Genomic DNA, 57,671 nt, shown 5'->3' with positions numbered 1-57,671 from the left:
TTGGGCCAGTGGCACAACAGATGTGGGTCTCAACATTCCACTCCACCTGCGTGCGCATTTTGCGTGAACAAGGTGGCAATATTGCTTCAGTTCCAAATAATTTCACTATTTACGATACTGACGATTCCAAGCGCTTATTGGCAATGATTGCCAAGGATTTACAGCTGGATGTGAAGCGATTTACCTCGCGGGTATTACTTGGTGCGATTTCGCAACTGAAAAATGAGTTGATCACTCCGGATGAGGCGTTAGCAGAGGCTGAAAAAACCAAGAATCCGTATACCACCACCGTGGCACAGGTGTATCAGGAGTATCAGCGACGCTTGCGAGGCGCAAAGGCCTATGATTTTGATGATCTGATTGGCGAAGTTGTGCGGATTTTCAAGCAGCATCCAGAAGTCGCACAGTATTATCGCAGGCGTTTCCGGCATGTGCTTATCGACGAGTATCAGGATACGAACCATGCTCAATATGAAATGATCAGTTTGCTCGTCGGTGATGGTGCAGATGCCAGTGAATTATGCGTGGTTGGCGATAGTGACCAGTCGATTTATGCTTTCCGTGGTGCCACGATTCGTAATATTGAAGAATTCGAGCGGGACTATCCACAAGCTCGTACCATTTTGTTGGAGCAAAACTATCGCTCGACTCAAACCATTTTGTCGGCAGCCAATGCGGTGATTGCGCAAAATCAGCATCGTCGTAAAAAGCGTTTGTGGACTGATCATGGGGCAGGAGAGCCAATTATTGGCTACGTTGCTGATAATGAGCATGATGAAGCCCGCTTTATTGCGCAAGAAATTGATACGCTCACTGATCTGGGTATTGAGTACAACGATATTTCGGTGATGTATCGGACGAATAATTCTTCGCGTGCGATTGAAGATGTGTTTATGCGTACCGGCATTCCGTACAAGGTGGTTGGTGGTACTCGCTTTTATGAGCGCAAAGAAATTCGCGATATCGTCGCCTATTTGAAAGTGCTTGATAATCCAGCGGATGAAGTCGCACTCAAACGCATTATTAATACTCCGAAACGTGCAATTGGTGATCGTGCAATTGCAGTGGTGAGCTTATATGCAGAAAATCACCAGATTTCTTTTGCAGAAGCACTTGATGCGGTTGTGGCAGGTCGCAATACGATGCTTGCTACACGGGCGAAAAATGCCATTGCTGGGTTCCAAGAATTAATGGCAAACTTACGTGCTGAGGCAGCTGAGATGGTGTCCGAGGTGACGGGATTGCCTGATATTGGTGCAATTATTTCTCGCATTTTGGATGCTACGGGCTATAAGGCCGAGTTGGAAAAGAGTAATGATCCACAAGATGGTGCGCGCCTGGATAACTTAAACGAATTGGTCTCAGTTGCCCGCGAGTTTTCCTCCGAAGCAGCAAACCTTGCCGCCTTTGCCACGATGGATGGCTCTGTCTTGGAGCAGGATCCAAGCCAACCTGAAATGGGATCCTTACAAGCCTTTTTAGAGAAGGTTTCATTAGTTGCAGATGCCGATCAGATTCCAGATGCGGATCAGGCTGTGGTGACTTTAATGACTCTGCACTCAGCAAAGGGCTTGGAATTTCCAATTGTGTTCTTAATTGGTTGGGAAGATGGGCAATTCCCACATATGCGTGCATTAGGCAACCCAGCCGAGCTCTCCGAAGAGCGTCGATTAGCCTATGTGGGTATTACGCGTGCGCGCAAAAACTTGTATGTTTCCCGGGCGATGGTGCGTTCCTCTTGGGGAAACTCAGTCTCGAATCCGCCGTCGCGATTCTTAGAAGAAATCCCGGCAGAGCTGGTGCAATGGAAACGAGAAGAGCCACAAGCCCCAGCGTGGAGCAACGATGATTTCAGCTACGGTGGAGTACGGCGAACGCCTGCATCGCGCCCAAGCGTGTCGACGTCGTCAGCAATACCTCCAGCACGCACGAAAAACTCTTCATTGCAGCTGGCAGTGGGCGATCGCGTGAATCACGAAAAATATGGGTTGGGCAAGGTGCTGACCGTTGATGGGGTTGGCGCTCATGCCACTGTGATGATCGATTTTGGTTCAAAAGGTACTGTGCGGCTGATGCTCATTGGCGGCTTGCCAATGGAAAAGCTGTAATGGAAAAACCGCTGCTTGAGAACATTGGTAGTGCCGATATGTTCTCAAGCAGCGGTATTGTTTTTGTGATCAGCGCTTAGGCTAGTCGCTGGTTAGCTCTTTGGTTTGGAGTGCTCGCATACTCACGATTCCCAGGCCAAAGGCAAGCGCTGGTACGCCTATGCCGACGAACCCTAGTAATGCCCAGTTCGGCTGGTAGGCTGCGAAATCTGAATAGGCTATGAGCTCATGGTTTGAATCATAAACAGCGGTATTCATAAACAATATTGGTAGAACGTGACCGATGATCAGTGGTGGCCACAGGCCAATAATTGCCGTTAAGCTTGCATGCGCTGCAGTGGTCAGCGTTAAGAAGCGTTGAGAAGCTCCAATTGCGCGAAGTTGAGCATGGAGTTTGAGCATCTCGTCGGAGTTCAACACAATAATCAAGCCGATGATGATCAGCAGGAAGATTCCAAAGTAGAGTTCGAAAGATGGGAACTGGGCTGGAATTGGTTGCGCAAACTGATAATAAAACTCTTCATTTTGCGCAGCTTCTCGCAATTGATGGATATCAGCGGTTGTAATATCGTGGGCTGCCACAACCATTGCCGCACTAATCTGTGGGGTCAAGGTTGGCGAAAGTTTTGCAAGTGCACGTGGACTTATGACTACGCCCTCAAAACTTTCTGGCAATACCGCGGCAAACGGTAAGTCAGCAGCATATTCAGCGGTATCTGGGTTTTCCTCGGTGCCGTAATCGTTGACAGTGATGGTACGGGTTGCTTGTGGAACAATCATGCGATTGCCCAAGAAGCCGCCTGCATCAAGTACTGCCTGCGCCTGCGCGCGTTCGTCTGGGGTAAGTTCAAAATATTCGAGCACTTGTCCATCCGTGACAATCGTCTCTCCCTCAAACGGGTAGTGGCTAAATTCGCGGTAACGTTCATAACGACAGAGTCGATCTTGTTCATGCTGCTGATCGCTGCTCAATGTTTCGGCATCCAGGATCTCACAGCCAGTATCAACAAAGACGTATTTCTGCGCCAACGTTTCCAGCGGCAACACGCGTACCGTTGAAACTTGTGCTTCTAAAGCTTTGACACCAGCAGCAATCAGTGGAGGCAATTCTGAAGAAGCTGTTGGTGGTTCAGCGGTTATATCAGCGCCACCCCACGGACCATAGGTTTGAACAGTAAGCACATTTGCATGCACAATTGGCGTATGTAAATGATGGTGGTTGGAGCTGCGTTCAACCATCGAAAAACTGGTAATTACCAATGTGATACCCAACAGTGCGGCCGTTGTTGCCACAGATTTCACTGCTTGACGACGCACCATGCGTGCCGCGATCTTCCATGAAAGCGGGCGAGAGATTGCCGTGAACAGCATGATCAGTGCTGGTAGAGATGCTAAAGCAGATATGAGTGCGGTATAGAATAATAGCTGTATCAGCCATGGAATGATCAGGATATTGGTTGGATTGTCTGTCAATAAGCCTGTAAACGCGCGATCAATAATCACGAGAAGCGCAAGGCTGAGTGTGAAACAAACTGGTCCAATCGCCATCCATGGTTTCCAGCTGCGTAAGCGACCCGGTGCACCGGTTTGTATATGGCTCAGAATTGGCCCACGAGAGATCATCAGACTTGGCAAGAACGCAGCCATCGTGGAACCAATAATGGCTAAGACAGCAGCGAAGATACTCATTGTGAGATCAAAATGCAACGGCCAGTGTGGATAGTCATATTTCCAAGAACCGATGAATATTAATGTGCCAGTAAGCACACCAGCGATAGCACTCACCAGGCCAGCACAAGTACCATAAGCCATGATGGTGACGCGGATTTGGTTGCGTGTAGCACCTTGTGTGCGCATTAAGGCGTAGACACGACTTTGCCTGCTGGCGTTGATGGCAAATACTGGGCTGATGATTAATAACAGCAAGATGCCAAGGATGATGTAACCGAAACTCAACGCTCCTAACCAATACGCATCTAAGCTAGTGATTTCTGAGTCATGTTGCTGAGCGTAAAGTAGCTCCTCGCGAAATTGCGGATACATCTCATCAGCAGCAATGCTGTCAGGATGATTTTGTAAATAACGACTGTCGATGACAAAACCTTTGGTATTGGCAGCTTTGACATCAGACCACGTGATTTCATTCAGACCTGTGGCAATCCAAGAAGTCGTGTGACTCATGCGGATTGCTGCTAATTGTTGAGAAAAATCCGCAGCTGGTGAAACAAACGATGAATGCAGCGGGCTGATGTCTTTGACCGTCAGCGTCATTGGGGCAGCAGCACTGCGTTCGCCGACTTCGCCACTGGGTTCGACGACTTCGCCACTGCGAATGGCCGATGCCTCAACGGTATCGCCAATTTTGACTCCCAGCGTTTCAGCAGCTCCGGTAGTCAGAATGATTTCGTCTGCGGCAAGCGGGATGCCAAGAATTTGAAACAGTTCTGGATCTTGTTGCAGTACTGAAATTGCATGGTCTTGTACGCCATCGTTGACGACCAGATCAAACCGATCTTCTTGATACAAGCGTATGCGATCACCAAAGATACTGTGCAGTGCAGTTGGTGCTGGCAAACTTATCACCGGTGGTGTGTCAGCATCGTTTGTGCACGCAGATTCACCAGTAAAGGACTGCTCGCAAGGTTGGCCGTGATAGCTGATGGTGGTGTCGTGGCGTAAGAGTTGTTCGGCGGCAAGCTGAGATTTTGTTTCATGCCCATAGAAACTCATCAAGGCTACTGGCAGCATCACCAGGAGAATAGCGGCGAGACTGCGAGCAAAGGATTGTCGAAAATCACGCACAGTTGGCCGAATAGCAGCACGTAAGGCGTTCATGATGCAGCTTCTTCCTATTCGCTAATATTTCCGTCACGGACATATAAGACCCGGTCTGCCCAGCTTGCAAAACGTGGTTCGTGCGTGACGAGAATGCCGGACGCACCTGCGTCGATACGCGAACGTAAAACCTTCATGACTTCATCAGCTGTGCTGGTATCTAATGCACCGGTGGGTTCGTCGGCAAGCAAAATTGAGCGCGGTCCAATCAAGGCGCGAGCAATTGCGACGCGTTGGGCCTGGCCGCCGGAAATCTCGTCAGGGAAGCGATCCAGCATATTTTCAAGTCCTACTTCGGCAAGTGCTTGGGCAATGGTATCGCGCTGCACGTGTTCACCAGCAAGCTCAAGCGGGAGTGAAACATTTTCGCCAACGGTGAGCGTTGGTACCAGGTTAAAACGCTGGAAGACCACACCAATATGGCTTCGACGTAATTTGGCAGTTTGTGTGTCGTTTAGCGTGGAAGTGTCGACGCCGTCGATGAAGACGGTGCCGCTGGTGGGGCGTTGGAGTAAACCTGCGATATTCAGCAATGTTGATTTTCCAGAGCCGGATGGGCCCATCACTGCGATGAGTTCACCTTGATTGAGGTGGAAATTGGCATCGCGAAGTGCGTGAATAGGGAATTCGGCAGTGCCAAACGTGCAGGTGACATGTTCGAAGCGAACTGGATATGGGGTCATGATTGTTCTCCTAACAGTGCTTCCACGCGGTCGAGCCAGCGGGCTTCGGCTTCTAGCTCATAGATGTGCCGTTCATACACAATCCGCTCGGGAAAAGTTTTCATAGTTTGTACGCTGGTGTGCAGCTTGCGTAGTTGTTTCAGAATGCTGTTGCGCTGAGCGTCGAGTAAGGCCAGCACATTCGTCGTACTGTATGAGGTGGCTAAGGCGATTTTGGTGACCAGCTCATCACGGCTGGCAAGCACATGTGTCACAGGGGTTTGATACCACTGTTGTACAAAATCGCTGCCGGTAGGGGTGAGTGCGTAGTACGCAACTGTTTGACCGCGGTTGCCGGTACCTGTGCGTGTTTGAGTAATGAATCCATCGCGTTCGAGGCGTTCTAGGGTTTGGGAAACCTGGCCCATATTCAGCGGTTGCGTATCACCGGTGACTTGATGAAAGGCTGCTTGTAGATTGCTAGCGGTAGATTCTTCCACGGCAAGTAGGGCAAGCAGTGCTTGCTTGACTGCCATAACTTACGCTCCTTGTGAGGATTGAGGATTTTAGTTACTGAGTAACTATTGGATACTTATTAAGTTACTGAGTAACTAAACTCTCGTCAAGAGGCGGAGCTGCAAGAAGGCCGAGAGCAAGTGCCAGTGCGTGGTGAGTGGGGAAGATATTGGTGTTTGTCTGGTATTACCAGGAAAGGTTCTTGAAGACTGAAAGTCATGTGATGCAAGACGTGTTGTGTATGGTGATCGCATTGAAGGAAACGGATTGGGGTAGGACCTATAGCCCTTCGTTAAGGCTCCTGATGGATAAAAAATAGCGCTTAGCATTGCGCCTACAGGGAAAAATGATTCTCGAATATTGTAAAAATCACCTCAGCATATCCAACACGTGCACAAAGGGTTATCAGAAGTGTTGGAAGGTAATAGAATGAAAATAAAAAATTTCGATGGAGGTGTAGAAGGTGAAGCCCTCAGTTTTGATTGACCGTGTTGCGGAGGAGGCTCGACCACCAGCAGAGTGGGGAAGAGAGGGTATTATACCAGATCTTTCCCTCGAGGTGCTTCTTGATGATCTGGTTAAATCTCATGCTTGGCTTGCGCGTGAACTAAAAGAGCCGTTTTTAGCATTGTGGGTCAATGAACCAAAATTTGATAATCCGGATCTTGATGACTTCGTTGAAGAGATTACTTATAATAATCTCTTTGCGTTTGCGGCTATGGATCCAGTGGTGGATTTGGAAAGCCTTCGCGAACCGAAGACCACGTAACAAAATTACATTTGCGTGTAACCCCAGTTTCCCTGATGTACGGGAGCTGGGGTTTTCTCTACCAAAAACAAAAAAGAACCACTATGTTTCAACCAAAGCCACCTTTTATTCGCGCAATCGAAGGCGAACAAATCGGCGGTAGTGCCGGTGTTATTACCGAGCAACCCGATCAGGCTACAACGAATGTTAGAACCAGCAGAGACCGCATCGCCTGATGGTACGGATCCTGAAAATAAGCAAGACGCTCATGCGCGCGGATTGAAACCTCAAGTATTTGCAGACTTAGCGGGAGATCGTGATCGTCGCTAAGCAAGTGAAGCCCGACTAATACGCGCGCAGATGAGTGAGCAGGAAAAGATGCGGACCTTCACTATATGAATGATCTCTATGCATTGTGGCCAATGGAATATGAAGCATGTTCCAGTGAGAGCTGCTTTTGTGTGCAGGTAGATGCGACTGCAATACTTTCATGCATCGCGGATGAACGCTGATGTTTCGTGATTGTAAAACGGTAACAATATCGCGACGGACTAAGAAGATACTGGTGTAAGAGATGCGTTCCTGAAACCCCAAAAGCGGGCACTTCCAATGAAGGAATATGCCCGCTTTTATAAACAGAAGACTAAAGATGTGGAGCTGTATTACAGCTGAATGCCACGCTCTGCCAGCCAGGAAACTGGATCAATAGCGCCGCCACCATCTGGGTGGACTTCAAAGTGGAGGTGAGGGCCGGTGGAGAATCCGCGAGTACCCATGCCGGCGATCTTTTGGCCAGCGGTAACGGTCTGTCCAACGGTTACGTCGATCGTCTCAATGTGACCATAAACAGTTACGGTGCCGTCAGCGTGACGCAAGCGTACCCATTGTCCGAAACCAGAGGCTGGACCAGCGCTAATGACTTCGCCGTCCATGACAGCCAAGATTGGGGTGAGCATTGCGTTCGCAATATCAACACCGGCGTGCAGGGTACCCCAACGAGCGCCGAAACCAGAGGTGAATACACCTTCAGCTGGCTTTGCGACGGTAACCTTTGGCGTGCGTGCCAGTTCGTCGGCAAGCTGAAGCTTCTCGGAATACTCAATGGCTTTGGTGATCTGTGCGGCAAAGTTGATCATTGGCTTGAATTCTTCGATTGAAAGAATCTGAGGAGCCGAAGATCCGAATGCTGGTAGATCGTTTGCAGCAAGCTGAATGTTATGGGAAACCGGAGTGGTGGACTGTGCTACCACGGTACCGGATGCAGCGGCGGTAGAAACGGCACCAGTCGCTGCAGCGATGAAAGCGACGTGTCCTTTAAGTGGATTTGTTCGCTTACGGTGCTTGCCGCCATTTTCGTTTGATGCTGGATGCATGGAAAGCCTCTTCTGTTCGGGAAACTGAGTGACACACGAGAAAGTGTTACGCTTCTGTCTCAAATGTAATCAGTTTGTTATCTTCTACAGCTACATTAGCGGTCTGACAACTACTCGGCAAGTTGTTTTTTGAAAATTTTGTAACTTATCAGCGATTTCTCAGAAATGGAAGAGTGTTTATCCACTGTAGAGGCGTATGCCGAAGAAAAATATTAAGTAATAAAAATATTACCAGGAGGCTTAAAAGTCGCGATAGATGTTGTGGAATCCGGTATTTTTGAAAAACTTCCTGGGCTTACTGGCGTCGTTGCGAGAAGCAGTGGTTGAAGATGGCAAACTTATAACAATGAGCAAGAAAACGAGCCCGAATTCACGACAGTCGCGTATTTCGCGTTCGCGCCCGAGTAGTCATCAAGCAGCAGCTAATGCTGTACGTCCTGCGAAGACGGCTCGCAAAACCGAGCAAAAATCAAAACAGTCACTGCCACAGTCCATGCCATTGACGCTGAAGGCAAAGCTGCGTACATTTGTGCCGCTATCGCTTATACCGCATGGGATCGTGGTGATTTTGGTTGTGATTGCCGCATTTGTGCTGTTACTTGCGACTTCGACCACGATGATCGCACTGCCTGCGACTATTGCAACGGGCTGGTTGCTTGTTCACGGGCTTCCTGTGGTTGGCGATGGTTTGCAATTTTCGGTTACACCGCTGCTAGTTGCCATTATTGTGGCTTATGTTATGGGTATTCGTGTGTATAGAGCAGTGAAAGATCGTGTGACTCTAGCTGATTTAAGTGTGATTGCAGCATCAGTAATTGGTATTCCTGTTATTTTGACTGTGATTGCGTGGGCAATGTTGCTCGATGCTTCAGTGGTATTTCCTGTTGATCCTCCGAATATTGCATTGGCCTTGATGCGCGTGGTGGTGTTGTATGGCTTGGCGTTCGCGTTCGGTATGGGGCCGCGATTGTGGAAAGTCTTGTGCCGCAAGATGCGCATTCCACGGTGGTGTGTGGATCAAGCGCTGATGGCATCACGATTTTTAGCCTATGTCCTTGCTGGTAGCGCACTGATCGTACTGGGTTCGCTTATATTCCATGCCGCAGATGTTATGGCTTCGCTTGCCAGCTATTCGATGCTAGGCAAACTCGCAGTTGTTGGCGTGAGCGTCTTGTACCTACCAAATGCAGTGATTGCCACAATGGCCGTGGTGTTTGGTGGTGAATTTTTTATCGGCGATGCGTTTGTTTCACCATTTTCTGTCCAACTTGTCTCGATGCCGCCACTTCCAATTTTTGCTGCGTTGCCGCATACGAGCCATGTTGCAGGTGTTGCGGTGCTAGCAGTGCCAGTTTTTGCAGCGATCGCAGCGTTATATAAGCGCGTACCACGAATTCGTGAAGTCCCGCTGTTTGCCATCTTCACACTCATTTTTGCGTCGGCCTTACTCCAAGCCACCACTGGTGCCTTGGGTATTTACGAATTTGTTGGCCCAAGTTGGTTCACATTTGGTGCTATCGCCGGTTCGAGTTTCGTCATGGCGTTTGTCATTGCACTCGTCGTTGCTGCCGTAAGCGCCATGACTGGTCGAAGCGCAGCTGTTGAAGTAGTATCCGTACCGACGCTTGACGACGCCACCAGCGAGGACGTTTCTGATGAGCAAGAAACACTGCAGGAAGTGGTGGACTCTGAAGATGAAGCACCTGCAGGTGAGCACGATACTGATGCTGAGGAAGTATCTGTTGATGAAGAACCTGTCAGTGATGATGAAGAAGATGAAACACCGATTGCTGAAGATGAGGCTACTCAATCCGATGAAGTGCAAGAACCTGCAGTAGCAATTGAGGAAGCAGAAACAGATGTGGATGAATCTGAAACTGTTACTGAGGAAAGCGTCGAAAAGCTTGATGCTAGTGAGACGCAAGTTGAAAAAGATACTGTATATATAAATGGTATAGATGAGGCGCGTGAGGTTTTAGGAAGTGCCTTTGAACTGGACTTGAACGATAGTCCGATTTTCCGTGAAATTATTGCAACGCGCGTGCAAAAGCCTGCACCAGAGTCGGAAGATTCTTAAAGTAGCCAGGAAGCGGGGGAACGACTAGCATGAACGATTGTGACCAACCAAGAATTCAAACAGCCCCTCGGTATTGTTGTGCTCGCCTCTGGCTCCGGCACACTGTTGCAAGCAATTTTGGACCATCAAGGTGAGTATCGCGTCCTTGGTGTTGTCAGTGACGTGTCCTGTTATGCGCTGGAACGTGCTACTGCAGCGCAGGTTCCAACGAATCTAGTGCCACTTGCAGTAGGTGCAGACCGTGCAGCATGGAACGACGAATTAGCTGCAACCGTTGCCGCATACGAGCCAGATTTGGTAGTTTCGGCAGGCTTTATGAAAATTCTTGGTGCTGGATTCCTTGCCAAGTTTGGCGGCCGCATCATTAATACTCACCCAGCGCTGCTTCCAGCGTTTCCGGGAGCACATGCGGTTCGTGACGCTTTGGCATATGGAGTGAAAGTCACTGGATCAACTGTGCACTACGTTGATGAAGGTGTGGACACAGGTGAAATTATTGCGCAAGAACCAGTTGTAATTTTGCCGCAAGAATCAGAATCAGACTTGCATGAACGAATCAAGCAAGTAGAGCGCAAGCTCATCGTGACAGTACTGGAATCTTTTGCTCGTGGTCATGAGCAAAAGAATGCATAGAGAGGTTATCTTTCACCCATGAGTGAAGACCGTAAGGCTATCAAGCGCGCCCTCATTAGCGTATATGACAAAACAGGTTTGGAAGAACTGGCACAAGCGCTTGATGCAGCTGGTGTTGAGATCGTTTCAACCGGTTCCACCGCTGCAAAAATTGCAGCACTTGGCATCAACGTTACCCCTGTTGACCAGCTGACGGGCTTCCCAGAATGCCTCGAAGGTCGTGTCAAGACCTTGCACCCACGCGTGCATGCGGGCATCCTTGCGGATACTCGTAAGACAGATCACCTGGCACAACTGAAAGAGCTTGAGGTCGAACCATTCCAGCTGGTCGTTGTGAATCTTTATCCATTTACTGCAACCGTTGCCTCTGGTGCAAGCTTCGATGAATGCGTTGAGCAGATCGACATCGGAGGCCCTTCGATGGTTCGCGCTGCGGCAAAGAATCACCCATCGGTGGCAGTTGTTGTAGACCCAGCAAAATATGAGCTGGTAGCAGCGGCTTTGACCAATGGTGGCTTCACTCGTGCTGAACGCACCGCTTTGGCTGTCGACGCTTACCGCCACACCGCAAGCTATGACGTAGCTGTTGCAACCTGGATGGGCGAGCAGATTGCTGCTGAAGATGAAACCTTCCCAGCATGGATCGGTGGAACCTACGAGCGCAGCAACGTGTTGCGTTACGGTGAAAACCCTCATCAAGGTGCTGCATTGTATTCTGATGGCACAGGTCTTGCAGGAGCAAAGCAGTTGCATGGCAAGGAAATGAGCTATAACAACTACACCGATGCGGATGCAGCATGGCGTGCAGCTTGGGATCATAAGCGCCCATGTGTTGCCATCATTAAGCATGCGAATCCTTGTGGTATCGCAGTTTCTGACGAGTCCATTGCAAAGGCACACGAGTTGGCACATGCGTGCGACCCAGTCTCGGCATTTGGCGGCGTGATTGCTTCCAACCGCGAAGTCAGCGTGGAAATGGCAAAGCAAGTCACTGAGATTTTCACCGAGGTTATCATTGCACCAAGCTATGAAGCTGGCGCAGTCGAGATCCTGGCACAGAAGAAGAATATTCGTATTCTGGAAGCCGAACAGCCATTAAGCGCCTCTCTTGAGACTCGTGAGATCTCAGGTGGCCTGCTTGTGCAAGAGCGCGATGTTATCGACGCTGAGGGCGACTCAGTTTCAAATTGGACCCTTGCTGCAGGCGAAGCTGTCGATGAAGCAACCTTGGCGGAACTGGAATTCGCATGGCGAGCAGTTCGTGCCGTGAAATCAAATGCAATTTTGTTGGCACACAATGGCGCGACCGTTGGCGTCGGTATGGGACAGGTCAACCGCGTCGATGCAGCTAAGCTTGCAGTCGAGCGTGCGAATACCCTTGCTGGCGACGCACAGCGTGCCGTTGGTGCGGTTGCCGCATCGGATGCATTCTTCCCATTCGCTGATGGCTTCCAGATCCTTGCAGACGCAGGTGTCAAGGCCGTTGTTCAGCCTGGTGGTTCCATCCGCGATGCAGAGGTTATTGCAGCCGCTGAAGCAGCCGGTGTGACCATGTACTTAACTGGTGCACGTCACTTCGCACACTAAAAAATCTCGATGACGAAACACCGCTGATGCATGCAATACGCATCAGCGGTGTTTTTTCGTATCTGGAACGGCAACACCAGATTGTTGTTAGTGGACCTGTGTGCCTTCTTTGGCAATGAGGTCAAGGGCTACTTCAACGCGATTGCTTGGCAATTCTGCGCCAAGAACAGTCAAGGCGGCGTCGGCAAGCATAATGGCAAGATCTGGCAGCTTATCTGGGCGTGGCACAAATGGAATCACGCCATCGTTGTTGCGCATTTCAATCACCGATGTTGCGATGTGGTATGGCAAATCGGCGCGTGGATCATCAGGGCCAATGATTTCGGCTGCCAGATCATGGAAAATCGTGCGCAATTTCAGGCTTTGCTCGTGGTACTCGGCAAATTCTGGGGAATTAGCCACCGGCAGCTGATAGAGGCGGCCAACATTCCAGCGTGTCGAGAGTAAAATGCTGCATTCGGCAGCTGTTAATGCCCATAAACGCAGTGGTGCAGGATAATCACTATCGCCAAACCGTGCCGCTAACTCTGTCGATGGTGTCACCGTGGAGGTGAGCAGCGTCAAAAAGATTTCAGTTTTGGAAGGGAAGTGGTAATACAAACTTGCCTGCCGAATACCGACAGCTTCTGCAATCTGGTGGGTAGACGTAGTGGCAAAGCCTTGGGTGGTAAACAGCTCTGCAGAAGCATCAAGAATTTCCTCGCGAGCCGTTGAGCCACGGCGGCGAGGGCTATTCTTGCGGGGACGTCCGACTGCTCCAGCCATACATACCTTTCAAATAAACTGTTAGCGTGCTAATTCTATACCGTTTTGGGCCGCAACTGCGTACATAACCTCCGACACGAGTCGAGTTGATGCCCCAAATGTAGATCGATCGATCGCCGAAAGATCGCCAATCGTAGTGGGATGATTATGAACCCTGTCAGCAAATCTACGGAACTGCAGCTTCAAACCAGCCTCCCACGCTGTGCGCAATGCATCGACCTGCTGTTCACTGAGAATCTGCGCCGCCTGGGCATCTGCTAATCGACGCGGGGTAGAAAATTCGCGTGAGTGAGCAGCCACGCCAGCCCAACGTGCAAGCGCGATAATAGGATAAAGCAAGTTCCGGCGAAAATCGATACTGACTTCGCGGTCTGGCAAGCCTGACGCTAAACGAATTTTTGGTGGGCGATGTTTCAGTGCCTCTCGCAGCAGTGGCTGAGGATGGTCAAGTGCTAAAACCTCTTGTAAACACCATGTGCCAGCATCTGCAAAGACTGCCAACTGATTCGAATTTGCAGCATGAATTGCCTCGATCCATTCAGTTTGACTCCGTGCGCCTGTTCCCAGCATCGTGGCTTCTGGCAACAAGCCAACGTCTTTTAACAATGCGACCAAGCTGGTGGTATCAGTCGAAGGATCACCGACGGTGAGCCAGGTAATTGGAGAACTTGGTAACGCATCACCGCGTCCGACAGGGCCGGTTAAGACTAACCGAGCGCCGCCGGTAAGTTCCTGCACACCTTGAGAATGCAACACGTCGGTGACTAAACGTGAAAACCAGATCACAAGTTGCTGTGGTGGTTCATTATGGTCAATTGCGTTGCGAAGCAGGTCCTGAGACTCTGCGAGAACACCGCGCACAGTTGCAGGATTGCTGCACCTTGGTGCTTGTTGTGCAAGATCTATAAGAGAACGATGAAGCACGAATGACCTTCTTTGCATAAGCGTAGGCATTTCTAGTTGCACTAGTTATCCTAGCAGCATCTTGGAAGGCAGGGCAGTGGACGTTTGTGGATATGTGTCGGATGGATGTGCGGTGAGCAGATACGCAGGTGCAAGGTGCGGCTACACGTCACGGCACGAAGACTAGAGGGATAGCTAACGTTGTGCGGTGAGCAGGTATACGGTGCGTATGTGTACCTCGAATACAACAAAACGCTCAACCCCAAAAGAGGTTGAGCGTTGCATGCTGTCATCGCATCTTCTTGACGATATGTAAGCACAAGAAGAAGCGTTAACCGACCCAGTCTTTAACGGCTGGTGAACGGCAGGAGAGCCATCTCACGGGCGTTCTTCACTGCAGTAGCAACCTGACGCTGCTGCTGAGGAGTCAAGCCGGTGACGCGACGAGAACGAATCTTGTGGCGATCGGAGATGAACTGACGAAGAGTCTCAATGTCGTAGTAATCGACTTTTTCGATGCCACGAGCCTTGAGTGGGTTCTTCTTTGGGCGGCGGGACTGCTCCATCCGCGCCTTTTTCATATTGGTGCGCTTCATTAGATACTCCCTAAATTACCAGCTGGACTTACGAACGCCTGGCAACTCACCAAGGTGAGCCATCTGGCGCATGCGAACACGGGAAAGGCCGAACTTACGCAGGAAGCCGCGTGGACGACCGTCGTGAGAATCGCGGTTACGAACGCGTACAGGAGACGCGTTGCGTGGCTGACGGTTCAATTCGAACTGTGCATCCAAGCGATCCTCGTCAGAGGTATTAGGGTTCTTGATGATTGCCTTGAGCTCGTTACGGCGCTCCGCGTAGCGGGCGACGATTTCCTTGCGCTGCTCGTTCTTGGCGATTTTGGACTTCTTAGCCATGAATTATCGCTCCTCGCGGAATTCGACGTGCTTACGGACTACCGGATCGTATTTCTTCAAAGTAATGCGATCAGGATTGTTGCGCTTGTTCTTACGGGTGACATAGGTGTAACCGGTGCCAGCCGTAGACTTGAGCTTGATGATTGGACGAATGTCATTACGTGCCATGTTTAGATCTTCTCCCCACGTGCGCGGATTTTAGCAACAACAGATTCGATGCCGTCGCGGTCGATGACCTTCAAACCCTTGGTGGATACGTTCAAAACGATGGTACGGCCCTCAGAGGGCAGGTAGAACTTACGACGCTGCACGTTGGGATTCCAACGGCGGGAAGTGCGTCGGTGCGAGTGCGAGACAGACTTGCCGAAACTCGGCTGGCGTCCCGTGACCTGGCAAATAGCCGACATGGATAAAACTTTCTCCTAGCCGCCCGATGTTCAACCTGCGCTTGCAGATGATCGATGGGCGATATAACGAACAATTTCGACAACAGCAAGGGACAACCCTACCCGATTCTTGGCAAAAAACCTAATCATTTTGCAAACTTCACACCATGGCATGATGTTTTTCCAGCTAATTGCGTAATTTTTCCATCTCTTACAATGGGGTAAAACTCTGCAACGGGGTAATATTGACGCGATAATACTGTTGCTATTGTTGCTGGTGGGTTGGGGTATTAAAGTGCCGATTGGGCAATTTTTGTTTTATATGGCTTGCTGGTAAACTTCCATAAGTTGTTGTGACCTTTGCGGTTCTCTTGCGAGGAACGTCGAGGTAATGGCATATATACTGTACGTAATCGAAACCCAACTCAGGCACGATCTTTATCGCAAAGAGTAGTTCTGTATCTCACAGAAGCGTGCGAGAGAAGCGACCTGAAGTTTCAATCCTGAGGGAATCGGAGATTTTATGAAGAAGGACATCCACCCGGATTACCATCCGGTTGTGTTCCAAGATGCAGGTACTGGCTTCCAGTTCCTTACTCGTTCCGTTGCAACCAGCGATCGCACGATCGCTTGGGAAGATGGCAATGAATATCCGCTGATCGTCGTTGACGTTACCAGCGAGTCCCATCCATTCTGGACCGGTGCGCAGCGTGTTATGGACACTGCTGGTCGCGTTGAGAAGTTCCAGCGTCGTTTCGGTGGCATGGCCCGCCGCGCCAAGAAGTCCTAAGGAGGGTAAGAGAAAATGGCAGTTCCAAAGCGTCGTATGTCCCGTGCTAATACGCACTCCCGTCGTTCCCAGTGGAAGGCGGACAATGTTGTGCTCCAAGAAGTAAAAGTTAATGGCCAGACTGTACGTATTCCACGTCGTCTCGTGAAGGCTGCACAACTTGGCCTCGTTGAGGTTGAACAGTTCTAAGCTTGTAGTACAAAGGCACGAATCTTCGGTTTTGAAGATTCGTGCCTTTTGCTATTGCTGCAAGTAAAGTGAAGGGCGTAGAAATGTTGGCGCGAACTGTTACAATGTTTCTTAACATATGTCACTGGCGATATTGCAATACAAAATAAGTACACACGACAATGACGGTAGGATTTCGTGAAAATTTTAGTAGTTGATGATGAGCAAGCGGTACGTGATTCGCTACGCCGTTCCTTATCGTTTAATGGGTATGAAGTCGTCACAGCTGAAGATGGTGAACGTGCTCTCGCCATGATTGAGCAAGAGCAACCACAGTTAGTCGTGCTTGACGTGATGATGCCGAAGCTGGATGGTTTGGAAGTCTGTCGACATTTACGTAGTCAAGGCGATGATCGTCCTATTTTGGTGCTCACCGCACGCGATAGTGTATCTGACCGTGTGAGCGGTTTAGATGCCGGAGCGGATGATTATTTACCTAAACCGTTCGCCTTAGAAGAATTATTAGCCCGCGTGCGTTCGTTGTTGCGTCGCTCAGCAGCTACTGATTCAATTTCGCGTGGTTCAAACTCGGAATTAACCTTTAGCGATTTATACCTCAACGCTGATTCGCGAGAAGTTACCAGAGCCGGACGTAAAATTAGTCTGACTCGCACCGAGTTTGCATTGTTGTATTTATTGATGGCGAACCCACTTCGAGTACTTTCCCGTAATAATATTTTGGAAGAAGTATGGGGATACGATTTTCCAACTTCTGGAAATGCTTTGGAAGTGTATATCGGGTATTTGCGCCGCAAGACCGAGCAAGAAGGTGAACCGCGTCTGATTCACACGGTGCGTGGTGTTGGATACGTTCTGCGAGAATCGACGACGTGATTCTCAGGCGGCCAGGTCGTTACCGTCTCCAGAAATCGGAGAATGCTCAAGATGCTGTCGACGATTCCGTAGCGCGATGGACTGAAGAATCTTCGTTGCGTTGGCGTATTTCGATGTTCACTGCATCAATGGTGGGCATTGCTGTCACGATGATGATTGTCGTGGTGTATTGGTCGGTTTCAGCAACGTTGATCGAATCCACGGACGCTAATCTACGCACGCGCGCGGTGAGTTTACTCGCGCGTACTGAACAAGCATCGTTCTTTCCACGTGCAAAAGATGAACTGCAATATTTTCACGACACAAATCCTGGCGTGCAAGTTGCGATTCAGCTAGCGGATTGGGACTATATCGTCGGTGATGATCTGCCGGTGTTGCCATACAAGCAAGGCGAGACAGAGGCTGTGGGCACTATCGATGGCTTGCGTATTTATATGGCAATTGGCGAACACGAACAAAAAGTGATTGTTGCCAGTGAACTGGCGGAAAATGCCAATCTGACGTTTGCCTTAGGCATCGCATTATTGACCTTTGGCGGCGTGGGTATGCTGTTAGCTATTCTTACCGGTTTCGTCGTCGCAGGTGCGGGCTTGCGACCACTGACACAGCTGCAAAAGGCCCTTGATAAGGTGGCACAAACACAAGAATTAGAACCGATTCCAGTACGTGGTTCAGATGAATTAGCACATCTGACATCATCGTTTAATAATATGATGCACGCATTGAAAGAATCGAGAGAACGTCAGGTACAGTTAGTCGCCGATGTTGGGCACGAGCTGAATACTCCTTTGACATCGATGCGTACCAATATCGAATTACTCCTCATGCTCCAGCAGCAGGGTGCGCCTGCCTTACCAATCGAAGAGCAACAAGCGATTGAAACCGATGTACTGGCTCAAATGGAAGAACTCTCAACACTGATTGGTGATTTGGTCGAGCTTGCACGCGCCGATAGCGACAATATCGAGTTTGATTTGGTGGACTTCACCTATGTGGTTCGGGAGTCGCTGATGCGTGTGCAAAGGCGCCGGCCTGATGTTCATTTCGAAGTGATTGATCAGCCATGGTTCCTGTATGGGGACACGCGCAGTTTAGGTCGCGCGGTAGTTAACCTCATGGATAACGCAGCGAAATGGTCGCCAGAAAATGGCGTTGTGACCATTGAAATGGTTGAAAAGAATTCCACTACATTAGAATTCATCGTCACTGATATGGGGCCGGGGATTCCAGAAGACGAACGTGAAAAAGTCTTTGATCGTTTTTATCGTTCGATCACTTCTCGTTCCATGCCTGGCTCTGGCATTGGATTGGCAATTGTGCACCAAGTCATTACCGTTAAACATGGCGGCACCGTTGTGGCTGAAGAGCCAAAAAATGGTGGTACGCGCATGCGTGTGACACTACCAGGTGCACGTTATTTCGATGACTTGGAATCGACTATGCGACCTTCCGCTGATGCTGATGGCGTCGATAAGCAAGGGCGCGACCAACATTGGCTAACTCGATGGCTCAAATAATGTCTGGCAGAAACTTGCATTGAGATTCACAGGCAACCTCCAGCAACACACCAGTAATCTTCTACGATCGGGCGTAATACTTTCACTATGACTTATTTACCGCAACATGATTTCGATTACGTCGTTAATCCGTACCTTTCCACCCAAACGATCATTGCCGAACAAGCTCATCCTGCAAAACAGCCTAAGCGCATTGGCATTATGCCAGCAATGGCTTTGGCAGTCGCAGCGGCGATAGGTGCCGGCACGATCACGGGCATTGCGACGAGCGAGAAGTACTCGTCGCAAGCTGGCGAGCACAACCTCGTGCAAACACTCAATGCGCCAGTTGGTCAACAGGCAGCGGCAACTCAGCCAGGTAGCGTGCAAGATGTTGCCGCAAAAGTACTGCCAGCAGTGGTCTCCATTGCAGTGATCTCGAATCAAGGTGCTTCTGAGGGATCCGGTTCAATTCTGACCTCTGACGGCTATATTCTGACCAATAATCACGTGGTCAATTCTGGGCAAGGCAACGAAGATGCACTGATTCGTGTGAATCTGCACGACGGGCGGCGCTTTAAGGCTACCTTTGTTGCAGGCGATCCAACCACTGACGTTGCCGTGATTAAGCTTCTCGACGCTCAGGACCTGCCGACCATGACTTTTGGTGATTCCAACGCGGTTGCTGTGGGCCAAGAAGTTGTAGCTGTAGGATCCCCATTGGGATTGCAAGCAACCGTTACTTCTGGCATTATTTCTGCGCTGAATCGTCCTGTGCAAGCACGTGGCGAAGCAGGAGGCCAAGATGCTTTGCTTGATGCCATTCAAACCGATGCTGCTATCAATCCAGGCAATTCGGGTGGCCCACTGGTGGACATGCAGGGGAACCAAATTGGCATTAACTCCATGATTGCTTCGTTACCAAATGGCGGCAATACCGCGGGCTCGATTGGTTTGGGATTCGCTATTCCGGCGAATTTTGCCAAGCGCGTGGCACAGCAACTTATTGAAACCGGTCATGCGAGCCAGCCACGTTTGGGAGTGCAGCTTGCGCCACGAGCGAAGGTATTTGGGGCATTGGTGAGCGAAGTTTTACCTGATAGCCCGGCGGCTGCGGCAGGGTTGCAAGCAGGGGATGTCATTATTGGATTAAATGATCGCCAAATTGATTCTTCCAATGCATTGATAGCTGCGGTTCGATCGAGTGACTTTGGTCAAGAAGTCACCCTGAAAGTAGTTGATGAGCGCGACGAAAACTATCATGAAGTAGTGGTACGGCTCTCAAACGAGTAGATTAAAAGTAACTCATCACATTTTCTGAAGAAGGCCAGGAATTACTACTATGACTGATTCTGCCAAGGTCCGGGACCTACTCTCTGCAGCTGAAAAACTCGCAGATATTGGCGAACCTGATGCTGAATTCTTCCGTGAACAGGAAGCTCAGCGGTTGGCGTCAGCGCCTCGACGTGCCTTGCTTGTGCTGGTTGCAGATCATGATGATGACCTTGAAGACGGTACTGATCGTCTCATGACAGAGTTGCTGGAAGAAGTCGGCTTTACCGTCGATGGGGCCTTGCGAGTGCCAAAGAGTCGCACGCAGATTCGACAAGCAATTGAAGCTGGTGTGATTGGTGGTGCTGACCTTGTGATCACCGTCGGCGGCACTGGTGTCGGCCCGCGTGATAATGCGCCAGAAGCAACGAAAGATGTCTTGGATCGTCCAGTACCAGGCATTGCTCAAGCACTCCGTATCTCAGGGCTGTCGTGTGGTGCAGTCGATGCATGCACGTCACGCGGTATCTCTGGAGTTTCCGGCTCGACAGTTGTTATTAACCTCGCCCAATCACGCCGCGCTCTACGCGATGGTATGGCGTTGTTGGCTCCGCTGGTACATCACCTTTGCGACCAACTGCGGCATTCCGCGGCGGTATAAGATGGTAAAACGCACGCGACGGCGCGTCGTGAAGCTTTCGGATGCACGGGATTATGACAGAACGGCAGATCGAAGTACCAAAGTACAACGATCTGCCGTGGTTGATAAGATTCCGATGGAATATTATCAAGAGCAGAAGCCACCCCACTATGGGGGCGAATAGCTAGCTCTTCTTGAGCAAGTCGCGAATCTCGGTGAGAAGCTCTACCTCAATTGGTGTAGGTTCAGCTGGAGCTGCTGCTGCTTCCGCCTCGCGCTTCTCTTTGATCGTGTTCATTGGCAGGACCAGCAAGAAGTACACAACTGCAGCTACAATCACAAAGTTGATTGCGGCAGTGATGACAGCGCCGAAGTCGAGGAAGGTTGCTGGATTGCCTGCGACGATTTCAAATCCAAGGCCGGCAACCTCTGCGCCGCCGAAAGATGCGATCAATGGCTGAATCAAATGAGTGGTGAATGCAGTCACAATGGCGGTGAATGCTGCACCAATGACCACTGCTACTGCAAGCTCGACAACGTTGCCGCGCATAATAAAGTCTTTAAAGCCTTTAAGCATAATAAAACTCCTTATTTCAAATAGTTGCGTTTCTACATTAGACCTAATTGCTATTGAATGCGAGTTGCACGATGTGAAATTACGGTCAGCGGCAAATTTAGCGACGCACTGGCCACAGTCTGCGCCTGCTGTTGAGGTAATTGCACCAATAATGTTCCAGGTCGTACCGATTCCAACGGCTGCGCTTCAGTTGCAATGAATAGAATCACTCCATTCGTGGCCAATACCTTGGTGCTCTGGCCTTTATGTTCAGCGGCAATCACATCCACGCGATCGCCTGGGGCAAGCACTGCCGCGGTACTTGGATTTGCCAAGGTGATCGGCACAATTGCGTCTTTACTATCGTTGGAGAACGCGTCGAGAACCGGATTGAAGAAATCCACGGTTGTTGCCATTGAACCAGATGTTTGAGCAGAGATAAGAAGTTTGCCGATGGCGTCGTCAAGCGTTGGAAGGCTGTGGCGAGGCACGAGGGCGGCGGGGGCTTCGATGAGTTGAATATCGGTGTGCGTGATGCGGTGGCCGGGCGCTAAATCGCGAGTAAAAGCCACAACAGAAACCGTTGACCGCAACATATCCGCCGCGATGAGTATAACCGCGAGTATGACCAATGCTGTGGCAGTCAGGCGCCTCACAAACAAAAATCGTTGGGTACCAGGAGTAAGAAAAACGTGCACCTATTATTAGACGTGCTGATTGAGAATTTGGTTCCCACGCTCAGTGACGATCATGTGCACGCGGCAATCATGGTCTTCAATAGGGATGGTGCGCACCTCATTGGCATAGATCACGCCGATTGTCGGGAGTTGGCAACCTGCTAGCGCGCGATCGTAATAGCCGCCACCTTTGCCCAACCGGCGCCCCAATATATCTACGGCGACGGCAGGCACGACCAGCGCCTGGATGTGCCCGGGCAGCGGGATAGTTGTGCGCGGCTCAAGGATCCCGAATGTGCCACTGGTAAGTGAGTCTTTGTCTTCGTACCGGCCCCAGCGCAGTGTGTGATCAGGCAGGGCCTGCGGTAGCCACAATTCGCGCAGCTTCAAGGCGAGGGGTTCGAGCCATTGGCCGCCCGGTTCGCTGGCGGTGGGGACATAGGCTGCCACCGATTCCCACCCGTATTGGGAACAGAGTTGTACCAGATGCCTAGTGATCGCGGCGTCACGATCCTGTTTTTCTCCAATAGGGAGGCGGGAGCGTTCTGCCAGTACTTGGCGCCGGACTGCCTGCTTGGCGGCTGCGAGAGTCATATACAAAAATTAATATGCCGATCCTTGGTTGTGTCAAGCTCGGTCTATCTTGGTTCCGTTTACACTGTTGATATGACTTTGTCTTCCGAACACGCTACGACCAACGTGCGCACCGTCATTGTTCCCGCTGCTGGACTCGGCACGCGCTTCTTGCCGGCTACCAAAACGGTGCCGAAAGAATTGCTTCCGGTTGTAGACACCCCAGGTATCGAACTAATTGCAGAAGAAGCTGCGCAGCTTGGTGCACAGCGTTTGGCAATTATTACTGCGCCGAACAAACAGGAAGTATTGGCGCACTTCGACACGTTCGCAGACTTAGAGGCAATGCTTGAATCGCGCGGCAAAGTTGACCAGCTGCGCAAAATTCGCCGCACCCAAGAGTTGCCAAAACCGATCGCGGTTGAACAAGCCGAACCGTTGGGCCTGGGACATGCTGTTGGCCTGGCGCAAAGCGTGCTTGACGACGACGAAGATGTCGTCGCCGTGATGCTCCCAGACGATCTCGTACTGCCAATGGGCGTGGTGGAAAAGATGGCCGCAGTGCGCGACCAATTGGGTGGATCGGTGCTGTGCGCGTTCGACGTGCCGCGCGAAGACGTCTATAACTATGGTGTTTTCGATATTGAAGACGTCGAATACGATGGTGAATACACTATTAAGAAAGTTCGCGGCATGGTAGAAAAACCAGCCGTTGAAGATGCTCCATCGACGTTCGTTGCCACTGGCCGTTACCTGCTCGATTGTGCCATCTTTGATGCCTTGCAGCGCATTACTCCTGGTGCGGGTGGCGAACTGCAGCTGACTGATGCCATCGCCTTGCTTATTGAAGAAGGCCACCCTGTGCATATTCTGGTGCACGACGGTAAGCGCCACGACCTCGGCAATCCTGGTGGCTATATTCCAGCGGTCGTCGATTTCGGACTGTCTGATCCAACGTATGGTCCACAGTTAAAGAAAGTCCTCCGCGACATCCTTGATGAACACGGCGTTTCATAGGAGCAAACAACGTGCGTTCCGTAGCAGAGCAACTCGCTTTAGTGACCCAGGCAGCAGTTCATCCCGATCCTGTCCGCATTGCCATTGCTGAAGCCCTCGGGCTGATGTGCGCCGAACAGGTTGAAGCCACTCGGCCATTGCCAGGCTTCGATCAGGCTGCAATTGATGGCTATGCGATTCGTGCCGTTGATGTGGGCGGAGAGCGGGGATTGGGGAGAATCGAAACTCCACTTCCCCCTATTGGAGAAATTTCTTTGCCGGTTGTAGGCGAAGTGCCTGCTGGTAGCAGCCGGCCACTGCGTTTGCAGCCGAAGCAGGCAGTGCGAGTCCACACTGGAGCGCCCCTGCCGACGCTCGCGGATGCAGTGTTGCCATTGGCGTGGACTGATCGAGGACGCAAGCGAGTCACTGCCCTGAAATCGGTGCGAACCGGCGAGTTTGTGCGTCGTCAAGGCGATGATATTCGAGCAGGTGACATTGCGGTGTCTGAAGGGGCAATTATCTCGCCAGCGCATATCGGCCTATTGGCGGCCGTTGGACGTTCGAAGGTATTGGTGTACCCGCGCCCGCGCATGTCTGTGATCTCGGTCGGGCACGAGCTTGTCGATATTGATCGTGAACCATCATTGGGGCAAATCCTGGATGTGAATTCCTATGCGTTGGCTGCAGCTGGCCGTGATGCCGGCGCCGATGTGCATCGCGTAGGCATCGCAGCAGGTGAACCACGCAGATTGCGCGAGATTATTGAGGCGCAAATGCTGCGCAGTGAAATGATTGTGATTTCAGGCGCGGTGGGCGGTTCAGGATCAGCCACGATCCGGGAAGTACTGCAGCAACTTGGCACCATTGACACTGAGCGCGTGGCTATGCACCCAGGCAGCGTGCAAGGCTTCGGACTCTTGGGCGACAAACGCATCCCAGTATTTCTCTTGCCAGCGAATCCTGTGTCCTCGCTGGTAATTTTTGAAATGTTTATCCGCCCGATGGTGCGCTTAAGCCTTGGCAAACGTTCCCATCAACGCCGCGTCGTTCGTGCGCGCGCTCTGAACCGGATCTTGAGCAAAAAAGGTCGCCAAGGTTTGATACGTGCCCGTTTAATGCGCGATGCTGAAACCCAAGACTATCTCGTCGAAGGTATTGGTGGCGTCAACGGGGTCCCAGCGCACCTGCTCGCTGGGCTTTCCGACGCCAACGCTATCATCCGTATTCCAGAACAAACCGTGGAAATCCGGCCAGGCGAGATCGTCGAGGTCATTTTCCTCAGTCAACAAGGATGAAGCAGCTTTTCACACGGCGCACCACGCCAGCCTATGGTCCGCGACACGTCCAGCATCCCGGATGGCTGGAATACACCCAGACCGTGATTGTTGCGGGGCACACACTGCGCTTGCGCCCATTGGAGAAATACGACGGTGATCTGTGGGTTGAGATGCGGCTCCACGACCAACCCTTATTGGAGAAAGTCGAACCGACCACCTCCAACTGGCAAACAGCCCACACGCTGGGCGCATGGCGAGAACTGCTATTTAGCCTGCGTCGAGAAGCATATGCGGGCAGCCTCGTGCCCTTTGCGATTGAACTCGATCACGAATTTGTCGGGCAGCTGACCCTGGGCAACATCCAGCACGGCACCAGTTCCGACTGCACCATCGGCTACTGGATCTTCTCGGGACATGCCGGCAAGGGCATCGGCACCGCGGCCTGCGCGCTCGGGGTTGATCATGCATTCGGACGCGTAGGCGTGCACCGCGTCGTGGCCACGCACCTGCCGGAAAACATCGCTAGCCGGAAAGTATTGGCGCGCAATGGATTTCGCGAAGAAGGATACTTGCGCAAAAATCTTCACATCAACGGTGCCTGGCGTGACCACTACCTGATGGCTCTGACTTACGAAGATTTCCCCAATACGGCAATCCAGCGGCTGGTTGCTGCGTCTTGCATCCAAAAACCAACCATTCAACGGCGAGTCTAATCACACGGCACAACCAGTGCAATAATCTTAAAAGACTATAGGGAGAAAGGGTACCAACAATGACAGGTCTGATCGGGCTTTCCATTATCGTCGTGCTCTGGATTTTTGTGCTTGCGCCATGGATCCTGCGCAGCCAAAAACCCATCAGGAAAGCAGGAGAAGCCTTCAACGACACCCGCGTTATCCATCACGGAGGCAATGCGCTGCGGCAAAGGCGCAAACCGCGTGCGGCGGTGCCGGTTGAGGCGATGGTTGAACCCCCTATTGGAGAACCCGCACCAATACTATTGGAGGAAGATCCGGCGCCACAGCCGCTTATCGACGACGATTCGCCGCAGTATCCAATTGACAACGCCTACGTGGATCCCGAAGACCTTTTGTACTCTGATGTTGAGGAAGATGTCATTTCAGAGGATCACCCTATTGAAGAACCTGAGCTTGTAGAAGCACACAGCGAGGTCACTGAACTTACCGAAGAAGATCTTGCCTTTGCGCAGGCGCGTAAAGGCCGTGGCGGGTATGACCCAGTTCAAGATCAGGCTGTTACGTTGACGCGGTATCAGCGTCGTCAGCGGACGCTCGTTGGCTTAGTCGTGTTACTGGCTGTTGCAATTGCTATTGGGGTGTTCCTCGGCGGTTGGTATTGGGGAATTGCGGTAGGTGCAAGCGCCTTAACCACATTGTATTTGGTTGCGCTGCGGGCTCAGGTAAAAGCAGAAACCGAGCTGCGTCGGCGTCGCATGCAACAACTCCGCCGTAGTCGACTCGGAGTTCGAAGTGTTCAAGACGAAGAACTCGGCATCCCGAAGCGTCTTCGCAAGCCGGGCGCAGTAGTACTTGAAATTGACGATGACTCCCCGGATTTTGTTGAACTTGAGGTTGTCTCTGCACGAGACTATTTCGACGTTGATGATGTACACGAGTTTTCTGAGTTAAGGGTAAGTTAATCATCCATGGATAAGCCGATCGTCAGAGATCTTGCGCTGCTGGTGTACCGATCCGTGCTGGGCAGCATCTTCGTTGCTCACGGGCTCCAACGTGTTTTTCTGCAAGGGCTTACTGAAACAACGACAAAGTTCACGACTCTGCACATCCCGCAACCGAAACTATCTGCATATCTTGTCGCGGGGACAGAACTGTTTTGTGGAGCACTGTTGATTATTGGCATCTTAGCCACATTATTCGCCAGTATATTGGCGTTGCTAGCATTGTTAGCGCTCTATTTCGTCCACCTTGGTCATGGATTTTTCATCGAAAACGGTGGATTTGAATATTCACTTGTGTTGGCATGTTCGTTGTTGTTGGTGGTGATATTTGGGCCTGGGCGACTGAGCCTAGATTGGGTATTGGTGCGTCATGATCAACTGTGATCGCGTACAGGCAGCGTTGTCTGCACGTCTTGACGGTGAAATAAGTCCGCTCGCCGATGACGTTGTCGATACGCATCTAACAGGATGTAAGAGCTGCCGCGAATACTACGAAACTGCGGCATTGATCAATCGCAAAATTGTTTTTTCTCAAGATCCTGACCGCATGACTCCAGATCTCGCGGATACTATCTTGCAAGGTGTGGAATCGACGTGGCGTCGACAAGCTTCGTCGCGTGCAGTTGCGATTGCGCTGTCGCGTGTGGGACTGGGCGTCGCCGGCGTGGCGTGGATGCTGTGGGCGGTGTATCTCCTCAGTGAAATAAGTATTGGCGGGAATGATCCGATTTTGAGTTCCGTGATCGTTGAGGCCGCTGCGATGCGGTGCGCCCTGGGATTCGGGTTGTTATTTGCAGCGTGGCAAAGTCGTATCGTTGGCGGGATTTTGCCAATATATGGGGCGCTGTGGATGTTTAGTGTTGGTTTCGCAGTGCGCGATATCGTATTGGGCACCCTGATTGCCGATTCGATGAATCAGCTTGCGCTGCTCGCCGCCTCAGTGCTGTTGCTGTTGTGGTGCTGGTTGAATGAAAAAGGCTGGGCACTGTTGGATTGGCTGCTGAAGTCAGCCTGATATAGGCCCATGTTCCCCAATAGGGGCGGGCCCGAGCGCGCGCACGGCCACGGCCTGTGCGCCTTTTTCAATGGCGGGATGAAGATTTTTTCTCACCCGCCCGTCGGGGTATCGGTGTGTGATAAGCCCGGTTGCAGGATCAGCTTCAACACGTCCGTGGCGTGGTTTACTTGGATCGTCGTCGTTTCTGAGGTTGTGGGTGTGGCATAACGGGCACAGATTGTCTGTTGTGGTGCTGCCACCTTGGCTAAATGCTTGTATATGGTGGATGTCGCATCTGACTGCTGGTGTGTTGCAGTCGGGGTGCTGACAAATCAGGTGGCTGATGATGGCACGGAACCTGTCTTCAGCGTCGGCAAGTCGCCTGATCGGCACGATATCCTGTGGACGCGGGCACCCTTGAGCGTCTTTGTAGAGCGCAACAGCGTAACCTGTTGGGGCGATTTTTTCGTCCAGAAGAGTCTTAACGTCGAGCTCAACGCCATCCGTATTAACCACGCTGCCGTCAATACTAATTTGGGCGTCGTCAAGCGGGACCAGCAAGCATGGCTTGTGGCGGAGATCAAGCTCGCCGATACGCTGCTCGCGTGGGCTGGTGACAGCCTCAAAGAGAGCCTTGGCGTAGCCTTCCGCCTCGTTGATGGCTTGTTCGCTGGCGGCGAGTTCCCGAGCGCGCGCAGTCAGTTGCGTGCGGATACGTTCCATGTGCGCTTCCGGCATCTTCATTGCCAAATATTTCATACCGTCGGCGTCGGCAAGCCGGGAAAAGCGAGCGTACCATGCTCGCGGCCGGTTGAAGCCTTCATTGACGCGTTTGAGCAGATTCCGGATGTATCGGTCAAGCTCAGGCACCGTCAACGTCTCGGCCACGGGAAATAGCTCCATGCGAAATTGCACGGGATCGATATGCGGATTGGCAAGCTTCTTTTCTGTCGTCGAAATGAGCCGCAGCTTATCGACGCTCAGATGATGCCTCATGGCCACCTGCAGTTCGTTGTGCGAGAATACCTCGGTCACCGCCAATAACATTGAGGCGTTGTTAACACTTACGTGCAGCAGGTTGGAGAGGTCTTCTTTGCACATGTTGGCACGCTTGAGATCAGCAAGCAGCTCGGCACCACAAGGTGCCAGGGCTGCAAGGCGATCGAGAATGCGTGTCATGCCCACAGGATATTTGGTGCCAACTCCTACTGCCAACAATTAAAATGTGACATAAATCTGGGAACCAAAATGGCCTGAAAACAGTCTAGGAGCCCCAATACGGGAACCAGAGTAGGGCCGGGAACCAGGATTCTGGCAGCGCATAGCCGTACAGTATTGGGGAAAAGAAGAAAAATTGTGCGGTTGCGGTGCCGACGATCGTGGTGAGCGTCCACAGGCCAATTCGGGGGTATTTGCGCGCCAAATCCCCCAATAGGAGGGTGAGGCAAATGATCGTCATTGGCACCAGCGGCGTGGCGTAGAAGAAATACATCTGCCGGTCGTAGCCGATGAGCCACGGAATGAAGCCTGCCATAAAAACAATCACGGGGATCGCATATTTCCAGCTGCGGCGATACAGCCAGATGCCCAGGGCAAGCACGATCACGGGCACCGTAAGCCACCAGATGGTTGGTGTGCCGAACAAGTAGATCTTTTCCGCGCAGTTGGTGCCGAAGCATTCGTGGTTGCTGGAGTAGTACAGGATGGGTTTTCCTCCAATAAGCCATTCCCATGGTTTGGAATCGAATGGATGGTCATGCCCACTGGAGGTGGTGAGGCTGGCGTGGAATTTCAGCACGGAGCTGTGATAGTGCAGCCAGTTCGCCAATGTATTGGGGAAAAATTGCAACAGGGAAGCCTGATCGATGCTTCCGGATTCTTTGGCGTGGCGAAATACGGCGGTTTCGCTGGCAAACCACGCGCGCCAGCTCCACACGTAGACGCCGATTGGGATGATCACGAGGTAGAAGAATGCCTTAAAGCTATCCAGGAACAGCGTTCCAAAGAAAGCGTATCGCACGTTTGCTTGTCGACGCCTGTGCCAGTCCAAAACTACGCTGGCAATGCCGAGGAACGCCATGTAATACAGTCCTGACCATTTCACCGATACTGCACATCCCAGAAGTACACCTGTGGTCAGCAGCCACCACCTGTATCCAAGGCGTGGTCCGAATTCAGTGCGTGGCGCGGTAGGAAGGAGGGCAGTGGTGCTGTTCCAATCCTTGATGAAGGTGTAGGTCGCCGCGACGATAAAGAAGGTTTGGAAGATGTCGAGCATGCCTGATCGGCTGGTCACAAGCAGGACACCGTCGAAAAGCGCGAGGATGCCTGCGGTGTTCGCGAGTGCTGCGGAGCCAGTGAGTTCGCGGGCGATGGCGCGGATTACGATGATGGTGGCTGCGCCGAAGAATGCGGCGACCACGCGCCAGCCAAGGGGTGTGTAACCGAAAATCATTTCTCCAATAGATTGGAGCTGTTTGGCTAATGGGGGATGAACAACCAGTCCGTATCCCGGGTTGGATTCGATGCCGCCCAGCAGCGGGTTGATGAAGCTTTTGACCATGTCGTATGACTGTGGTGCGTAATGCTTTTCATCGAAGAGTGGGGTTTGTTCGTTGTCGGTTTTGGTAAAACTGACAAAGCGCGTGATCAGTGCAGCAAAAAATAGCAGCGCGTATGACATGCGTTCGTTGGTGTGCGTGATAGGTTTTTGCTTTGCTGGGGCAGTCTGTAGGTTGCTCACTGTAATTATATTAGGGTGTGTGTTTACTTGGAGAAAGTTCCCCAATAGGGGGATTGTTACCAATCTGTGATCTTGTAGCCCCCGATCCCTACCACTACCTGCTCATTTTACTTTATAACGTTTCCATAACATTCTAACCTTTATTGAAAAAAATAACTGAAAACAGCTCCAATTATTTGCATTTCACCCCAATCTGACCCACGCTTGTTATATGGAAAAATCTATGAATGAGACTGCTGAAGGCGAGAGACAGCTGCCTTCAGAGGCAGTTCATGCCACTGATCAGCCAGGTTCGGCAACGCATCAGTTGGCCTCGATGCTGTCTGGAAAAACTGATATTGCCGAGATTGTGCGCGATGCCGAAGACGAAATCGTATTCGAAGGTGAGTCTGAAGATGCATCTGTAGATTGGGGAATCGCAATTCCGGCGTTCCTGGTTGTCATGAGTGTTGTGGCATGGGGCTTCTTTAAAAAAGATAGCTTTTCAGAGATCTCCTCTGTAGCCCTAGGGTTTGTGATCACCAATTTTGGCTGGGCCTTCATATTTGGCTCCTCAGCATTTTTGTTCTTCGCAATTTTTATTTCGTTGAGCAAGTTCGGCTCTATTAAATTGGGTCGCGATGACGAAGCGCCTGAGTTCTCCACGGTGAGCTGGGTGGCGATGATGTTCGCTGCTGGTATGGGTATTGGTTTGATGTTCTATGGCGCATCTGAGCCACTGACGCACTACCGCAATGGTGTACCGGGCTATGAGTCCCAAAACGTCGCAAAGGCTATGGCTACGACGCTGTTGCACTGGACCTTGCATCCATGGGGCATTTATGGTCTGTTTGGTTTGGCAATCGCGTATTCGACGTTCCGTTTGGGTCGCCGCCAGCTGTTTAGCGCTACCTTCACCTCGGTTTTGGGTGAGAAGGGTGCTCGTGGCTGGCCAGGTCGTGTGATTGATATTTTGGCAATTATTGCCACCATCTTCGGTACTGCAGCGTCTCTGGGCGTGGGGGCAACACAGCTTTCCGCTGGCCTGTCCGCTGTGGGATTCGTTGAAGATCCGTCCACCAAGACCATGATCACAATCGTCGCAGTCTTGACGCTCGCGTTCTTGGCATCTGCGATGTCTGGCGTGGGTAAAGGCATTCAGTACGTTTCGAATATCAACATGATTCTTGCCGCGCTCATGGCGTTGTTTGTGTTTGTGTTCGGCCCGACCGTGACCATTTTGAACTTCATCCCGGCCTCAATTGCAGCCTACCTTTCGAACTTCTTCGAAATGATCGGCCGTACCGCTGAATATGCCGATGGCACTGCTGGCGACTGGCTGGGCGGCTGGACCATCTTCTATTGGGCATGGTGGGTTTCCTGGTGTCCATTCGTGGGCATGTTCTTGGCGCGTATCTCCCGAGGTCGTACCATCCGTGAATTCCTGATGACCGTCATGCTGATCCCATCGGCTGTTGGCGTGGTATGGTTCTCCATTTTCGGCGGCACCGCGATTCATCTCGAGCAAAGCGGCAACTCCATCTACGGTGAGGGCAAGGCTGAATTCCAGCTCTTCGACCTCCTTTACACCCTGCCTGGTGGCCAAATCGTCAGCACCATCGCGATGATTTTGCTGGCAACATTCTTCATCACTTCCGCCGACTCCGCATCAACCGTGATGGGTTCGATGAGCCAACGCGGCCAAACCGATGCAAACAAGTACGTATCCGCTGGCTGGGGTGTACTGGTCGCCTTAGTTGGTATGACGATGCTGCTCACTGGTGGTAAGAATGTGCTGTCGAATCTGCAAAATATCACGATTGTGGCGGCCTCGCCGTTTATGATTGTCGTATTCCTCATGATGATCGCACTGATTAAGGATTTGCGTAACGACGCAATTTACCTCGACTATCGTGAACAACAACGATTCGCGGCTCGACTTGCTCGTGAACGACGCATTCACCTCGAACATCAAAAGAAGATGCGGGCAAAGCGCAAGCGCCGCGTCAAATAATCTTTACTTCAGCCAGCAGAACATGCATCTGCTGGCTGTTGTCTTTTCTCGCCAGCAAATACTCTTAAACGGTACGCTTAGAGTCAAGCGTTCTGAAGGAAGGAAGCATCGTGGAATCTACTCCATTGCCCACCGGCATTATTCTCGCAGCAACTCCACTTGGCAATATTGGTGATGCCACCCCACGTCTGCGTCAAGCACTTGCCGACGCCGACTATATTGCCGCGGAAGATACTCGCCGCACCCGCCAGCTTGCCGCTGCGCTCGGAGTAGAAATTCGCGGTCAAATTGTGTCGAATTTTGACCACAATGAACAAGCCAGGGTCACGCAACTCTTAGAATATGCCCGCACTGGCACTGTGGTAGTGGTCACAGATGCTGGTATGCCAATTGTCTCAGATCCAGGCTTCCCGCTGATTGCTGCTGCGCATGATCATAATATTCCGGTGACCTGTTTCCCAGGGCCTTCAGCCGTGCCAGTCGCACTTGCCCTATCGGGGCTGCATGTCGGCAAATTCGCCTTTGACGGTTTCGCCCCACGCAAACCTGGTGCACGAAAAGCATGGTTGGAAACCTTACGCACCGAACAACGCGCGGTATGTTTTTTCGAATCTCCACACCGCATCGCAGAAACCTTAGCGGATGCTGCAGCAGTGCTTGGCGACCAGCGTCGTGCAGCAGTAGCCAGGGAACTGACCAAGACCTATGAAGAGGTCAAAAGGGGAACACTTGCTGAGCTCGCACAATGGGCAGCTGAAGGACTCCGCGGTGAAATCTCAGTGGTCATTGAAGGCGTCGGCGAGCCAGAAAGCGTTGATCTGGCAGGTGTGATTACCCAAGCGTTAGATCGTGTGGAAGCCGGCGAGCGCCTAAAATCGGTGTGCGCGGAACTTGCGAGCGTGTATAACGTGAGTAAAAAAGAGCTCTATGATGGTGTGTTGGCTGCACGTGCTAAGGTGAATAACCATGAATAATGTGCTTGTTTCAGTAGCGTGGCCGTATGCAAATGGCCCACGCCATATTGGCCATGTGGCAGGTTTCGGCGTCCCATCGGATGTCTTTGCACGGTATCAACGTATGATCGGCGCGAATGTGCTGATGATCTCCGGTACTGATGAACACGGTACCCCGCTGCTGGTGCAAGCCGATAAAGAAGGCGTATCAGTAAAAGAGCTGGCAGATCGGTATAACCGCCAAATCGTCAATGATCTTGCCGGCCTCGGCCTGTCCTATGACCTGTTTACTCGCACCACGACCCGCAATCATTATGCTGTGGTGCAAGAGCTCTTCCGCGGTCTCTATGACAACGGCTATATGATCAAGCAGACTACATTCGGAGCTATCTCGCCATCGACCGGGCGCACGCTGCCAGATCGCTATATCGAGGGTGAATGCCCAATTTGTCACGCACAAGGCGCACGCGGCGACCAATGCGATAACTGCGGTAACCAGCTCGATCCTGCCGATCTGATCAATCCTGTTTCGAAAATCAACGGAGAAACACCAAAGTTCATCGAAACTGAGCACTTCCTGCTCGACCTCTCCGCGCTTGCCGACGCTCTAGGCCAGTGGCTCAAAGATCGAAAAGACTGGCGACCAAATGTCTTGAAATTCTCCCTCAATTTGCTGGAGGATCTCCGCCCACGTGCGATGAGTCGCGATATTGACTGGGGTATTCCAATTCCAGTGGAAGGTTGGGAAGAAAAGCCAACCAAGAAACTCTATGTTTGGTTCGACGCCGTGATTGGCTATCTTTCCGCCTCCATTGAATGGGCGTATCGTTCTGGCGACCCAGAGGCATGGAAGCAATGGTGGACGAACTCAGCAGCGCGTTCCTACTATTTCATGGGTAAAGACAACATCACCTTCCACTCCCAGATTTGGCCAGCCGAACTGCTCGGCTATCAAGGCAAAGGTAGCAAGGGTGGCGAAGTTCATACCTATGGCGAATTGAACCTGCCAACTGAGGTTGTGTCATCAGAATTCTTGACTATGTCGGGCTCGAAGTTCTCCTCGTCGAAAGGCGTGGTGATTTATGTCAAAGACTTCCTCGCTGATTTCGGTCCAGACCCACTGCGCTATTTCATCGCGGTGGCCGGTCCAGAAAACAACGACACCGACTTTACGTGGGATGAATTCGTCCGCCGCGTGAATAATGAGCTGGCCAACGGTTGGGGCAATCTCATTAACCGCACCGTGTCAATGGCGCACAAAAACTTTGGAGCAGTCCCAACTCCAGGACAGCTTTACGACGCCGACCGTGAACTGCTAGCCAAAGCAGAAGCCGCATTCGATATTGTTGGCGAAGCATTGGCACACTCCCGATTCAAGCAGGGCATTACTCATGCAATGTCTATTGTCGGTGATGCAAACGCCTATATTGCGGAAATGGAACCTTGGAAACTTGCCAAGGATGAGACCCAACGCGAGCGACTTGCCACCGTCCTGTGGACAGCATTGCAAGTGGTCAGCGATGTGAATGTATTGCTCACCCCATACCTGCCACATATTGCACAAGACGTATTTACAACCTTGGGCTTTACTGGCGTGTGGGCGGCAAAACCTCAGGTTGTGGAAGTTACTGATGATATGCCAGTTGAGCCGATCGGTGTTGGCGTGCCAGCAGCAGGGCAGAGTTATCCAGTGATTATGGGTGATTATGCTGAGCAGCAAGCCAAGTGGCAGCGTTTGGATGTTGTGCCAGGTACCGTATTGGAGAAACCAAAACCACTGATTGCCAAGCTTGATCCAGAACTTGGGGAAACCGGTCCAAGTTGGGCGCCAGTAGGGTCGTAGGACTTCGCTTTAAAAAGGGGATGGAATTTTCATCCCCTTTTTTAGTTGCGCCTTAACGGTAGATGTAGTTTGGCCAAGTACGGTAAGACATATGAAAAAGCCTCGTCCAATTCCCGTTCCAGCCGCACGTATCCCTGGATTAACGGATGCCCACACCCATATTGCCAGTGCTGGTGCGCGTACCCCAGAGACCATTCAGGCATATCTGAATCGCGCAGCTGATGCAGGTGTTGAATATTTATGCACTGTTGGCGATGGATTGGCAGAAGCAGAATTGGCCTTTGCTGCAGCCCATGAGGATCCCCGGATTGTTGCAGCGTGTGCTGTTCATCCCACGCGTGCTCGGGAGTTGGATGCTGCCGCGCGGCAGCGTCTGACAGAGATGGCTCACGATCCACGGGTTGTCGCTATTGGGGAAACTGGCCTAGATACGTATTGGATTACGCATGATCCCGAGAATACGGCGTCGATAAGCGAGCAAGAGGAAGCTTTTCGATGGCATATTCAGCTAGCTGTGGACACGGGCAAGGCCTTGATGATTCATAATCGAGAAGCCGATGCGCAGCTTATGGAGGTGCTTGCCGATGCTCCTGTGCCGAAGACCACAATTTTACACTGCTTTTCTTCGCCTTTTGCGGTTGGGAAAGAGGCACTCGAGCGTGGGTATGTGTTGAGCTTTGCGGGTAATAGTACGTTTAAGCGCAATGAACACCTGCGAGAATTAGCGGCCTATGCACCATTGCAGCAAATTTTGGTGGAAACTGATGCGCCGTATATGACTCCAGAGCCGTATCGCGGGTCGCGGAATGAAACGGCGTTGATTGGGCACACGTTTAGCTGTTTGGCGCAGGCTCGAGGTATGGAGGTTGCGGCATTTGCGGCGGCGGTGCGGGAAAACTTCTTGCGGGTGTATGGCTTGAATATATAAAAAATTTTCACCTATTTTTGAGACGCAACCAACCTCATGAGTCACATGTGATTCATGAGGTTCATTGTTTTTCAAGCGTGGAAAATAAACAGTCGCAATCTTTGGGTTGTTACCGTATTGTTATAGAAGAACATATGGCCTGCGTTGTTGCATGTTGGATGTAAACATGTAGGCCAAGTAGTGAAGGATGAGAAACACGAATGGGTAATCGTCAAAGAAAACGTATTCAGACACGGCAAGAAACTTCGATACCATTGCGTATTGCAACTGGTGGTGTTGCGGCTACGTTTGCTGTCTCAGGTATTGCCGCGGTGGCACTCGTAAAAGATGTCACAGTAGAAGTCAATGGACAGACCCATGAGCTGCGTACATTGGCTTACGACGTTGCCGGTGCGCTCGACGCTATTGGTGTTGAAACTGATTCGGATGACATTGTTGCGCCAGCGTTGAGTCAAAAACTGCGCAATCACGAACAGATTTCAGTGCGAACTGCAAAACAGGTCGCTGTTGTCGTTGATGGTAAAGCCTCGACTGTAAAGACGAATGCAACGACAGTTGGCGAGCTGGTCTTGCAAATGGAAGATGTGCCACAAGCTGTGAAAGCACTGGTATTGAGTCAGCCAGCGGAAACGGCACTTAGTGAATCAGGCACCCGTTTAGAAGTTATTACGCCAAAGATTATTACGTTGGTGGAAGCTGGTAAGGCGGTGCATGTTTCCATCTCTGCTGCGACGGTTGCTGATGTTTTAGAGCAACGTGGTATTGAACTTGGAGAGCATGATCGGGTGCAGCCAAGTTTAGATACCGTCATCGTGAATAATTCGCGAATTGTGGTTGATAGGGTAGAGATCACGGAAGTTACCGCTGATGAACCGTATGATGTGCCGCCGGTGATTGTTGAAGATCCGGAGATGCTTGAAGGGCTGGAAGACGAGGAAAAACCAGCTGTAGCGGGTGTGAAATCAGTCACTCGTAAAGTTACTATTGTCAATGGTCAGGAGACTGCGCGCGACGTTATCAGTGAATCGATTGTGGTTCCAGCGGAGCCTGCCACAATCCGCAAGGGCACTCGAGTTTCGCGTGTGCCAGGTGTGCCAACTGGATCAGTTTGGGATGCTTTAGCGCAATGTGAATCTGGTGGAAACTGGGCCATTAATACTGGTAATGGCTTTTTTGGAGGTTTGCAGTTCGCACCGGGAACCTGGTTGGCCTTAGGTGGCGGCGAATTTGCTCCATATGCGCATCTCGCAACTCGAGAAGAGCAGATTGCAGTGGCTCAGAAGGTATTGGCTGTCCAAGGTTGGGGTGCTTGGCCTGCATGTACTGCGAAATTGGGACTTCGCTAGAAGTTTTCTCGTACCAAAACCGAAAGAAATTACCGAACTGTGGTTTCTTTCGGTTTTTTGTTTTCGAAAAACCACATTTTGTACTTGCAGCTCGTTTGAGTAGACATTGACACCCAAACGGGTGTGATTGTGGGGGTAGAATTATGGGGGTATCGCAAGATTTAAAATGGCATGCATTTTGTACTGACCTGCAGTATTGTTGAAGTCATGGCAAGGGTATGTAATCCAAACAACTCTACTGAGGGATTGTGATTTAAAGCCGTTGTTATTTGGTGGGTTATTTAGTACACTCACTTATGAGACATCAGACGTCCGACAACTCAACTCTTAGGAGGTTGGAACATGACGAATACCGCTGAAGGCATGAACCGCCGCGGCTTTTTGAAGATGGCCGGCGTATTTGCCGCTGCTGCAGGTATTACCACCACTGTGAGCGCTTGTGGCTCCAAGGAAGAAAAGCCAGCAGGAGGTGACAAGATGATGGCAGACACCGAGGATTCAAAGATGATGGCGCACGAGATCACCGCAGGTATCTCGTACGAACTCGGTACCAATGGTTATGACCCAATGACCACCACGTCTGCACTCACCATCGCTGCTAACTGGCACACCATGGAAGGTCTCTATGAGATCATGCCTACCCCAGACCGCACGGTTTACCCAGCACTTGCTGCAGGTGAGCCAGAGGTTAATGGCACCAGCGTTGTTGTAAAGCTGCGCGACGGTGCTAAGTTCCACAATGGTGACCCAGTAACCGCTGAAGACGTTGTTTACTCCTTCGAGCGCGTGCTCGATCCAGAAAACAAGTCCCTGTACGCTTCCTTCATTCCTTTCATCGAGAAGGTAGCTGCAAAGGATGAGAAGACTGTTGAGTTCACCCTCAAGTACCCATTCTCATTGGTCAAGGAGCGCTTTGCAGTTGTAAAGATCGTTCCAAAGGCAGTTGTTGAAGCTGACAAGGCTGCATTCGATGCTAACCCAGTCGGTACCGGCCCATGGAAGATGACCGATAACGGTGCTGCTTCCTCGACCGTTGTATTCGAGAAGTTCGCAGACTACACCGGCTCCAAGCCAGCCAAGACCGACAAGATGACCTGGAAGATTCTTCCAGATGCAGCTACTCGTACCAATGCAATCGAGTCCAAGTCTGTTATGGCTATCGACTCTGTTCCTTACCTCTCCATCGATCAGGTTAAGGGTTCTGCAGATGTTGAGTCCGTACAGGGCTTCGGTTTGCTGTTCATCATGTTCAACAATGGTGAGAACTCCGCAATGCATGACCTCAAGAACCGCCAGGGTATCTTGTACTCCATCGACATGGACAAGGTCATCAAGACTGGTCTCTCCAACCAGGCATCCCCAGCTACCTGCTTCGTTCAGGAAAACCACGCTGCATACAAGAAGGCTTCCACCGTCTATGCTCTCGATGCTGCTAAGGCTTCCGAGCTGTTCGCTGAGACCGGCTTGAAGAACATCAAGATGCTGGTAACCAACCATGACTGGGTCAAGCCATGTACCCCAATCATTAAGGAAGCTATCGAAGCTCAGGGTGTAACCGTTGAGTTCGAAGAGCTGAAGTCTTCTGACCTCTATAACAAGATCTCTGAGGATAACAGCTGGGATGTTGTGATCGCTCCTGGTGACCCATCTGTATTCGGCGCTGACGCTGACCTCCTGCTTCGCTGGTGGTATGCAGGTGATACCTGGACCGACGGTCGTATGCACTGGAAGGGCACCGACTCCTACAACAAGGTTCAGGAATTGCTTGGCAAGGCTGCAGAGCAAACCGGTGATGAGCAGGTTGCAACCTGGCACGAGATCTTCGACATCATTTCTGACGAAGTTCCTCTGTACCCACTGTTCCACCGCAAGAGCCCATCTGCTTGGGATTCCAAGGCTCTCGATGGCTTCACGCCAATCTCTCTCACCGGCCTGTCCTTCGTGGACGTCGGAGTGAAGTAATCTACTTCATTACAAGGGAATAATGACCGCGGGGCGGGCGCCTAGTGACCTGCTAGTGAGCTTGCCCCGTGTGTTGTTTCTTCTGTGCGTGTTTCGTACAGACATGCCAGTCAGAGACTGACTTTATTTAGATTGCGCACAATTGTTGCGAAAGGGTAATTGCGCCTAGCATTCCCATAATTATATAGACTTTAAGTTTAAAAGCGCTGGTCGCGCTATGTATTTTCACAGATAATTTTACCTAAAATTTCAATCAACCGCTTCGTTTCTTTTCGAAAGGAGCATTTCTGCTGTGTCAAATCTCATTCGACTTATCGGTAGAAGGCTAGTAGCACTGCCTATTATGATCTTGGGCGTCACATTCCTGGTCTTCTTCGTCATGTCCTTCTCTCCAGCCGATCCAGCTCGTCTGGCACTTGGTGAAGCTGCAAGTGAGGACGCTCTTGAAGCATACCGTGAAGAACACGGTCTCAATCTCCCAATGATGGTTCGGTACGGTCAGTTCCTGATGGGCCTGTTCCGCCTCGACCTTGGTACCTCAAAAGGTAACACCGCAGTATCAGACCTGGTTGCCTATGCATTCCCAATTACGCTGCAATTGACGTTTGTGGGTCTGTTCATCGCCGTGATCATCTCCTTCACGCTGGGCGTTATTGCTGCTTTGTATCGCGATAGCTGGCCAGACCAGATCATTCGTATTCTCTCGATCGCTGCACTGGCAACCCCTTCCTTCTGGTTGGCAATCTTGCTCATTCAGGCTTTCGGTACAGTTCCATCCGGTACTGGCTGGTTCCCAGCACTGATCGGCGACTGGGTTCCATTCTATGAAGATCCAGGCACCTACCTGAACAACATGTTCTTGCCTTCCTTCGCACTGGCTGTGCCAGTGGCAGGTTCTTTGACTCGTGTTGTTCGTACCGCAATGGTGGAAGAGCTTGACAAAGACTATGTTCGTACCGCAATTGGTGCTGGTATTTCAAAGCCAGTTGTGATCGGTCGCAACGTACTGCGTAATGCTTTGATTACTCCAATCACCGTGCTTGGTCTGCGCGTCGGTTACCTCATGGGTGGCGCCGTTATTATTGAGATCATCTTCAACATTCAAGCAATGGGCCAGCTGATCCTCGACGGCGTGACGCGTAACGACGTTTACCTCGTTCAAGGCGTTACCTTGACCGTTTCGGTAGCTTTCATTCTTATTAACATCATCGTTGACCTCCTCTACGTTCTGGTCAACCCGCGCATTAGGAGCGTCTAATGATACGCAAAAAGAAGACAGAAAAGCTCAGTGTTCCTGGCCTTCGGCTCAAGAAATCAAATCTGCCACTTGGTTCCCGCATCGCCGTCGGTGTGCTCTTCCTGGTCATTCTCATGGCGATCTTTGCGCCACTGATCTCGAAGTTCGATCCATTGGCAACCTCACTTCCATTCGAAGCCGACCTCGTCGGTGCAGAACGCGCAGCTGACGCCACTTCACCAGTGGTTGCGCCAGACGGAGTCTTCTGGTTTGGTACTGACGCAACTGGCCGTGACATCTTCGCTCGTGTCGCTTATGGAGCTCGCTACTCTCTGGCAATCGGTTTGCTCTCGACCGCAATGGCACTCTGCGTTGCTGCAGTCTTGGGCTCCATCGCTGCAACCGCAGGCAAGGTTGTCTCCGAAATCCTGATGCGCGTGCTTGACATCATCATGTCTTTCCCAGGCATCGCACTGGTCGCAGTGTTCGTGGCATCCCTTGGCAAGTCCATCGGTGTGATCGTGTTCTCCATCGGCTTCCTTTATATCCCACAGCTGTCACGTATTATTCGTGCAAACGTTTTGTCGCAGTTCGGTGAAGACTACGTTTCTGCAAGCAAGGTGATGGGTGCTCGTACTTCTTGGATTCTGTTCAAGCACGTCGCTCGTAACACCATCGCTCCAATTATGGTGTTCGCAACCGTGCTCGTGGCAGACGCTATTGTGCTCGAAGCTTCCCTGTCCTTCATCCAAGCCGGTGTGCAGCCACCAAACCCTTCATGGGGTAATATCCTCGCTGATGGTAAGCAGCTGCTGACTTCCGGTTACTGGTGGCCAACCTTCTTCCCAGGTTTGATGATTTTGCTGACCACCTTGTCCCTGAACGTCCTGTCTGAAGGCTTGACCGACGCACTGGCTGCACCACGTGCTCGCGTGAATAAGAAGGCCGCAGTTGTGACCGAAGAAGAGTTTGAGAAGCACAATGCCAAGATTGTTGCAGAGCATGTTCGCCAGCAAGACTCCTTGGCAGAGCGCCTCGGTGCACTGCGTACCTCTGAGCTGAAGCGTACTGACCGCTTGAAGCTGACCCCAGAACAAGAAGCTGCAGCTCCATTGCTCGATGTTCGCAATCTGTCGATTAAGTTCCCAGGCGCTCACGGTGATGTTGCAATCGTTGACAATGTTTCCTTCTCAGTTCGCCCAAGTGAGACGATGGGTCTGGTGGGTGAGTCTGGTTGTGGTAAGTCCATTACTGCAATGACCATCATGGGTCTGCTGCCAGATACTGCTGAGATTTCCGGTGAGATCTTCTTCGAAGGCAAGCAATTAGTTGGTATGTCGCCAAAGGAGCACAACGAACTGCGCGGCCATGAGATTGCAATGATCTACCAGGATGCATTGTCCTCCTTGAACCCATCGATGCTGATCTCTGCTCAGATGAAGCAGCTGACCAAGCGCGGTGGTACTCGTACTGCAGAAGAACTGCTGGAGCTGGTAGGTCTTGACCCAGTTCGTACCTTGAAGTCTTATCCACACGAGCTTTCCGGTGGCCAGCGTCAGCGCGTGCTGATCGCTATGGCACTGACTCGCGATCCAAAGCTGGTCATTGCCGACGAACCAACGACCGCACTGGACGTGACGGTGCAAAAGCAAGTTATCGACTTGCTGCACGATCTGCAGCAGAAGCTTGGCTTCGCAATGGTGTTCGTGTCACACGACTTGGCTCTGGTTGCATCGGTTTCGCACCGCGTGACCGTGATGTACGCTGGCCAGATTGTCGAACAGGCTCCAACCGAAGAACTGATGACCAACACCACCCACGAGTATTCCAAGGGTCTGCTGGGTGCTGTGCTTTCCATCGAATCCGGTGCTGGTCACCTCCACCAGGTTCCAGGTACAGTGCCTTCACCACGCGAGTTCGTCAAGGGCGACCGTTTCGCACCACGTTCTTCGCACCCAACTGTAGGTTTGGAGACTCGCCCAGTGATGGTCGAGGTCGGTCCACAGCACTGGTATGCAGAACTGCCTGAGCTGCTTGATCAAAAGTCCAAGTCCGAATAAAGAGTTTGAAATTCCACTAGGAGGAATATCATGACATCACCTCAAGACGTACCAGTTATTGAACTGCGTAACGTACATGTGATCCATACCTCGCGTACCGGCAAACTCTTCCGGCCGGACAAAGTCCATGCAGTCAACGACGTCTCCATGAAGGTCTTTAAGGGCAAGACCTTAGGCCTGGTGGGAGAGTCCGGTTGTGGTAAGTCAACCACCGCACGCGTTATGGTTGGTCTACAAAAGCCAACCAAGGGCGAAGTCTTGTTCCGCGGCCAGCCAGCAAAATTCAATGGTGCAGGTCGCAAAGAGATCGGTCGTGCAGTTTCCGTGGTGTTCCAGGACCCTGCTACCGCATTGAACCCTCGCATGGTGGTGCGCGATCAGCTTATCGACCCATTGAAAGTTCATGGCATCGGCACTCCAGAATCTCGTGTTGAGCGAGTAAAGGAACTGCTCGATTTGGTTGGTTTGCCACAATCTGCTCTCGACGTGCTTCCTCGTCAGATCTCTGGTGGTCAGCGCCAGCGTGTGGCAATTGCCCGTGCATTGGTGCTCGAGCCTGACGTCATTATCGCCGACGAACCAACCTCCGCTTTGGACGTGTCTGTTCGCGCACAGGTGCTGAACCTGCTCACCGAACTTAAAGACAAGCTGAATCTTGGTCTGGTCTTTATTTCTCACGACATTAATACAGTCCGATTTATTTCAGACCGTATCGCCGTGATGTATAAAGGCAAGGTTATGGAAGAACAATCTACTTATGACATCTTCCACAACCCACATGAAGATTACACGCGCATGCTGCTCTCAGCTGTGCCATCGTTGATCCAAGAATAAGATCAACATTTTTACACGTGGCGGCGGAGTAGTCGTCGCCACGTGTACATACCCATACTTTTTAAGCAGTACCTTCAAAACTTCAAAGAAAGGTCCATGATCACCATGTCTCACGATTTTCGCGGTGTCATTCCTCCACTCGTAACCCCATTGCTTGAGGATGGTTCCTTCGATCGCGAAAGCTACAAGCGCCTCGTCGATAAGCTTATCGACGCAGGTTGCCACGGTCTTTTTGTGTTGGGTTCATCCGGCGAGGTGGTATTTTCCACCGATGAGCGTCGTCGTGAAATTATTGAAGCGGCTGTGGAATTCAACGCAGGCCGCGTCCCAGTGTTGGTTGGTTGCATCGATACTGAAACCAACCGTGTGATTGAGCATGCAAAGGTTGCGAAGGAATTGGGTGCTGACGCAATTGTCGTCACTGCTCCTTTCTACGCACTGCAGGGTTTGGAAGAAGTTGAGCGTCACTTCCGTTTGATCCACGAAGCGATCGACCTTCCAATTTTCGCATATGACATTCCAGTGTGCGTACACTTCAAGCTGCCTCACACCCTGCTGGTGAAGCTGGGCAAGGAAGGCGTGCTTGCAGGTGTGAAGGATTCCTCTGGCGATGACGTATCGTTCCGTTTCTTGGTGCAAGACAATGAGCGTGCCGGCCATCCACTGACCGTGCTCACCGGCCATGAGGTGGTTGTTGACGGTGCATACCTCTCTGGTGCTGATGGCTCAGTTCCTGGTCTGGGCAATGTTGACCCAGCTGGCTATGTTCGCCAGTGGAATGCATACCAGGCCGGTGACTGGGAAGCTGTGAAGGCTGAGCAGGAGCGTTTGGCTGACTTGATGCGCATTGTCTTCGTACCAAAGAACTTCCAGGGCTATGGTGCAGGTGTTGGCTCCTTCAAGAGTGCTTTGAAGGCACAGGGTGTGTTCACCACCAATACCATGCCGGCTCCAGTTCGCAGCCAAGATGAAGAGACCATTGCTGGTATCTCTGAGATCTTGAAGGCGCAGGGCGTACTGTAATCCAGTTGGTCGCAAGTAGCGTCGAAAAGCAACATTAAAGGAAGTATTATGAGCACGGATCTCGCGAGTATTATTGAGCAAACCAAAGGTTTGATCGTCAGTTGCCAGGCATATCCTGGTGAGCCACTGCGTACCCCAGAAGTAACTGCACGTATGTGTCAAGCAGTTGTGGAAGGTGGGGCAGCAGCGGTTCGTGTGCAAGGTGTGGTCGACATTAGTGCCGCACGTCAGGCTGTTGAAGTCCCAGTTGTTGGATTGATTAAGTACGGACATGAAGGCGTGTATATCACCCCTTCGATGGCACACGCTCGCGCAAGTGCACTTGCTGGCGCCAATATTGTTGCAATCGACGCTACCGATCGTCCACGCCTGGGGAATGAATCATTTGCTGATGCAGTTCGTATGATTCACGAAAAATTCCCAGGGGTGGCAGTCATGGCCGATTGTGGTTGCCTCGATGATGCACTGCGTGCTGAGGATGCCGGTGCTGATTTGATTGGTACCACCTTGGCTGGTTATACAGGCGCTCGCGAAAAGACTCCTGGTCCAGACTTTGAGTTTATTGATCAGGTCGTTGCAAGAATTACCAAGCCTATTATTGTTGAAGGTCGCATTCATACCGTGGCAGACTTGGCCGAGGTATTTAAGCGCCCAATCCATGCCGCATGTGTTGGCACTGCGATTACCCACCCAACGTCAATCACGCGGTGGTTTACCGAATCAGTTCCACAGGCATAAAGGATTTTGACATTCCCCCACACATTGACCGACTCGAAAGGACGATTTCTATGGCTCCCAGCACGACACAGCAGGCAGTAGAAGGAATTGAAAAGTTCATTCGAGATCACGGTTTGCGTGTGGGGGATGTTTTGCCTTCTGAAACCACGCTGTGTGAGGCGTTGAATTGCTCTCGCAGTTCGGTTCGTGAGGCAATGCGTACCCTGCAATCACTCGATATTGTTGAAATTCGACGTGGTCAAGGTACTTTTATTTCAAAAATGAGTATGAGCCCACTCGTTCGCGGGATGGTGCTACGCGTAACACTGGATACGAATAACTCAGTCACGCACTTATTAGAAGTGGTCGCAACCAGGGAAGCGTTTGAAACCTTTATGGCTCAAGAGCTTATTGATAGTCACACTGCAGAAACTATCGAACAGATGTATGCAACTGTGGCAGCGATGCGCACGAGTTACGAGGATCATGGCAATTTCACCAAGGAAGATCGCCAATTCCACGCACAGTTGCTAGCACCAACGTCGAATAAGTTTATTTGTGAGCTGTCCGATTCACTATGGCAGATTCATGCCCAAACAGTTCCAATGTTGAACCTGGATATTTCCAGTGATTTTGAACGCACTATTGATTCTCATGCAGATATGGTCATAGCAATCGAGCAAAAAGATATTGAGGCGCTGCGCCAAGCTGTTCATCGCCACTACATCCCATTGCACGAAGCTGTGGCAAAACTGTAAATAACTTCATATTTATCCTTTCCACTTCTTTTTCAAGGATTTTTTCATCATGGTCACTATTGCAGTAGATATTGGCGGTACCAAGATTGCTACCGGCATTGTGCTCGATTCCGATCCAACACAAGTCATGTTTCGGGCTGAGCGTCCAACCCGAGCGCAAGAAGGCGGTGACGTTGTCGTTGGGGAAGTCATCGCTGCAATTCAACAACTGCAAGAAGTCGCCACCGAACATGACCTTGTACCCGTTCGGATTGGTATCGGTGCCCCAGGTGTCGTTGGCGAAGGGAAAATCTTATATGCCGGCCCAACTATGCCAGGATGGGCGGGAACAGAATTAAGCTCCGTGATCGAAGCCGCCACTTCATTGCCAGTTGCCTTGCATAATGATGTGCGCGTGATGGGCCTTGGTGAAGCAGTGTACGGCGTCGGTGAAGATAAAGAAGTGCTGTTCGTTTCCATCGGTACCGGTATTGGTGGTGCGCTGATTCGCAATGGCAAGCTGGTGGATTCCCCACATTTCTCACGCGGTGAAATTGCGTATATCTTAGGCCCAACCCCTGCAGGTGGTTGCGACATCATTGAAAATATCGGTGCCGGACCTGCCATGTCGAAAGCATATGGCGCACCATCCTTGCACCCAGTCATGGATGATTATCGCAATGGCGTCCCACAAGCGGTGGAATTATTTGATCAATCGCAACAGTGTGTAGGACGCGGCATTGCTGGATTCGTGAATGCTTTCGACGTAGACGCTATCGTGTTAGGTGGAGGAGTTGGTACTCTTCCAGAAACCCTTCGGCCATTCGAGGCTGGTTTGCGCGAAGGACTGATTGGTTCATTAAAAGATGTAGCATGCACGCAGGCTACGCTTGGAACAAATGCACCATTAGTTGGTGCAGCATATCTTGCACGTACACAGGAGCAATGATTATTGTGACCACTTTTCTTGGTCGAGTTGTCAATGACGATGGTGTGACACCAGCACAACTGACAGTTACAGACGGCATTATTACCGCAATCACTCCGCTGGAAACCGCTGATGAGTCCTTGCCGCTGATATTCCCAGGTTTCACCGATATTCATAATCATGGTGGCGCAGGAGAGTCCTTTCCAAATTCAGATCTGGAAGGCTGCCGCAAGGCCGCTCGTCACCACGCACTGCACGGCACAACCTCCTTGGTGGCGTCCTTGGTTTCGGCAACGGAAGAAGTCCTGACGCGCCAAACTGAGATCTTGGCGCAGCTTGCCGACGAAGGCGAGATTGTCGGCATTCATCTGGAAGGCCCATTCATTAACCACAGCAAGTGTGGTGCTCAGGATCCAGATGCGATCATTCCAGGTGATCCAGACATGCTGGATCGCATTGCAACCGTTGGTCGTGGACATGTTCGTTCGATTACCTTCGCCCCTGAAACCGCACATGCCCGCGAATTGGTTGACGTGTGTGTCAAGCACAATATTATTGTTTCCCTCGGCCATACCGCAGGTGATGCGGCAACCACCTGGGAAATCATTCAGTATGGTTTGGAGAAGGGCGCCACGATTACCGCAACGCACTTGTTTAATGCCATGCCACAAATCCATCACCGTGAACCAGGTGCCACAACTGCGCTTATCGACGCAGCTGAACAAGGCCTGGTCACCGTAGAATTAGTTGCTGATGGCGTGCACCTGGATGATCATATTGTCAATATGGTGCGTAACGCTTCACCAAAATATTCCATGTTTGTGACCGATGCAATGGCTGCAGCTGGCCTTGGTGATGGCGACTACGTGCTGGGAGCTTTGCCGGTTACGGTTGCAGACGGTGTGGCTCGATTAACCCATGGCGGTGCGATTGCCGGTGGTACTTCGGTGATTCTGGAACAGCTGAAGCGTCACACTACCAATGGTTGGGATCTGGAAGATATGATCCCGCTGGTCACGGCGAATGCAGCACAACTGTTGGGCACCAATGCTGGTGGCTTGGAAGTTGGCCGCGATGCTGACTTCATTATTATGAACGACAATTTTGAGATCGAGTCCGTGTACCGTCGCGGACAGAAACTTTCTTCAACGCTTTAAAGGAGCCCTTTCATGGAGATCATTATTCTTCCAACCGCTGATGACGTAGCAAAGGTTGCAGCAGATATTTACGAGCGCTATGCCCGTGCTGGTAAGACTTTGGGCCTGGCAACTGGCTCCACCCCGGTGGCAATGTATAAGGAACTGATTCGCCGCCACAAGGAAGAAGGCTTAAGCTTTGCTGATTCCAAGGCATTCCTACTCGATGAGTATGTTGGCCTGCCAAAAGAGCATGAGCAAAGCTACTATGCCACGATCCGTCGTGAATTCACCAGCCACATCGATATTGATGATGCCGTCGTCAAGAGCCCTGATGGCATGGCTGAAGATATTTCCGAGGCTGGTCCAGCCTATGATGCAGCCATTAAGGAAGCTGGTGGCGTGGATATTCAGCTGCTTGGCATTGGCACCGATGGTCATATTGGTTTCAATGAGCCAGGTTCTTCGTTGGTATCGCGTACTCGCTTGAAGACCTTGCACCCACAAACCATTCAGGACAATGCACGATTCTTCGAATCTGAAGATGAAGTGCCAATTCACGTGCTGACCCAAGGCCTGGGTACCATTTCCGAGGCACGTCACCTGTTGCTATTGGCAACCGGCGAAGGCAAGGCTGATGCAGTGAAGGCAACCGTGGAAGGCGCTGTTGCAGCAGTATGCCCAGCAAGTGTGCTGCAGCTGCATCCACAAGCAACCTTGGTTATTGATGAGGCTGCTGCTTCGAAGTTGGAGCATGCTGAATATTACCGCTTCGCATATGATCATAAGCCTGCTTGGCAGCGCTAAGAATTGGTGTACCCTTTAAAAAATTTACCCGTTAGATTTTTTAAAGGGTACATTTGTTTCTATGGATAATTCCCCACATGTATCGTTACTTGGCCCAGCTGATATTCGCCAACTTGCTGAACTCGTTGATGTGAATCCTACGAAGAAATTAGGACAGAACTTTTTACACGATCCGAATACTGTTCGCATGATTGTTGCAGCAGCAGGGCTTGACGACGGCAGTGGGGAACATGTCGTTGAGGTAGGCCCAGGCCTAGGCTCTTTGACCCTTGGATTACTAGAAACCGCAACACGAGTAACAGCGGTTGAAATTGATCCGCGTCTGGCTGCTCAGTTACCGCTTACAGTTGCAAAGCGCGCTGGTAGTGTCAGCGAGAAACTGCAGTTGCTGACCCAAGATGCTCTTACAATTTCCGCAACTGATATTGACCAGCCAACTGCATTAGTGGCGAATTTGCCATATAACGTTTCAGTGCCAGTGTTGTTGCACTTTTTAGAAATTTTCCCATCCTTACAGCGAGTATTGGTGATGGTGCAAGCAGAGGTGGCAGATCGTTTGGCGGCACAGCCGGGGAATAAGATTTACGGTGTTCCAAGTGTCAAGGCCGCCTTTTATGGTGATGTTCGCAAAGCTGGGGCGATTGGAAAAAAGGTGTTCTGGCCAGAGCCGAAAATTGATTCTGGTTTAGTGCGAATTGATTGCACGCATCCGTTTGATACTTCGCTGCGTGATGAAGTGTTCCCAATTATTGATCAAGCATTTTTACAACGCCGGAAAACCTTGCGTGCAGCGTTATCTGGGTATTTTGGCTCCGGGGCTGCCGCAGAAGAAGTATTGTTGCGTGCCGGTATTGATCCAACACTGCGTGGTGAAAAATTAACAGTGGATGATTTTGTGAAGATCGCTGAGGCGCATCATCGTGGCTGAGGTACAAGCGATTGCGCATGGGAAAGTGAACCTGCACCTTGGCGTCGGCAAGCTGCGCGAAGATGGCTATCATGATTTAGTCACTATTTTTCAATCAGTTGCATTACACGATGTGCTCACGGTCCGCACGGTCGATGGGCCAGGTGGCGTGCAGAAGTTGAGTTGTTCGCAGGCGGGAGTGCCGCTTGATCACACGAATTTGGCGTGGCGAGCGGCAGCAACTGTGCTTGAGCAGTATGCGCAAGCATCTGGGAAACCAGCGCCGTCGGTTGAGTTGGAATTGCACAAGGGTATCCCAACTGCAGGTGGAATGGCAGGTGGTAGCGCGGATGCAGCTGCAGCTTTGGTTGCGTGCAATCATTTACTGGGGAATCCTTTCGATCGCACACAATTATTAACCTGGGCGGCAGCGCTGGGTTCGGATGTGCCATTTACCCTTATGGGCGGCACTGCCCTTGGTACCGGTCGCGGGGAAGTGCTGACGCCGGTACTCACGCGTACAACCTTGCATTTTGCACTTGCCTTTGCACGTGAGGGCTTATCGACGCCGGCCGTGTTCCGCAAACTGGATTCACTTGCGCACACCCCGCACCTGACAACCACGGCATTACAACAAGCCCTTCTTCGTGGCGATGTGGAGCAGGTTGCTGCGCATATTCATAATGATATGCAACCAGCGGCGTTGTCTTTAGCGCCAGGATTGCGACGCACCTTAGAAGTTGGCACTGCAGCAGGTGCCCTGGCGGGGTTCGTGTCTGGTTCTGGACCAACGTGTGCGTTTGTGTGTGCCAGCGAAAATGACGCACACATTGTGGCACAAGAGCTCGCAGAAGTCGCGCAAGTTACAACAACTACTGGGGTCACGACAGGTGCCCATGTGAAAGGTGAACCATGGCCAATCTGATCAATCTGGAAAATGTTTCCAAATCATTTGGACTTAAAACTCTCCTCGATGCAGTCAGCCTTGGTATTCAAACCGGCGATCGCATCGGTGTAGTTGGGCTTAATGGTGGTGGCAAAACTACCTTGCTGGAAATCTTAACTGGCATTGAACCACCTGATAGTGGGCGAGTGAGCCACAATTCTGAGCTGCGCATGGCGGTGGTGACCCAACGTGCCGAGCTTGACCCTGCAGCAACGATTGCGGATGTTGTGATTGCACCGCTTGGGCTGGAAACCTTCCAATGGGCTTCGGATGCGAAAGTTCGTGAGGTTTTACAGGGCCTTGGCATTGCAGATCTTGGCCTAGAGACGCAAGTAGGATCACTTTCTGGTGGCGAGCGCCGCCGCGTCAATTTGGCGGCAGCCTTGGTGAAAGAACTTGACTTGGTCATCCTCGACGAACCTACCAACCACCTCGATGTGGAAGGTGTGCAGTGGTTGGCAAGCTATTTATTAGCACGTTCGATTGCCATTGTGGTGGTCACTCACGACCGCTGGTTCTTAGATACCGTGGCCACGAAAACATGGGAAGTCCATGATGGGAAAGTTGATACCTATGAGGGCGGCTATAATGACTGGATTTTTGCTCGGGCTGAACGTGCGCGCCAAAGTGATGCAATGGAGCAGCGGCGCAAGAATTTAGCGCGCAAAGAATTAGCGTGGTTGCGGCGTGGTGCGCCAGCGCGAACCTCTAAGCCGCGGTATCGCATTGAAACAGCAGAAGCCTTAATTGCAGATGTGCCGCCACCGCGCGATAGCGTGGAACTGATGTCCTTTGCCAAGCAGCGCCAAGGCAAAGTGGTGGTCGAACTTGAAGACGCCCAGATTCAAACCCCTGATGGGCGAGTGCTGGTTGACAATTTGACCTGGAGACTTGGCCCTGGTGAACGAATTGGTGTTGTGGGTGTCAATGGTTCAGGTAAAACCACCTTGTTGCGCGCATTAGCCGGTGTGCATGAAATCAGTGCTGGTAAACGCATTGAAGGGCGCACAGTTCGCCTTGGTTGGTTGCGTCAGGAGCTTGACGATCTCGATCCGGACTTGCGATTGCTTGATGCGGTGGAGCAGATCGCAAGCTACGTCCAATTAGGGAAAAAAGAACTCAGCGCCTCCCAATTGGCTGAGCGCTTAGGGTTTTCTGCCAAACGCCAGCGCACCCCGGTCGGTGATTTATCAGGTGGCGAACGCCGCAGGTTACAGCTCACGCGCGTGTTAATGGCTGAGCCAAACCTGTTGCTTCTCGACGAGCCCACCAACGATCTTGATATTGATACATTGCAAGAACTGGAGTCCCTGCTGGATAGCTGGGCAGGTACCTTGGTGGTCATTTCACACGATCGCTACTTGATTGAGCGTATTGCAGATTCCACCTGGGCGTTGTTCGGCGATGGGACACTGACGAATTTGCCTGGTGGTATTGACGAGTACTTGCAGCGTCGTCAAGCAATGCTGCGCGATAAAGCAGAGGTGAGCCCAACACGCGCGACCGATGCGGCCACAGTGGTGACCAGCGGCTTGGATGCGGCAACCAGGCGCAAGATGGAAAAGGAAATGAAGTCGCTGGAGCGCAAGATTGAAAAGCTGCGCGGGCAGTTAGGCGATATTGACGCTCAGATGTTAGCTGCTGCGACGGATCTTGAAACTTTGACGCAGCTGAGCCAAGACGCGCAAAATGTGCGCGATGAGCTCGATGAGCTTGAAATGGCGTGGATGGAATTAGGCGAAAGCCTGGAAGGATAGCCAAACGCTGGCCTCCGATGAGCTGGAGGCCAGCGAGGCATGATAGTTGGGCGCGCGTCAGCGACGGGTGTGCGGCGACGGGTGCCGGCCCAGCAGCGGGCACTCGGCTGCCCAGCGTCCCAGCGGCGGGTGCCACGTCGCATTGCCATGCGCACAGTTTTCGACATGCCATAAGTGGTGCGTTGGAAGTGGCAGTCATATCCTTGAGTCATGCGGATGGGGGATGAATGCCGAATATAATTGCAAAAAGTTCGACACCTAGGGGGCAGCAGGTCTAGATTGAAAGGTATGGCGAAAGAACATAAGGGACAGCCCAAACAGAGCAAACCAAAGAAACTGAAGAAAAAAGCCTATGAAGCCGAGCTGAAACGCTTGCAGGCTGAATTGGTTGAAATGCAGCAGTGGGTGGTAGAAACTGGTGCACGCGTGGTGATTATCATGGAAGGTCGCGACGCGGCTGGTAAAGGCTCCGCTATTAAGAGAATTACGCAGTACCTGAATCCACGCACCTGCCGTATTGAGGCCCTCCCAGCACCGAACTCGCGTGAACAAGGCCAGTGGTATTTCCAGCGGTATGTGGAGAAACTGCCGTCGAAAGGCGAGATCGTTATCTTCGACCGCTCCTGGTATAACCGCGCCGGTGTGGAACGCGTGATGGGATTTTGTACTTCCCAAGAGTATCGCCGCTTTTTGCACCAAGCCCCAATTTTTGAGCGCCTCCTGGTTGAAGACGGCATCATTTTGTTGAAGTATTGGTTCTCGGTTTCGGACGAAGAACAAATTGCCCGATTCAAGTCGCGCCGGAATGATCCGCTGCGCCAATGGAAGCTTTCCCCAATGGATCTGCAGTCGATCACCAGGTGGGAAGACTATTCGCGCGCGAAAGACGAGATGTTCATTCACACCGATATCCCAGCTGCGCCGTGGTACACCGTGGAAAGCGAAGACAAGAAGCGTTCCCGCATTAATGTGATCAGCCACATTTTGTCGGTCGTGCCGTACGAAAAGATTAAGCGCGAGCTGCCAGAAATTCCAAGTCGCCCACAATCCGAGCGCGATTATGAGCGCCCACCGCGGGAAGACTTCCGCTACGTGCCCGATGTGGCGCGCGGCTTAGAGCAGTAACTGCTTTTCGACGCCAAGGGCGGTTCATCAAGCACAACAACAATTATGGTCGGTTCCGAGCAAGACTTGGAACCGACCATTGTTACTGTGCGAGTAGCTGCTCTAAGACCTTGAGAACACCATGTTCTGCGTTACTTGGAGCTATGTGATCGGCAAGCTCTAAGAGTTGTGGATGAGCATTTGCCATGGCGTACGAGGTACCAGCGGTTTCGAGTAATTCATAATCATTTAAGAAATCGCCAAACGCGAGGGTTTGCTCCAACTTGATTCCCATCGCCTGTGCCAAATCCCTTAATGCAGCGCCTTTATTTGCCACTGGGTTCATCATATCGATCCAATGCTTGCCCGATACTGTGACTGTCATTGCGTCGCTGATGCCAGTGAGCAACGATTCTGCACGCAAGCTGACGTCTTCAAATGAATAGAGCGCAATCTTAATGACTTCATCGTTGACGGCAGTGTGTAAATCCTCAACTTGCGTCAGGCGTGCATAATAGCGTGCGCCTTCAGTGACAAATGCCTCATCAGTACGCGAAATAAACGCTCCATCAGTGCGGCACAAGGCAATGCCCCAATCGATGTCGGTATGCGCATCAATGACGTCAATGACGGCATGAACATCTGCTGGATTCAGCGTTGTGGTCGAAATGACTGCGCCGTCGTGGTACACCATTGTTCCATTTTCAGCTATAATCGAGAGCGGAATATCTGCTGCTTGAAATTGTTCTAACAGTGTATACAGTTGTCGACCGGAAGCTGGTGCAAACCGAATCCCTGCAGCATGCAAGCGTTGTAGCAATGGCCAAAACTGCTTTGGAATTTCATGATTCTCATCAAGCAGTGTGCCATCCATATCGGTGACAACTAAACGAATATCAGCAGCAAAAGACTTCAACGGTACTCAATACTTTCTGTGTACAACACGGACAGTTCTACCTTACTCGCAATTATTCTGAAGCAACTGGGCGCAACTGGGTATAGGCTGCCGCGGCGCGCGCCTGATCAAGCAACGGAGGCACAGGCTGGTGCAGCACATATTGACGAATTTCTGGTGTGACAGAAGGAAGGTGGAGTGGGTTGGCGTCGATAAGCACTAAGGCGCTGGTGTTTTCCGTTAATGGGACAAAAGCGTGCGTCCACATTTTTAAGATGCGTTTTGCGCAGTGCTCGACGCCAAGTTGTTGCGCGCGCTGGATCGAAAGTGAGCTGAAAAGTTCAGGGATGCCGTGCGTGACCGCGAATTCTCGGAGTAGGGATAAGTGTGGGCTCAGATGGTAGGCGAAGGTAAACGTGCCGTCAGCGATGATACCGACGACGCAGGCACGGGCGACGAAACTTTGCTCGCCAACATGAATCTTTGCTTGTTGATGATCCTGACTGAGCTCAATGCGTGGTTGCCGGAATTGTTGCTGGAAGAACAACTGGTGTTCGAGCCCGAGGTAAAAGGCATCCGCGGCGATTTCTGCCAACGACATGTCGCTGACAAGCTGCCTGCGGGCAAGATCGACCTGGCACGAATCAGCAAATACGACAGCTGAATCGGTGAGCTGAATCGGATGGGCCTCAATACCGGCAAACGCCACTAGCGCACGGTGCAGATTATAGTGGTCAGGTATGCGCGAAAGTCCACGTAGCAGCGTTTCGGCAAGCGACGGCAACGCTGTGGCATCTTGATCAGGCGTGGCCATTAAGATCGTAGCCCCGCCAATGTTATCTGGAAGCAAAAATGGTAGCGCGCCTCGATAACAGGTACGAACTGCTTGCAGGATCTCATCAGTAAGCACTGTGCCTAGAAATGGATACTGATCAAGGATCGGCTCCCACGTCACCGTTACATGGTCAGCGCCCAATTGACCAACGACCACCGCAGGAAGCTGAATCTGATTGCCATTGCCCTGAAGTTCGACCATATAGCCATGCTTGCTGGTGCTGTACCGGACAGTCGGTTGATTACCGACGAGTAAAGCGACTGCGACGTCGCGTCGTAAGGCAGCGAAAAAGCCATCCGTGAGCAACTCTTGCACGTGTTGTGGCGCTGGGAAACTAATGGGCACGAGCCAACCATCCTTATGTAACAGAGACGAACCGGATTTCCGGCCGGTGTAGGTAGCCTCGATCTTAGGGCAAAATCACGATAGATGTGCGGTGGATGACGGAGCAGGGAGTGCGGCGTGCGCAGGGTGGCGGTGATGTGTGCGCGGCTGTTGGTGGCGTGCGGCGGTGCGGGGTGGCGGTGTGTAGCAACGGTGGAACCATGAACTTGCGGCGATCCTGTCGTCGCGTGAAACGCTGATTCGCAACAACGCTACCGTGACAATGTTTTGACCTTGCACCTCATCGGGGTAGCTTATTTCCTTAATAGGTAGGTTCAGATTTTCTTGAAAGGTTCCACACCCCATGCATCACTTCCGTACCCCAATGCTCGGCGCCTGCCTCGTTGCCGGCAGCTTACTGTTAAGTGCTTGTGCACCTTCGCAAGAACCACCCGTAGCGCAGGATACGTTCGAGGCGTCTGCCCCTGCTGATGGTCCGCGTGCCGCAGCCGATCGACCACTTGCCTCAACCACCGTTTTCCTTAATACGGAAGGTACGGCCCGCATCAGCGAGGTCGACCTCGGCAATGTCGAAGAATCAGGGTATGCCACGCCTGCGCGCGGAGTCCTGGTGACCCCAACGTCCCCTATTAAGGAAATGCCGCTGATTATTGTCAGTCATCTGCGCGCGCCGGGTTGCGGCGAGCTGGAATTCGCCTATCCGTGTGCCGACGGCTCGGAACCTACGCGTTTCGACCGTGGCATGATTCCATTCGGCGAGCGCCTTGCCGAGGCCGGTTACAGCGTGCTGATTCCTGATGTTACCGGGGTGTTTGTGGGGGCCGACGTCGATAAGCCGTATGATCAAGCAAAAATGTGGAACAGCCTCGTTGGCAAGCTTGTCGACGCTGTCACCACCGATACCACCGGGGAAACCGATATTTTCCAATCTGAACTGGCCGACCGTGTCGATACGCAGACAATCGGGTTGATGCTGCATTCGCGTTCGGCAAGCCTGGCGAATAGCGCCGCGGAGTTTTTAGGTGCGGACAAGGTGAAATCCATTCTCACCTACGGTGGAGCATATGACACCTTCGACAAGGAGTCGTTCTCGCCGCCAGTTGTTGATATTCCGTATTTGGGAATCGTTGGTGAACTTGACGGCGACGTTGCCTACTCCGCCCACCAATGGCTGAGCGAATACCTCGAACAGCCTCGGCAAAACCCAGCGCAGATTGCTGTTGTGCCAGGGTTTGGGCACCTGCTGATTAATCAAGCCGCAGTCGAAAATGGTCAAGATGACCGGATTGGCTGCGAAACGCTCGATTGTCCTAATGGGGAGGAGCATCAGCGGTTTGTGGCGCAGGCGGCCATCGACTGGTTCAACACCTCCATTAAGGAAATTGAGAACGAAATTGCCTGGCGTAATGAGCAGCTCCTCCCGCCGACGCTTGCAGGTGTGCCGGTGCGCTGGCTCGCCGCTACCCCAGGTACGCAAGTCACGCGCATTCCAGCCACCGCGTTTACCCCAACCTCGCCCAATAGCGCAACGCAGTGCCACCACGTCGACCCGATGAGCCCTAGCGATGAACCAGATGCCTGCCCATTGCCTGAAAACGGCGTGGTCTACTCCGTCGCAGACATCATTCAGCTTGGCGACGCCACTGCAACCACCACAATCCCGCACCCCACCACAATGGCCATTCATCTCAATCCAATTGGTGACACGAATGATCCAAACCTCGAGAATCAGCTTGTTGTTGAACTCGAGCTTGATGATGGTCAGCGGATTGTTCAGCACATAACAGCAGACGACTCCCCATTAAGGAATTTGGCGACGGCAGAAGTCAACGGAACGTACATCACAACCACGATCCGTTTGCCAATCGGTGACCTGACCGCTGGACGTGACGTTGTCTCGATCAAACTTGCAACTCCTAATGGTGGAAAGACAGTGGAGGTCTTGGGAGTAGATTTCTCCTAACCATTAAGGAAATCCGCTTGGCATTGACTGTCAGGCGGATTTTTCTATGTCCAGGTTTAGACGGGATGGGGAGGGGTGGGTGTGACGGTGGCGGCGCGGCGCCGGGTTGCTGGCTGTCAACGAT

55 protein-coding genes (1 of these 55 running past the window's edge) are annotated in these 57,671 nt (G+C 51.6%); 38 read left to right on the top strand and 17 right to left on the bottom strand.

What is annotated here, in order from left to right:
• On the top strand, window positions 1-2,108 hold the 3' portion of the coding sequence (gene pcrA, locus NXS99_RS08600; protein WP_259288279.1) for a DNA helicase PcrA. It extends 241 nt beyond the left edge of the window; 2,108 of the gene's 2,349 nt are visible here — the last part of the coding sequence; its start codon lies off the left edge, out of view; its stop codon occupies window positions 2,106-2,108.
• A gap of 81 nt (window positions 2,109-2,189) precedes the next feature.
• Here the strand turns inward: pcrA and NXS99_RS08595 are convergent, their stop codons facing one another.
• Genes NXS99_RS08595 through NXS99_RS08585 form a run of 3 tightly spaced genes read right to left on the bottom strand, consistent with a single transcriptional unit; the run spans window position 2,190 to window position 6,141 of the window.
• Window positions 2,190-4,943: an FtsX-like permease family protein gene (locus NXS99_RS08595; RefSeq protein ID WP_259288263.1), complete on the bottom strand. Its 2,754-nt coding sequence runs from the start codon at window positions 4,941-4,943 to the stop codon at window positions 2,190-2,192.
• A gap of 14 nt (window positions 4,944-4,957) precedes the next feature.
• Window positions 4,958-5,626: an ABC transporter ATP-binding protein gene (locus tag NXS99_RS08590; protein WP_259288262.1), complete on the bottom strand. Its 669-nt coding sequence runs from the start codon at window positions 5,624-5,626 to the stop codon at window positions 4,958-4,960.
• Entirely contained in the window at window positions 5,623-6,141 is a 519-nt protein-coding gene (locus NXS99_RS08585; protein ID WP_259288261.1) for a PadR family transcriptional regulator, read from the bottom strand. Before NXS99_RS08585 ends, NXS99_RS08590 begins: the two co-directional genes overlap by 4 nt.
• Window positions 6,142-6,584: 443 nt before the next feature.
• On the opposite strand from NXS99_RS08585, the gene NXS99_RS08580 reads away from it, so the two are divergent.
• Window positions 6,585-6,890 (top strand): hypothetical protein, encoded by a 306-nt coding sequence (locus NXS99_RS08580; protein ID WP_259288260.1) that lies wholly within the window; start codon window positions 6,585-6,587, stop codon window positions 6,888-6,890.
• A 183-nt stretch (window positions 6,891-7,073) separates the two neighbouring features.
• A complete protein-coding gene (locus NXS99_RS08575) occupies window positions 7,074-7,199 on the top strand; it encodes a hypothetical protein (protein ID WP_259288259.1) in 126 nt (41 codons plus the stop codon).
• Window positions 7,200-7,531: 332 nt separating this feature from the next.
• Here the strand turns inward: NXS99_RS08575 and NXS99_RS08570 are convergent, their stop codons facing one another.
• Window positions 7,532-8,242 carry a M23 family metallopeptidase gene (locus tag NXS99_RS08570; RefSeq protein ID WP_259288258.1) on the bottom strand — a complete coding sequence of 237 codons (711 nt, stop codon included), beginning with the start codon at window positions 8,240-8,242 and terminating at the stop codon, window positions 7,532-7,534.
• A 346-nt stretch (window positions 8,243-8,588) separates the two neighbouring features.
• On the opposite strand from NXS99_RS08570, the gene NXS99_RS08565 reads away from it, so the two are divergent.
• From NXS99_RS08565 to purH, 3 genes are read left to right on the top strand one after another with little or no spacing between them, the layout of a single operon-like run.
• Window positions 8,589-10,319: a DUF6350 family protein gene (locus tag NXS99_RS08565; protein WP_259288257.1), complete on the top strand. Its 1,731-nt coding sequence runs from the start codon at window positions 8,589-8,591 to the stop codon at window positions 10,317-10,319.
• Window positions 10,320-10,358: 39 nt separating this feature from the next.
• Window positions 10,359-10,952 (top strand): phosphoribosylglycinamide formyltransferase, encoded by a 594-nt coding sequence (gene purN / locus NXS99_RS08560; protein WP_396124849.1) that lies wholly within the window; start codon window positions 10,359-10,361, stop codon window positions 10,950-10,952.
• 18 nt (window positions 10,953-10,970) lie between these two features.
• Window positions 10,971-12,539, top strand: coding sequence for a bifunctional phosphoribosylaminoimidazolecarboxamide formyltransferase/IMP cyclohydrolase (purH, locus tag NXS99_RS08555; RefSeq protein WP_259288256.1), 1,569 nt, complete (start codon window positions 10,971-10,973; stop codon window positions 12,537-12,539).
• An 87-nt stretch (window positions 12,540-12,626) separates the two neighbouring features.
• Here purH and NXS99_RS08550 read toward each other — a convergent pair whose 3' ends face one another.
• From NXS99_RS08550 to rpmB, 6 genes are all read right to left on the bottom strand, one after another.
• The gene (locus NXS99_RS08550) at window positions 12,627-13,304 is read right to left on the bottom strand and encodes a TetR/AcrR family transcriptional regulator (RefSeq protein WP_259288255.1); all 678 of its coding nucleotides are present in this window, start codon (window positions 13,302-13,304) and stop codon (window positions 12,627-12,629) included.
• A 21-nt stretch (window positions 13,305-13,325) separates the two neighbouring features.
• Complete coding sequence (locus tag NXS99_RS08545; protein ID WP_259288277.1) at window positions 13,326-14,246, bottom strand: putative nucleotidyltransferase substrate binding domain-containing protein; 921 nt, start codon at window positions 14,244-14,246, stop codon at window positions 13,326-13,328.
• A 308-nt stretch (window positions 14,247-14,554) separates the two neighbouring features.
• Window positions 14,555-14,803 carry a 30S ribosomal protein S18 gene (gene rpsR, locus NXS99_RS08540; protein WP_259288254.1) on the bottom strand — a complete coding sequence of 83 codons (249 nt, stop codon included), beginning with the start codon at window positions 14,801-14,803 and terminating at the stop codon, window positions 14,555-14,557.
• 15 nt (window positions 14,804-14,818) lie between these two features.
• Window positions 14,819-15,124 carry a 30S ribosomal protein S14 gene (gene rpsN, locus NXS99_RS08535; RefSeq protein ID WP_259288253.1) on the bottom strand — a complete coding sequence of 102 codons (306 nt, stop codon included), beginning with the start codon at window positions 15,122-15,124 and terminating at the stop codon, window positions 14,819-14,821.
• 3 nt (window positions 15,125-15,127) lie between these two features.
• Window positions 15,128-15,292: a 50S ribosomal protein L33 gene (rpmG, locus tag NXS99_RS08530; protein ID WP_006063179.1), complete on the bottom strand. Its 165-nt coding sequence runs from the start codon at window positions 15,290-15,292 to the stop codon at window positions 15,128-15,130.
• A 2-nt stretch (window positions 15,293-15,294) separates the two neighbouring features.
• Window positions 15,295-15,531, bottom strand: a complete 237-nt coding sequence (rpmB, locus tag NXS99_RS08525) for a 50S ribosomal protein L28 (RefSeq protein WP_259288252.1) — start codon at window positions 15,529-15,531, stop codon at window positions 15,295-15,297.
• A gap of 502 nt (window positions 15,532-16,033) precedes the next feature.
• Here rpmB and NXS99_RS08520 point away from each other — a divergent pair.
• The 6 genes from NXS99_RS08520 (at window position 16,034) to NXS99_RS08495 (ending at window position 20,791) form a co-directional block, all read left to right on the top strand.
• Window positions 16,034-16,300 (top strand): type B 50S ribosomal protein L31, encoded by a 267-nt coding sequence (locus tag NXS99_RS08520; protein WP_259288251.1) that lies wholly within the window; start codon window positions 16,034-16,036, stop codon window positions 16,298-16,300.
• 15 nt (window positions 16,301-16,315) lie between these two features.
• Entirely contained in the window at window positions 16,316-16,489 is a 174-nt protein-coding gene (rpmF, locus tag NXS99_RS08515) for a 50S ribosomal protein L32 (protein WP_259288250.1), read from the top strand.
• 177 nt (window positions 16,490-16,666) lie between these two features.
• Entirely contained in the window at window positions 16,667-17,362 is a 696-nt protein-coding gene (locus tag NXS99_RS08510) for a response regulator transcription factor (protein WP_259288249.1), read from the top strand.
• Window positions 17,359-18,879, top strand: coding sequence for a HAMP domain-containing sensor histidine kinase (locus tag NXS99_RS08505; protein WP_259288248.1), 1,521 nt, complete (start codon window positions 17,359-17,361; stop codon window positions 18,877-18,879). The genes NXS99_RS08510 and NXS99_RS08505 overlap by 4 nt, the downstream gene beginning before the upstream one ends.
• A gap of 87 nt (window positions 18,880-18,966) precedes the next feature.
• On the top strand, window positions 18,967-20,151 hold the full coding sequence (locus NXS99_RS08500) for a S1C family serine protease (protein ID WP_259288247.1): 1,185 nt from the start codon (window positions 18,967-18,969) through the stop codon (window positions 20,149-20,151).
• Between the two features lie 49 nt (window positions 20,152-20,200).
• Window positions 20,201-20,791 carry a molybdenum cofactor biosynthesis protein B gene (locus tag NXS99_RS08495; protein WP_259288246.1) on the top strand — a complete coding sequence of 197 codons (591 nt, stop codon included), beginning with the start codon at window positions 20,201-20,203 and terminating at the stop codon, window positions 20,789-20,791.
• A gap of 163 nt (window positions 20,792-20,954) precedes the next feature.
• Here the strand turns inward: NXS99_RS08495 and mscL are convergent, their stop codons facing one another.
• From mscL to NXS99_RS08480, 3 genes are all read right to left on the bottom strand, one after another.
• Complete coding sequence (mscL, locus tag NXS99_RS08490; protein ID WP_259288245.1) at window positions 20,955-21,347, bottom strand: large-conductance mechanosensitive channel protein MscL; 393 nt, start codon at window positions 21,345-21,347, stop codon at window positions 20,955-20,957.
• 50 nt (window positions 21,348-21,397) lie between these two features.
• Window positions 21,398-21,898, bottom strand: coding sequence for an SAF domain-containing protein (locus tag NXS99_RS08485; RefSeq protein WP_259288244.1), 501 nt, complete (start codon window positions 21,896-21,898; stop codon window positions 21,398-21,400).
• A gap of 132 nt (window positions 21,899-22,030) precedes the next feature.
• Window positions 22,031-22,597 (bottom strand): 5-formyltetrahydrofolate cyclo-ligase, encoded by a 567-nt coding sequence (locus NXS99_RS08480; RefSeq protein ID WP_259288243.1) that lies wholly within the window; start codon window positions 22,595-22,597, stop codon window positions 22,031-22,033.
• A 72-nt stretch (window positions 22,598-22,669) separates the two neighbouring features.
• On the opposite strand from NXS99_RS08480, the gene NXS99_RS08475 reads away from it, so the two are divergent.
• From NXS99_RS08475 to NXS99_RS08450, 6 genes are read left to right on the top strand one after another with little or no spacing between them, the layout of a single operon-like run.
• Window positions 22,670-23,593, top strand: coding sequence for a UTP--glucose-1-phosphate uridylyltransferase (locus NXS99_RS08475; protein WP_259288242.1), 924 nt, complete (start codon window positions 22,670-22,672; stop codon window positions 23,591-23,593).
• 11 nt (window positions 23,594-23,604) lie between these two features.
• Entirely contained in the window at window positions 23,605-24,870 is a 1,266-nt protein-coding gene (gene glp, locus NXS99_RS08470) for a gephyrin-like molybdotransferase Glp (RefSeq protein WP_259288241.1), read from the top strand.
• The gene (locus NXS99_RS08465) at window positions 24,867-25,565 is read left to right on the top strand and encodes a GNAT family N-acetyltransferase (protein ID WP_259288240.1); all 699 of its coding nucleotides are present in this window, start codon (window positions 24,867-24,869) and stop codon (window positions 25,563-25,565) included. The genes glp and NXS99_RS08465 overlap by 4 nt, the downstream gene beginning before the upstream one ends.
• A 59-nt stretch (window positions 25,566-25,624) precedes the next feature.
• Window positions 25,625-26,512, top strand: a complete 888-nt coding sequence (gene glpR, locus NXS99_RS08460; protein WP_259288239.1) for a gephyrin-like molybdotransferase receptor GlpR — start codon at window positions 25,625-25,627, stop codon at window positions 26,510-26,512.
• Between the two features lie 6 nt (window positions 26,513-26,518).
• Window positions 26,519-26,935: a DoxX family protein gene (locus tag NXS99_RS08455; protein WP_259288238.1), complete on the top strand. Its 417-nt coding sequence runs from the start codon at window positions 26,519-26,521 to the stop codon at window positions 26,933-26,935.
• Window positions 26,922-27,566: a zf-HC2 domain-containing protein gene (locus NXS99_RS08450; RefSeq protein WP_259288237.1), complete on the top strand. Its 645-nt coding sequence runs from the start codon at window positions 26,922-26,924 to the stop codon at window positions 27,564-27,566. Before NXS99_RS08455 ends, NXS99_RS08450 begins: the two co-directional genes overlap by 14 nt.
• On the opposite strand, the gene NXS99_RS08445 is transcribed toward NXS99_RS08450, so the two are convergent.
• Window positions 27,558-28,727 carry an HNH endonuclease gene (locus NXS99_RS08445; protein ID WP_259288236.1) on the bottom strand — a complete coding sequence of 390 codons (1,170 nt, stop codon included), beginning with the start codon at window positions 28,725-28,727 and terminating at the stop codon, window positions 27,558-27,560. The two genes, NXS99_RS08450 and NXS99_RS08445, sit on opposite strands and share 9 nt — an antisense overlap.
• A gap of 85 nt (window positions 28,728-28,812) precedes the next feature.
• Complete coding sequence (locus NXS99_RS08440; RefSeq protein WP_259288235.1) at window positions 28,813-30,291, bottom strand: dolichyl-phosphate-mannose--protein mannosyltransferase; 1,479 nt, start codon at window positions 30,289-30,291, stop codon at window positions 28,813-28,815.
• 223 nt (window positions 30,292-30,514) lie between these two features.
• Here NXS99_RS08440 and NXS99_RS08435 point away from each other — a divergent pair, with 223 nt between their 5' ends.
• From NXS99_RS08435 to ppk2, 19 genes are all read left to right on the top strand, one after another.
• Window positions 30,515-32,284, top strand: a complete 1,770-nt coding sequence (locus NXS99_RS08435; RefSeq protein WP_396124848.1) for a BCCT family transporter — start codon at window positions 30,515-30,517, stop codon at window positions 32,282-32,284.
• A gap of 110 nt (window positions 32,285-32,394) precedes the next feature.
• Complete coding sequence (gene rsmI / locus NXS99_RS08430) at window positions 32,395-33,258, top strand: 16S rRNA (cytidine(1402)-2'-O)-methyltransferase (protein ID WP_259288234.1); 864 nt, start codon at window positions 32,395-32,397, stop codon at window positions 33,256-33,258.
• Window positions 33,251-35,080: a methionine--tRNA ligase gene (gene metG / locus NXS99_RS08425; protein WP_259288233.1), complete on the top strand. Its 1,830-nt coding sequence runs from the start codon at window positions 33,251-33,253 to the stop codon at window positions 35,078-35,080. The genes rsmI and metG overlap by 8 nt, the downstream gene beginning before the upstream one ends.
• A 91-nt stretch (window positions 35,081-35,171) precedes the next feature.
• Entirely contained in the window at window positions 35,172-36,008 is an 837-nt protein-coding gene (locus NXS99_RS08420; protein WP_259288232.1) for a TatD family hydrolase, read from the top strand.
• Window positions 36,009-36,208: 200 nt separating this feature from the next.
• Window positions 36,209-37,354: a resuscitation-promoting factor gene (locus NXS99_RS08415; RefSeq protein WP_259288231.1), complete on the top strand. Its 1,146-nt coding sequence runs from the start codon at window positions 36,209-36,211 to the stop codon at window positions 37,352-37,354.
• A gap of 342 nt (window positions 37,355-37,696) precedes the next feature.
• A complete protein-coding gene (locus NXS99_RS08410) occupies window positions 37,697-39,316 on the top strand; it encodes an ABC transporter substrate-binding protein (RefSeq protein WP_259288230.1) in 1,620 nt (539 codons plus the stop codon).
• Window positions 39,317-39,608: 292 nt separating this feature from the next.
• Window positions 39,609-40,574 (top strand): ABC transporter permease, encoded by a 966-nt coding sequence (locus tag NXS99_RS08405; RefSeq protein ID WP_259288229.1) that lies wholly within the window; start codon window positions 39,609-39,611, stop codon window positions 40,572-40,574.
• 2 nt (window positions 40,575-40,576) lie between these two features.
• Window positions 40,577-42,613 (top strand): dipeptide/oligopeptide/nickel ABC transporter permease/ATP-binding protein, encoded by a 2,037-nt coding sequence (locus NXS99_RS08400; protein ID WP_396124850.1) that lies wholly within the window; start codon window positions 40,577-40,579, stop codon window positions 42,611-42,613.
• 30 nt (window positions 42,614-42,643) lie between these two features.
• On the top strand, window positions 42,644-43,447 hold the full coding sequence (locus NXS99_RS08395) for an ABC transporter ATP-binding protein (RefSeq protein ID WP_259288227.1): 804 nt from the start codon (window positions 42,644-42,646) through the stop codon (window positions 43,445-43,447).
• A gap of 105 nt (window positions 43,448-43,552) precedes the next feature.
• Complete coding sequence (locus tag NXS99_RS08390) at window positions 43,553-44,470, top strand: dihydrodipicolinate synthase family protein (protein ID WP_259288226.1); 918 nt, start codon at window positions 43,553-43,555, stop codon at window positions 44,468-44,470.
• 48 nt (window positions 44,471-44,518) lie between these two features.
• The gene (locus NXS99_RS08385; RefSeq protein ID WP_259288225.1) at window positions 44,519-45,208 is read left to right on the top strand and encodes an N-acetylmannosamine-6-phosphate 2-epimerase; all 690 of its coding nucleotides are present in this window, start codon (window positions 44,519-44,521) and stop codon (window positions 45,206-45,208) included.
• 50 nt (window positions 45,209-45,258) lie between these two features.
• Complete coding sequence (locus tag NXS99_RS08380; protein ID WP_259288224.1) at window positions 45,259-45,945, top strand: FadR/GntR family transcriptional regulator; 687 nt, start codon at window positions 45,259-45,261, stop codon at window positions 45,943-45,945.
• A 49-nt stretch (window positions 45,946-45,994) separates the two neighbouring features.
• Entirely contained in the window at window positions 45,995-46,873 is an 879-nt protein-coding gene (locus tag NXS99_RS08375; RefSeq protein ID WP_259288223.1) for an ROK family protein, read from the top strand.
• 5 nt (window positions 46,874-46,878) lie between these two features.
• Window positions 46,879-48,009: an N-acetylglucosamine-6-phosphate deacetylase gene (locus NXS99_RS08370; protein WP_259288222.1), complete on the top strand. Its 1,131-nt coding sequence runs from the start codon at window positions 46,879-46,881 to the stop codon at window positions 48,007-48,009.
• 12 nt (window positions 48,010-48,021) lie between these two features.
• Entirely contained in the window at window positions 48,022-48,795 is a 774-nt protein-coding gene (gene nagB, locus NXS99_RS08365; protein WP_259288221.1) for a glucosamine-6-phosphate deaminase, read from the top strand.
• 61 nt (window positions 48,796-48,856) lie between these two features.
• Window positions 48,857-49,723 carry a 16S rRNA (adenine(1518)-N(6)/adenine(1519)-N(6))-dimethyltransferase RsmA gene (gene rsmA, locus NXS99_RS08360; RefSeq protein ID WP_259288220.1) on the top strand — a complete coding sequence of 289 codons (867 nt, stop codon included), beginning with the start codon at window positions 48,857-48,859 and terminating at the stop codon, window positions 49,721-49,723.
• Window positions 49,713-50,627, top strand: coding sequence for a 4-(cytidine 5'-diphospho)-2-C-methyl-D-erythritol kinase (locus NXS99_RS08355; protein WP_259288275.1), 915 nt, complete (start codon window positions 49,713-49,715; stop codon window positions 50,625-50,627). The genes rsmA and NXS99_RS08355 overlap by 11 nt, the downstream gene beginning before the upstream one ends.
• Complete coding sequence (locus tag NXS99_RS08350) at window positions 50,615-52,405, top strand: ABC-F family ATP-binding cassette domain-containing protein (RefSeq protein ID WP_259288219.1); 1,791 nt, start codon at window positions 50,615-50,617, stop codon at window positions 52,403-52,405. Before NXS99_RS08355 ends, NXS99_RS08350 begins: the two co-directional genes overlap by 13 nt.
• 288 nt (window positions 52,406-52,693) lie before the next feature.
• Window positions 52,694-53,530 (top strand): polyphosphate kinase 2, encoded by an 837-nt coding sequence (gene ppk2 / locus NXS99_RS08345; protein ID WP_259288218.1) that lies wholly within the window; start codon window positions 52,694-52,696, stop codon window positions 53,528-53,530.
• An 82-nt stretch (window positions 53,531-53,612) separates the two neighbouring features.
• Here the strand turns inward: ppk2 and NXS99_RS08340 are convergent, their stop codons facing one another.
• Both NXS99_RS08340 and NXS99_RS08335 read right to left on the bottom strand, forming a co-directional pair.
• Complete coding sequence (locus NXS99_RS08340) at window positions 53,613-54,425, bottom strand: HAD family hydrolase (RefSeq protein ID WP_259288217.1); 813 nt, start codon at window positions 54,423-54,425, stop codon at window positions 53,613-53,615.
• Window positions 54,426-54,477: 52 nt separating this feature from the next.
• On the bottom strand, window positions 54,478-55,584 hold the full coding sequence (locus NXS99_RS08335; protein WP_259288216.1) for a DUF6882 domain-containing protein: 1,107 nt from the start codon (window positions 55,582-55,584) through the stop codon (window positions 54,478-54,480).
• 343 nt (window positions 55,585-55,927) lie between these two features.
• Between NXS99_RS08335 and NXS99_RS08330 the strand changes: the two genes are divergently transcribed.
• Window positions 55,928-57,547 (top strand): dienelactone hydrolase family protein, encoded by a 1,620-nt coding sequence (locus tag NXS99_RS08330; RefSeq protein ID WP_259288215.1) that lies wholly within the window; start codon window positions 55,928-55,930, stop codon window positions 57,545-57,547.
• Window positions 57,548-57,671 lie beyond the last annotated feature (124 nt).

The organism is Corynebacterium sp. HS2168-gen11 (assembly GCF_024834075.1).
GTDB lineage: Bacteria > Actinomycetota > Actinomycetes > Mycobacteriales > Mycobacteriaceae > Corynebacterium.
Note: the sequence above shows the minus strand (reverse complement) of the source record. Positions and strands in the feature narration are given on the sequence as shown.

Bases quoted from the DNA above. Each gene is read 5' to 3' on its own strand.
- ppk2 (WP_259288218.1), top strand. From the start codon at position 52,694: ATGGCGAAAGAACATAAGGGACAGCCCAAACAGAGCAAACCAAAGAAA.
- NXS99_RS08390 (WP_259288226.1), top strand. From the start codon at position 43,553: ATGTCTCACGATTTTCGCGGTGTCATTCCTCCACTCGTAACCCCATTG.
- NXS99_RS08595 (WP_259288263.1), bottom strand. From the start codon at position 4,943: ATGAACGCCTTACGTGCTGCTATTCGGCCAACTGTGCGTGATTTTCGA.
- glpR (WP_259288239.1), top strand. From the start codon at position 25,625: ATGACAGGTCTGATCGGGCTTTCCATTATCGTCGTGCTCTGGATTTTT.
- NXS99_RS08375 (WP_259288223.1), top strand. From the start codon at position 45,995: ATGGTCACTATTGCAGTAGATATTGGCGGTACCAAGATTGCTACCGGC.
- NXS99_RS08590 (WP_259288262.1), bottom strand. From the start codon at position 5,626: ATGACCCCATATCCAGTTCGCTTCGAACATGTCACCTGCACGTTTGGC.
- mscL (WP_259288245.1), bottom strand. From the start codon at position 21,347: ATGCTTAAAGGCTTTAAAGACTTTATTATGCGCGGCAACGTTGTCGAG.
- nagB (WP_259288221.1), top strand. From the start codon at position 48,022: ATGGAGATCATTATTCTTCCAACCGCTGATGACGTAGCAAAGGTTGCA.
- metG (WP_259288233.1), top strand. From the start codon at position 33,251: ATGAATAATGTGCTTGTTTCAGTAGCGTGGCCGTATGCAAATGGCCCA.
- NXS99_RS08465 (WP_259288240.1), top strand. From the start codon at position 24,867: ATGAAGCAGCTTTTCACACGGCGCACCACGCCAGCCTATGGTCCGCGA.
- NXS99_RS08495 (WP_259288246.1), top strand. From the start codon at position 20,201: ATGACTGATTCTGCCAAGGTCCGGGACCTACTCTCTGCAGCTGAAAAA.
- NXS99_RS08565 (WP_259288257.1), top strand. From the start codon at position 8,589: ATGAGCAAGAAAACGAGCCCGAATTCACGACAGTCGCGTATTTCGCGT.
- NXS99_RS08330 (WP_259288215.1), top strand. From the start codon at position 55,928: ATGCATCACTTCCGTACCCCAATGCTCGGCGCCTGCCTCGTTGCCGGC.
- NXS99_RS08520 (WP_259288251.1), top strand. From the start codon at position 16,034: ATGAAGAAGGACATCCACCCGGATTACCATCCGGTTGTGTTCCAAGAT.
- NXS99_RS08395 (WP_259288227.1), top strand. From the start codon at position 42,644: ATGACATCACCTCAAGACGTACCAGTTATTGAACTGCGTAACGTACAT.
- NXS99_RS08415 (WP_259288231.1), top strand. From the start codon at position 36,209: ATGGGTAATCGTCAAAGAAAACGTATTCAGACACGGCAAGAAACTTCG.
- NXS99_RS08455 (WP_259288238.1), top strand. From the start codon at position 26,519: ATGGATAAGCCGATCGTCAGAGATCTTGCGCTGCTGGTGTACCGATCC.
- rpsN (WP_259288253.1), bottom strand. From the start codon at position 15,124: ATGGCTAAGAAGTCCAAAATCGCCAAGAACGAGCAGCGCAAGGAAATC.
- rpmF (WP_259288250.1), top strand. From the start codon at position 16,316: ATGGCAGTTCCAAAGCGTCGTATGTCCCGTGCTAATACGCACTCCCGT.
- NXS99_RS08550 (WP_259288255.1), bottom strand. From the start codon at position 13,304: ATGGCTGGAGCAGTCGGACGTCCCCGCAAGAATAGCCCTCGCCGCCGT.
- NXS99_RS08575 (WP_259288259.1), top strand. From the start codon at position 7,074: ATGTTAGAACCAGCAGAGACCGCATCGCCTGATGGTACGGATCCTGAA.
- rpmB (WP_259288252.1), bottom strand. From the start codon at position 15,531: ATGTCGGCTATTTGCCAGGTCACGGGACGCCAGCCGAGTTTCGGCAAG.
- NXS99_RS08410 (WP_259288230.1), top strand. From the start codon at position 37,697: ATGACGAATACCGCTGAAGGCATGAACCGCCGCGGCTTTTTGAAGATG.
- NXS99_RS08445 (WP_259288236.1), bottom strand. From the start codon at position 28,727: ATGACACGCATTCTCGATCGCCTTGCAGCCCTGGCACCTTGTGGTGCC.
- purH (WP_259288256.1), top strand. From the start codon at position 10,971: ATGAGTGAAGACCGTAAGGCTATCAAGCGCGCCCTCATTAGCGTATAT.
- NXS99_RS08570 (WP_259288258.1), bottom strand. From the start codon at position 8,242: ATGCATCCAGCATCAAACGAAAATGGCGGCAAGCACCGTAAGCGAACA.
- NXS99_RS08475 (WP_259288242.1), top strand. From the start codon at position 22,670: ATGACTTTGTCTTCCGAACACGCTACGACCAACGTGCGCACCGTCATT.
- rsmA (WP_259288220.1), top strand. From the start codon at position 48,857: ATGGATAATTCCCCACATGTATCGTTACTTGGCCCAGCTGATATTCGC.
- NXS99_RS08585 (WP_259288261.1), bottom strand. From the start codon at position 6,141: ATGGCAGTCAAGCAAGCACTGCTTGCCCTACTTGCCGTGGAAGAATCT.
- rpmG (WP_006063179.1), bottom strand. From the start codon at position 15,292: ATGGCACGTAATGACATTCGTCCAATCATCAAGCTCAAGTCTACGGCT.
- NXS99_RS08450 (WP_259288237.1), top strand. From the start codon at position 26,922: ATGATCAACTGTGATCGCGTACAGGCAGCGTTGTCTGCACGTCTTGAC.
- NXS99_RS08480 (WP_259288243.1), bottom strand. From the start codon at position 22,597: ATGACTCTCGCAGCCGCCAAGCAGGCAGTCCGGCGCCAAGTACTGGCA.
- NXS99_RS08435 (WP_396124848.1), top strand. From the start codon at position 30,515: ATGAATGAGACTGCTGAAGGCGAGAGACAGCTGCCTTCAGAGGCAGTT.
- NXS99_RS08500 (WP_259288247.1), top strand. From the start codon at position 18,967: ATGACTTATTTACCGCAACATGATTTCGATTACGTCGTTAATCCGTAC.
- NXS99_RS08545 (WP_259288277.1), bottom strand. From the start codon at position 14,246: ATGCAAAGAAGGTCATTCGTGCTTCATCGTTCTCTTATAGATCTTGCA.
- NXS99_RS08385 (WP_259288225.1), top strand. From the start codon at position 44,519: ATGAGCACGGATCTCGCGAGTATTATTGAGCAAACCAAAGGTTTGATC.
- NXS99_RS08420 (WP_259288232.1), top strand. From the start codon at position 35,172: ATGAAAAAGCCTCGTCCAATTCCCGTTCCAGCCGCACGTATCCCTGGA.
- NXS99_RS08350 (WP_259288219.1), top strand. From the start codon at position 50,615: ATGGCCAATCTGATCAATCTGGAAAATGTTTCCAAATCATTTGGACTT.
- NXS99_RS08380 (WP_259288224.1), top strand. From the start codon at position 45,259: ATGGCTCCCAGCACGACACAGCAGGCAGTAGAAGGAATTGAAAAGTTC.
- rpsR (WP_259288254.1), bottom strand. From the start codon at position 14,803: ATGAAGCGCACCAATATGAAAAAGGCGCGGATGGAGCAGTCCCGCCGC.